Origin of the sequence: Parvibium lacunae, assembly GCF_003335215.1 — a bacterium.
Lineage (GTDB): Bacteria > Pseudomonadota > Gammaproteobacteria > Burkholderiales > Burkholderiaceae_D > Parvibium > Parvibium lacunae.
Window position 1 is genome coordinate 115343 of the sequence record NZ_QPGB01000006.1, and the last position, 56639, is coordinate 171981.

At 51.7% G+C, this 56639-nt stretch carries 64 protein-coding genes and 5 tRNA genes (2 of these 69 running past the window's edge); 5 read left to right on the forward strand and 64 right to left on the reverse strand.

What is annotated here, in order from left to right:
* From rplQ to DU000_RS11895, 47 genes are all read right to left on the reverse strand, one after another.
* Positions 1-171, reverse strand: the 5' end (the start) of a protein-coding gene (gene rplQ / locus DU000_RS11665) for a 50S ribosomal protein L17 (protein ID WP_114403584.1). 225 nt of this gene lie to the left of the window's left edge; only the first 171 of its 396 coding nucleotides appear in the window; it begins with the start codon at positions 169-171; its stop codon lies off the left edge, out of view.
* A 201-nt stretch (positions 172-372) separates the two neighbouring features.
* The gene (locus DU000_RS11670) at positions 373-1347 is read right to left on the reverse strand and encodes a DNA-directed RNA polymerase subunit alpha (protein ID WP_114403585.1); all 975 of its coding nucleotides are present in this window, start codon (positions 1345-1347) and stop codon (positions 373-375) included.
* Positions 1348-1476: 129 nt separating this feature from the next.
* Positions 1477-2100, reverse strand: coding sequence for a 30S ribosomal protein S4 (gene rpsD / locus DU000_RS11675; RefSeq protein ID WP_114403586.1), 624 nt, complete (start codon positions 2098-2100; stop codon positions 1477-1479).
* A 159-nt stretch (positions 2101-2259) separates the two neighbouring features.
* Positions 2260-2661 (reverse strand): 30S ribosomal protein S11, encoded by a 402-nt coding sequence (rpsK, locus tag DU000_RS11680; RefSeq protein WP_114403587.1) that lies wholly within the window; start codon positions 2659-2661, stop codon positions 2260-2262.
* An 18-nt stretch (positions 2662-2679) separates the two neighbouring features.
* Positions 2680-3045: a 30S ribosomal protein S13 gene (gene rpsM, locus DU000_RS11685; RefSeq protein ID WP_114403588.1), complete on the reverse strand. Its 366-nt coding sequence runs from the start codon at positions 3043-3045 to the stop codon at positions 2680-2682.
* A gap of 34 nt (positions 3046-3079) precedes the next feature.
* Complete coding sequence (gene rpmJ, locus DU000_RS11690; RefSeq protein WP_066357345.1) at positions 3080-3193, reverse strand: 50S ribosomal protein L36; 114 nt, start codon at positions 3191-3193, stop codon at positions 3080-3082.
* A gap of 51 nt (positions 3194-3244) precedes the next feature.
* Entirely contained in the window at positions 3245-3463 is a 219-nt protein-coding gene (gene infA / locus DU000_RS11695; protein WP_114403589.1) for a translation initiation factor IF-1, read from the reverse strand.
* Positions 3464-3471: 8 nt separating this feature from the next.
* Positions 3472-4800, reverse strand: coding sequence for a preprotein translocase subunit SecY (secY, locus tag DU000_RS11700; RefSeq protein ID WP_114403590.1), 1329 nt, complete (start codon positions 4798-4800; stop codon positions 3472-3474).
* 14 nt (positions 4801-4814) lie between these two features.
* Positions 4815-5249 carry a 50S ribosomal protein L15 gene (gene rplO, locus DU000_RS11705; protein WP_114403591.1) on the reverse strand — a complete coding sequence of 145 codons (435 nt, stop codon included), beginning with the start codon at positions 5247-5249 and terminating at the stop codon, positions 4815-4817.
* A gap of 25 nt (positions 5250-5274) precedes the next feature.
* Complete coding sequence (gene rpmD, locus DU000_RS11710; protein WP_205074063.1) at positions 5275-5457, reverse strand: 50S ribosomal protein L30; 183 nt, start codon at positions 5455-5457, stop codon at positions 5275-5277.
* A 16-nt stretch (positions 5458-5473) separates the two neighbouring features.
* Positions 5474-5992 (reverse strand): 30S ribosomal protein S5, encoded by a 519-nt coding sequence (rpsE, locus tag DU000_RS11715; RefSeq protein ID WP_114403592.1) that lies wholly within the window; start codon positions 5990-5992, stop codon positions 5474-5476.
* A gap of 31 nt (positions 5993-6023) precedes the next feature.
* Positions 6024-6389, reverse strand: coding sequence for a 50S ribosomal protein L18 (rplR, locus tag DU000_RS11720; RefSeq protein ID WP_114403593.1), 366 nt, complete (start codon positions 6387-6389; stop codon positions 6024-6026).
* Positions 6390-6416: 27 nt separating this feature from the next.
* Positions 6417-6950, reverse strand: coding sequence for a 50S ribosomal protein L6 (rplF, locus tag DU000_RS11725; protein ID WP_114403594.1), 534 nt, complete (start codon positions 6948-6950; stop codon positions 6417-6419).
* A gap of 19 nt (positions 6951-6969) precedes the next feature.
* Positions 6970-7365, reverse strand: coding sequence for a 30S ribosomal protein S8 (rpsH, locus tag DU000_RS11730; protein WP_114403595.1), 396 nt, complete (start codon positions 7363-7365; stop codon positions 6970-6972).
* Between the two features lie 15 nt (positions 7366-7380).
* Positions 7381-7686 (reverse strand): 30S ribosomal protein S14, encoded by a 306-nt coding sequence (gene rpsN / locus DU000_RS11735; RefSeq protein ID WP_114403596.1) that lies wholly within the window; start codon positions 7684-7686, stop codon positions 7381-7383.
* A 12-nt stretch (positions 7687-7698) separates the two neighbouring features.
* Positions 7699-8238: a 50S ribosomal protein L5 gene (rplE, locus tag DU000_RS11740; protein ID WP_114403597.1), complete on the reverse strand. Its 540-nt coding sequence runs from the start codon at positions 8236-8238 to the stop codon at positions 7699-7701.
* Positions 8239-8247: 9 nt separating this feature from the next.
* Positions 8248-8574 carry a 50S ribosomal protein L24 gene (rplX, locus tag DU000_RS11745; protein ID WP_114403598.1) on the reverse strand — a complete coding sequence of 109 codons (327 nt, stop codon included), beginning with the start codon at positions 8572-8574 and terminating at the stop codon, positions 8248-8250.
* A 7-nt stretch (positions 8575-8581) separates the two neighbouring features.
* Positions 8582-8950, reverse strand: coding sequence for a 50S ribosomal protein L14 (gene rplN, locus DU000_RS11750; RefSeq protein ID WP_114403599.1), 369 nt, complete (start codon positions 8948-8950; stop codon positions 8582-8584).
* Between the two features lie 191 nt (positions 8951-9141).
* Positions 9142-9408 (reverse strand): 30S ribosomal protein S17, encoded by a 267-nt coding sequence (gene rpsQ, locus DU000_RS11755; RefSeq protein ID WP_192878490.1) that lies wholly within the window; start codon positions 9406-9408, stop codon positions 9142-9144.
* Between the two features lie 8 nt (positions 9409-9416).
* Positions 9417-9611 (reverse strand): 50S ribosomal protein L29, encoded by a 195-nt coding sequence (gene rpmC, locus DU000_RS11760; RefSeq protein WP_114403601.1) that lies wholly within the window; start codon positions 9609-9611, stop codon positions 9417-9419.
* 2 nt (positions 9612-9613) lie between these two features.
* Positions 9614-10030, reverse strand: a complete 417-nt coding sequence (rplP, locus tag DU000_RS11765; protein WP_114403602.1) for a 50S ribosomal protein L16 — start codon at positions 10028-10030, stop codon at positions 9614-9616.
* Between the two features lie 2 nt (positions 10031-10032).
* Positions 10033-10860, reverse strand: a complete 828-nt coding sequence (rpsC, locus tag DU000_RS11770) for a 30S ribosomal protein S3 (RefSeq protein ID WP_114403603.1) — start codon at positions 10858-10860, stop codon at positions 10033-10035.
* A gap of 9 nt (positions 10861-10869) precedes the next feature.
* Positions 10870-11199, reverse strand: a complete 330-nt coding sequence (gene rplV / locus DU000_RS11775) for a 50S ribosomal protein L22 (RefSeq protein WP_114403604.1) — start codon at positions 11197-11199, stop codon at positions 10870-10872.
* A 9-nt stretch (positions 11200-11208) separates the two neighbouring features.
* Positions 11209-11484: a 30S ribosomal protein S19 gene (gene rpsS, locus DU000_RS11780; RefSeq protein ID WP_114403605.1), complete on the reverse strand. Its 276-nt coding sequence runs from the start codon at positions 11482-11484 to the stop codon at positions 11209-11211.
* Between the two features lie 13 nt (positions 11485-11497).
* The gene (gene rplB, locus DU000_RS11785) at positions 11498-12325 is read right to left on the reverse strand and encodes a 50S ribosomal protein L2 (protein ID WP_114403606.1); all 828 of its coding nucleotides are present in this window, start codon (positions 12323-12325) and stop codon (positions 11498-11500) included.
* Positions 12325-12639, reverse strand: coding sequence for a 50S ribosomal protein L23 (gene rplW, locus DU000_RS11790; protein WP_114403607.1), 315 nt, complete (start codon positions 12637-12639; stop codon positions 12325-12327). Before rplW ends, rplB begins: the two co-directional genes overlap by 1 nt.
* A complete protein-coding gene (rplD, locus tag DU000_RS11795) occupies positions 12636-13256 on the reverse strand; it encodes a 50S ribosomal protein L4 (RefSeq protein ID WP_114403608.1) in 621 nt (206 codons plus the stop codon). Before rplD ends, rplW begins: the two co-directional genes overlap by 4 nt.
* A 9-nt stretch (positions 13257-13265) precedes the next feature.
* Positions 13266-13916 carry a 50S ribosomal protein L3 gene (gene rplC / locus DU000_RS11800; RefSeq protein ID WP_192878492.1) on the reverse strand — a complete coding sequence of 217 codons (651 nt, stop codon included), beginning with the start codon at positions 13914-13916 and terminating at the stop codon, positions 13266-13268.
* 134 nt (positions 13917-14050) lie between these two features.
* Positions 14051-14362 (reverse strand): 30S ribosomal protein S10, encoded by a 312-nt coding sequence (gene rpsJ, locus DU000_RS11805; RefSeq protein ID WP_114403610.1) that lies wholly within the window; start codon positions 14360-14362, stop codon positions 14051-14053.
* Positions 14363-14442: 80 nt separating this feature from the next.
* Positions 14443-15633, reverse strand: a complete 1191-nt coding sequence (gene tuf, locus DU000_RS11810) for an elongation factor Tu (RefSeq protein WP_114403611.1) — start codon at positions 15631-15633, stop codon at positions 14443-14445.
* Positions 15634-15697: 64 nt separating this feature from the next.
* Positions 15698-17800 carry an elongation factor G gene (gene fusA / locus DU000_RS11815; RefSeq protein ID WP_114403612.1) on the reverse strand — a complete coding sequence of 701 codons (2103 nt, stop codon included), beginning with the start codon at positions 17798-17800 and terminating at the stop codon, positions 15698-15700.
* A gap of 134 nt (positions 17801-17934) precedes the next feature.
* Positions 17935-18405, reverse strand: a complete 471-nt coding sequence (gene rpsG, locus DU000_RS11820; protein ID WP_114403613.1) for a 30S ribosomal protein S7 — start codon at positions 18403-18405, stop codon at positions 17935-17937.
* Between the two features lie 93 nt (positions 18406-18498).
* Positions 18499-18876, reverse strand: coding sequence for a 30S ribosomal protein S12 (gene rpsL, locus DU000_RS11825; RefSeq protein WP_114403614.1), 378 nt, complete (start codon positions 18874-18876; stop codon positions 18499-18501).
* Between the two features lie 384 nt (positions 18877-19260).
* Positions 19261-23514: a DNA-directed RNA polymerase subunit beta' gene (rpoC, locus tag DU000_RS11830; RefSeq protein ID WP_114403615.1), complete on the reverse strand. Its 4254-nt coding sequence runs from the start codon at positions 23512-23514 to the stop codon at positions 19261-19263.
* A gap of 19 nt (positions 23515-23533) precedes the next feature.
* On the reverse strand, positions 23534-27637 hold the full coding sequence (rpoB, locus tag DU000_RS11835) for a DNA-directed RNA polymerase subunit beta (RefSeq protein WP_114403616.1): 4104 nt from the start codon (positions 27635-27637) through the stop codon (positions 23534-23536).
* Between the two features lie 168 nt (positions 27638-27805).
* Positions 27806-28183, reverse strand: coding sequence for a 50S ribosomal protein L7/L12 (gene rplL, locus DU000_RS11840; protein ID WP_114403617.1), 378 nt, complete (start codon positions 28181-28183; stop codon positions 27806-27808).
* 63 nt (positions 28184-28246) lie between these two features.
* Positions 28247-28744 carry a 50S ribosomal protein L10 gene (gene rplJ / locus DU000_RS11845; protein WP_114403618.1) on the reverse strand — a complete coding sequence of 166 codons (498 nt, stop codon included), beginning with the start codon at positions 28742-28744 and terminating at the stop codon, positions 28247-28249.
* A 268-nt stretch (positions 28745-29012) separates the two neighbouring features.
* Positions 29013-29708 (reverse strand): 50S ribosomal protein L1, encoded by a 696-nt coding sequence (gene rplA / locus DU000_RS11850; protein ID WP_114403619.1) that lies wholly within the window; start codon positions 29706-29708, stop codon positions 29013-29015.
* Complete coding sequence (gene rplK / locus DU000_RS11855; RefSeq protein ID WP_114403620.1) at positions 29709-30140, reverse strand: 50S ribosomal protein L11; 432 nt, start codon at positions 30138-30140, stop codon at positions 29709-29711.
* 104 nt (positions 30141-30244) lie between these two features.
* Positions 30245-30787 carry a transcription termination/antitermination protein NusG gene (nusG, locus tag DU000_RS11860; RefSeq protein WP_114403621.1) on the reverse strand — a complete coding sequence of 181 codons (543 nt, stop codon included), beginning with the start codon at positions 30785-30787 and terminating at the stop codon, positions 30245-30247.
* Positions 30787-31170: a preprotein translocase subunit SecE gene (gene secE / locus DU000_RS11865; RefSeq protein ID WP_114403622.1), complete on the reverse strand. Its 384-nt coding sequence runs from the start codon at positions 31168-31170 to the stop codon at positions 30787-30789. Before secE ends, nusG begins: the two co-directional genes overlap by 1 nt.
* A 56-nt stretch (positions 31171-31226) precedes the next feature.
* Positions 31227-31302 (reverse strand) — tRNA-Trp (locus DU000_RS11870).
* Positions 31303-31360: 58 nt separating this feature from the next.
* Positions 31361-32551 (reverse strand): elongation factor Tu, encoded by a 1191-nt coding sequence (tuf, locus tag DU000_RS11875; protein ID WP_114403611.1) that lies wholly within the window; start codon positions 32549-32551, stop codon positions 31361-31363.
* 108 nt (positions 32552-32659) lie between these two features.
* Positions 32660-32734 (reverse strand) — tRNA-Thr (locus DU000_RS11880).
* Between the two features lie 31 nt (positions 32735-32765).
* Positions 32766-32839: transfer RNA gene (locus DU000_RS11885), tRNA-Gly, on the reverse strand.
* Positions 32840-32912: 73 nt separating this feature from the next.
* Positions 32913-32998: transfer RNA gene (locus tag DU000_RS11890), tRNA-Tyr, on the reverse strand.
* A gap of 147 nt (positions 32999-33145) precedes the next feature.
* Positions 33146-33222, reverse strand: a tRNA-Arg gene (locus DU000_RS11895).
* A gap of 335 nt (positions 33223-33557) precedes the next feature.
* Between DU000_RS11895 and DU000_RS11900 the strand changes: the two genes are divergently transcribed.
* Positions 33558-34304 (forward strand): c-type cytochrome, encoded by a 747-nt coding sequence (locus DU000_RS11900; RefSeq protein WP_114403623.1) that lies wholly within the window; start codon positions 33558-33560, stop codon positions 34302-34304.
* Positions 34305-34368: 64 nt separating this feature from the next.
* Here the strand turns inward: DU000_RS11900 and DU000_RS11905 are convergent, their stop codons facing one another.
* The 15 genes from DU000_RS11905 to DU000_RS11975 all read right to left on the reverse strand — a co-directional run bounded on the left by DU000_RS11905 (position 34369) and on the right by DU000_RS11975 (position 50943).
* Positions 34369-36390 carry a UvrD-helicase domain-containing protein gene (locus tag DU000_RS11905; protein WP_420812152.1) on the reverse strand — a complete coding sequence of 674 codons (2022 nt, stop codon included), beginning with the start codon at positions 36388-36390 and terminating at the stop codon, positions 34369-34371.
* A gap of 498 nt (positions 36391-36888) precedes the next feature.
* Positions 36889-37464, reverse strand: coding sequence for a hypothetical protein (locus tag DU000_RS11910; RefSeq protein ID WP_158529701.1), 576 nt, complete (start codon positions 37462-37464; stop codon positions 36889-36891).
* A 404-nt stretch (positions 37465-37868) separates the two neighbouring features.
* A complete protein-coding gene (locus DU000_RS11915; RefSeq protein ID WP_114403625.1) occupies positions 37869-39929 on the reverse strand; it encodes a primosomal protein N' in 2061 nt (686 codons plus the stop codon).
* A gap of 374 nt (positions 39930-40303) precedes the next feature.
* Entirely contained in the window at positions 40304-41398 is a 1095-nt protein-coding gene (hemE, locus tag DU000_RS11920; RefSeq protein ID WP_114403626.1) for a uroporphyrinogen decarboxylase, read from the reverse strand.
* Positions 41399-41402: 4 nt separating this feature from the next.
* Positions 41403-42137: a DUF599 domain-containing protein gene (locus DU000_RS11925; protein ID WP_158529702.1), complete on the reverse strand. Its 735-nt coding sequence runs from the start codon at positions 42135-42137 to the stop codon at positions 41403-41405.
* A 78-nt stretch (positions 42138-42215) separates the two neighbouring features.
* A complete protein-coding gene (locus tag DU000_RS11930; RefSeq protein WP_114403628.1) occupies positions 42216-42632 on the reverse strand; it encodes a F0F1 ATP synthase subunit epsilon in 417 nt (138 codons plus the stop codon).
* Between the two features lie 176 nt (positions 42633-42808).
* Positions 42809-44212 (reverse strand): F0F1 ATP synthase subunit beta, encoded by a 1404-nt coding sequence (gene atpD, locus DU000_RS11935; protein ID WP_114403629.1) that lies wholly within the window; start codon positions 44210-44212, stop codon positions 42809-42811.
* An 84-nt stretch (positions 44213-44296) separates the two neighbouring features.
* Positions 44297-45163 (reverse strand): F0F1 ATP synthase subunit gamma, encoded by an 867-nt coding sequence (gene atpG / locus DU000_RS11940; RefSeq protein WP_114403630.1) that lies wholly within the window; start codon positions 45161-45163, stop codon positions 44297-44299.
* A gap of 21 nt (positions 45164-45184) precedes the next feature.
* Positions 45185-46726, reverse strand: a complete 1542-nt coding sequence (gene atpA, locus DU000_RS11945) for a F0F1 ATP synthase subunit alpha (RefSeq protein WP_114403631.1) — start codon at positions 46724-46726, stop codon at positions 45185-45187.
* Between the two features lie 110 nt (positions 46727-46836).
* Positions 46837-47379: a F0F1 ATP synthase subunit delta gene (locus DU000_RS11950; protein ID WP_114403632.1), complete on the reverse strand. Its 543-nt coding sequence runs from the start codon at positions 47377-47379 to the stop codon at positions 46837-46839.
* A 10-nt stretch (positions 47380-47389) separates the two neighbouring features.
* Complete coding sequence (locus DU000_RS11955; RefSeq protein ID WP_114403633.1) at positions 47390-47860, reverse strand: F0F1 ATP synthase subunit B; 471 nt, start codon at positions 47858-47860, stop codon at positions 47390-47392.
* An 82-nt stretch (positions 47861-47942) separates the two neighbouring features.
* Complete coding sequence (gene atpE, locus DU000_RS11960) at positions 47943-48185, reverse strand: F0F1 ATP synthase subunit C (protein ID WP_114403634.1); 243 nt, start codon at positions 48183-48185, stop codon at positions 47943-47945.
* Between the two features lie 190 nt (positions 48186-48375).
* Positions 48376-49239, reverse strand: coding sequence for a F0F1 ATP synthase subunit A (atpB, locus tag DU000_RS11965; RefSeq protein ID WP_114403635.1), 864 nt, complete (start codon positions 49237-49239; stop codon positions 48376-48378).
* Positions 49240-49291: 52 nt separating this feature from the next.
* On the reverse strand, positions 49292-49840 hold the full coding sequence (locus DU000_RS11970) for an ATP synthase subunit I (protein ID WP_147267021.1): 549 nt from the start codon (positions 49838-49840) through the stop codon (positions 49292-49294).
* 155 nt (positions 49841-49995) lie between these two features.
* Positions 49996-50943 carry a methyltransferase domain-containing protein gene (locus DU000_RS11975; RefSeq protein WP_114403637.1) on the reverse strand — a complete coding sequence of 316 codons (948 nt, stop codon included), beginning with the start codon at positions 50941-50943 and terminating at the stop codon, positions 49996-49998.
* 334 nt (positions 50944-51277) lie between these two features.
* Here DU000_RS11975 and DU000_RS11980 point away from each other — a divergent pair, with 334 nt between their 5' ends.
* Together DU000_RS11980 and trmL are read left to right on the forward strand one after the other, a co-directional pair.
* On the forward strand, positions 51278-51958 hold the full coding sequence (locus DU000_RS11980; RefSeq protein WP_114403638.1) for a ComF family protein: 681 nt from the start codon (positions 51278-51280) through the stop codon (positions 51956-51958).
* 73 nt (positions 51959-52031) lie between these two features.
* The gene (trmL, locus tag DU000_RS11985) at positions 52032-52502 is read left to right on the forward strand and encodes a tRNA (uridine(34)/cytosine(34)/5-carboxymethylaminomethyluridine(34)-2'-O)-methyltransferase TrmL (protein ID WP_114403639.1); all 471 of its coding nucleotides are present in this window, start codon (positions 52032-52034) and stop codon (positions 52500-52502) included.
* A gap of 6 nt (positions 52503-52508) precedes the next feature.
* Here trmL and DU000_RS11990 read toward each other — a convergent pair whose 3' ends face one another.
* Together DU000_RS11990 and DU000_RS11995 are read right to left on the reverse strand one after the other, a co-directional pair.
* Positions 52509-53273 carry a polysaccharide deacetylase family protein gene (locus DU000_RS11990; RefSeq protein WP_114403640.1) on the reverse strand — a complete coding sequence of 255 codons (765 nt, stop codon included), beginning with the start codon at positions 53271-53273 and terminating at the stop codon, positions 52509-52511.
* Positions 53263-54576, reverse strand: a complete 1314-nt coding sequence (locus DU000_RS11995; RefSeq protein WP_205074064.1) for a hypothetical protein — start codon at positions 54574-54576, stop codon at positions 53263-53265. Before DU000_RS11995 ends, DU000_RS11990 begins: the two co-directional genes overlap by 11 nt.
* A gap of 113 nt (positions 54577-54689) precedes the next feature.
* Here DU000_RS11995 and DU000_RS12000 point away from each other — a divergent pair, with 113 nt between their 5' ends.
* Together DU000_RS12000 and DU000_RS12005 are read left to right on the forward strand one after the other, a co-directional pair.
* A complete protein-coding gene (locus DU000_RS12000) occupies positions 54690-56102 on the forward strand; it encodes an O-antigen ligase family protein (protein WP_114403642.1) in 1413 nt (470 codons plus the stop codon).
* Positions 56103-56148: 46 nt separating this feature from the next.
* Positions 56149-56639: the beginning of a prenyltransferase/squalene oxidase repeat-containing protein gene (locus DU000_RS12005; protein ID WP_114403643.1), read on the forward strand. It continues 637 nt past the right edge of the window; only the first 491 of its 1128 coding nucleotides appear in the window; its start codon is at positions 56149-56151; its stop codon lies off the right edge, out of view.

A 56639-nucleotide genomic window follows, 5' to 3' on the forward strand; every position in this document is an offset into this window, starting at 1 on the left:
TTCTTTAGCCAATGTGATCAGGGGTTCAACCACGCGGCGCAATTCTTTGGCTTTAGGCAGGGTTGTTTTGATCGCTTCATGCTGTAGCAAAGAAACAGACATGTTGCGGAGCATAGCCAAACGGTGGCTGCTAGTACGATTTAATTTACGGAGACCATTACGGTGACGCATGTTATTTCCTTTCGAGTTTTAGATCAGCACGCTGGCTGTGGGCCGATTCTTCTATCCCTATTGATACATCGGGCGGTTCGGTAGAGTGACGACTATAACTAACAATTTACACTACGGCTATTTGGCAACCTAGGCTACCTAAATTAAGCTTACTTCGGCTACAAACCAGTTCAGCATGCTGTGCTGAACTGGTTTGCAGAATTACTTATCAATGCCTGCGGGTGGCCAATTTTCCAATTTCATACCCAAGGTCAAACCACGCGACGCCAGTACTTCTTTGATTTCGTTGAGTGATTTGCGACCCAGGTTTGGTGTCTTGAGTAATTCGTTTTCGGTACGTTGAATCAAGTCACCAATGTAGTAAATGTTTTCTGCTTTCAAGCAATTGGCTGAGCGCACAGTCAATTCAAGGTCATCAACCGGGCGTAACAACAGTGGGTCTACTTGTGGTGCCCGTGGTGCTTCCACGGACTCTGCCGAGCCTTCCAGTGCTGCAAAGACGGAAAGCTGGTCGACCAGGATGCGGGCCGCTTGGCGCACACACTCTTCCGGCGCGATCACCCCATTGGTCTCAATATTCATGACCAGTTTATCGAGATCTGTACGCTGTTCAACGCGGGCGCTTTCTACCGCGTAACTGACTCGGCTCACGGGAGAAAATGAGGCATCAAGAACAATCCGACCAATCGCTTTGGTAGGCTCGTCACGGTAGGAACGCAGTGTCCCGGGAACATAGCCACGGCCTTTCTCGACCTTAATTTGCATGTCCAATTTCGCACCTGCAGACAGATACGCAATCAGATGTTCAGGATTGATCACTTCTACATCATGGGGCAGTTCAATATCGGCAGCCGTTACCACGCCTTCGCCTTCTTTACGCAGGGTAACAGTCACTTCATCACGATTGTGCAGCTTGAATACCACCCCTTTGAGGTTGAGCAACAAGTCCACCACGTCTTCACGAACGCCATCAATGGTTGAATACTCATGCACCACGCCCGCAATCTGTACTTCTGTCGGGGCATAGCCAACCATGGAAGACAGTAAAACGCGACGCAGCGCATTTCCCAATGTGTGGCCGTAGCCACGTTCAAAAGGCTCCATCACGACTTTTGCATGATTCGGGCCAAGGGCTTCTACATCGATAACACGTGGTTTTAACAACGCGGTTTGCATGAACAATCCTTTCAATACCCTCGGCTCGTTACACCGATAAGGCTGTGGATGGTTAAAAAATCTGGTGTATATACAATTTGCCTGCTCTAGCCACGACATCTGGTTGGGCAATGAGCAGGCATGCAGCTATTAGCGTGAATACAATTCAACGATTAACTGCTCATTTACGTCTTGCGCCACGTCTGAGCGGTCAGGCGTTGCCTTGAAAGTGCCTTCCATTTTTTTGCTGTCAACGCTTACCCATTGAGGGAAGCCGCTAGACTCTGCCAACTGGAGCGAATCAATAATCCGGGCTTGCTTTTTCGCTTTTTCACGAACGGCAATGATGTCACCCACTTTAACAACGTAGGAAGGAATATTCACCACTTGACCATTAACGGTGAGCGCTTTGTGACCAACCACTTGACGTGCTTCAGCACGAGTGGATGCAAAGCCCATACGATACACAACGTTATCGAGGCGGCTTTCCAGCAATTTGATCAGGTTTTCACCCGTGCTACCTTTAACGCGGTCTGCTTCCGCGAAAACGCGGCGGAACTGGCGTTCTAATACCCCATACATCCGCTTTAATTTTTGCTTTTCACGCAATTGGTTACCGAAGTCTGACGTGCGCGCACCGGAAGTGCGGCCATGCTGGCCTGGTTTGCTGTCAAGTTTGCATTTGGAGTCAAGCGCACGGCGAGTGCTTTTGAGTTGAAGGTCAGTTCCTTCACGGCGGGAGAGTTTACATTTTGGGCCAATATAGCGGGCCATAGTCAGTCCTTTCTTATCTTTGCCGTCTATTGCAACGGGCAGTTAATCTGTCGATTCCACGCGAATCACGATTAACACAATGAAATTAAACAGCAGAAGCTACGTGGTTTTGAAAATACAAAAACCCGGCATCAAAAGATGCCGGGCCGTAATGCAAAATTAGATACGACGACGCTTGGGTGGCCGGCAACCATTGTGCGGCACAGGGGTCACATCGGCAATTTGCGTGATCCGAATGCCCAGGGAATTGAGCGCACGAATGGCAGACTCACGACCAGGGCCGGGACCCTTGATGCGGGCTTCTAAGTTCTTGATGCCGCATTCAACGGCTACACGGCCAGCATTTTCTGCTGCAACCTGTGCCGCAAAGGGGGTACTTTTGCGTGAACCTTTGAAGCCAGCACCGCCTGCAGTCGCCCAAGAAATTGCGTTTCCTTGGCGATCGGTAATGGTGATAATGGTGTTATTGAAAGACGCGTGAACATGCACGATTCCTTCGGAAACATTCTTACGAACTTTCTTGCGCGCACGTTGTGCAGCAGCGGACGGAGCCTTAGCCATAAATCCGATCCTTCTAAATTATTTCTTCAATGTAACGCCAGCTTTACGCGGCCCTTTGCGCGTGCGCGCATTGGTGCGTGTACGCTGACCACGAACTGGCAATCCTTTACGATGCCGTAAACCGCGATAGCAGCCTAAATCCATTAGGCGTTTGATGTGCATCGTGATTTCACGGCGCAAATCGCCTTCGGTGGTAAATTTCGCCACCTCATCGCGCAGACGCTCGAGCTCACTGTCATCGAGGTCCTTCATTTTCTTAGTTACAGGCACACCGGCTGCTACACAGATCAGACGGGCGCGAGGGCGACCAATACCGTAAATGGCGGTTAAACCAATTTCAGCATGTTGGTGGTTAGGGATATTTATCCCGGCGATACGTGCCATAGTTTCCTCTTAACTAACAAATTGGTAGCTGCAATCAGCCTTGGCGCTGCTTGTGGCGAGGATCAGTACAGATCACTCGAACAACGCCGTGACGTTTGATAATTTTGCAGTTCCGGCAAATTCGTTTTACCGAAGCGAGCACTTTCATAATGAACTCCTAATACTTCAATTTGAACCACAAACCGATTAAACCAAGCTCTTATTTGGCACGGAAAACAATGCGAGCGCGTGATAAATCGTAAGGTGTGAGTTCTACCGTTACCTTATCACCAGGCAATATCCGGATATAGTGCATACGCATTTTTCCGGAGATATGCCCAAGCACAACATGGCCATTTTCCAGCTTGACTCGAAAAGTCGCATTGGGCAGGTTCTCAACAATTTCACCCTGCATTTGAATGACGTCATCTTTCGCCATTGCCCAGCTTACCTTTCGCTGCCTTTGAAGTTTGCTTTCTTCAGCAAACTATCGTATTGCTGTGACATAACATAGGCTTGAACCTGTGCCATAAAATCCATCGTCACCACAACAATAATCAATAATGAGGTGCCCCCGAAATAAAATGGGACATTCTTCCACAACAATAAAAACTCTGGCACCAAACACACGAGCGTGATGTAGATGGCTCCAACCAGGGTTAAGCGCAGTAAAATCTTGTCAATGTAGCGAGCCGTTTGTTCACCGGGACGAATCCCAGGTACGAAAGCGCCGCTTCGCTTGAGGTTATCTGCGGTTTCCTTGCTATTAAAAACCAGTGCCGTATAGAAGAAGCAGAAAAACACAATCATGGCCGCGTACAATAAGATGTATACCGGTTGCCCTGGGTGCAGGGTGGCGGCCAAATCCTTGATGATACGGACAACTTGACTACTACTTTCACCACTCGTAAACCAGCCTGCTAGCGTTGCTGGAAATAAAATAATGCTTGAGGCGAAAATCGGTGGAATTACGCCAGCCATATTCAACTTGAGTGGCAAGTGCGAACTTTGCCCACCATAAATCTTATTCCCAACTTGACGCTTGGCATAATTAACCAGAATCTTGCGCTGACCTCGTTCCACAAACACAACAAGCGCCGTTACTGCAAATACCAAACCACAAATCAATATTGCCGCCAATGCGTGTAAAGCGCCGGTTCTAACGAGTTCGAAGAGTCCGGCAATGGCACTTGGCAAACCTGCCGCAATACCCGCAAAAATCAAAATAGAAATCCCGTTACCCAAACCACGCTCAGTAATTTGTTCGCCAAGCCACATCAAGAACATGGTGCCGGTTACTAAGGAAACAACTGTGGTTAACTTAAATCCAATCCCAGGGTTAAGCACCAGACCAGCTTGTGACTGCAAGGCTGTCGCAATGGCTAAAGCCTGAAACAGCGCTAACACTAGCGTAAAGTAGCGCGTGTACTGCGTAATTTTTCGACGCCCTGCCTCACCCTCTTTTTTCAACGCCTCCAGCTGCGGCGATACGACACTCATCAACTGCATGATGATCGACGCCGAGATATACGGCATGATTCCCAGTGTAAAGATACTAAATCGGGATAGCGCGCCACCGGAAAACATGTTGAAAAGGTCAAGAATACCGCCTTTATTACGCTCAAACAAAGCAGCAATTTGAGCAGGATCAATCCCTGGCACAGGGATATGTGTCCCGATTCGGTATACGACTAAAGCCAACAAGAGAAACCATAAACGGCGCTTTAAATCAGCAAAGCGGCTGGTTTGTCCGGTAAGAGCAGGGGTCTTTGCCACACTGAATCCTATACTTAAGCAGCGACTGCGCCGCCAGCGGCTTCAATCGCAGCAAGCGCACCTTTAGTAGCCAGCAAGCCTTTAAGGGTAACTTTGCGAGTCAATTGACCTGATGCAATCACCTTCACAGATTTAATCTGCTCAGCGACCAAACCAGCTTGCTTGAGCGCCAATAAATCTATTTCATCCAATGCGAAACGCTGTAGATCAGCCAGGGTAATTTGGGCGTTCAGTGCTGCAGTCAATGACTTAAAGCCACGCTTTGGCAGTCGACGTTGTAGTGGCATTTGACCACCCTCAAAACCGACTTTATGGTAGCCGCCTGCACGGGATTTTTGACCTTTGTGCCCACGTCCGGCAGTCTTACCCAAGCCAGAGCCAATGCCACGACCTACGCGACGCTTAGCGTGTTTCGCGCCCGCCGCTGGTTTAATGGTATTGAGTTCCATGTTTTTCCTTTATCCTTGAAACACCTTATTGCACAACAGCAACAAGGTAAGAGACTTTGCGAATCATGCCGCGCACAGCTGGCGTGTCTTCCAAAACCGCCGTGCTGTTTACACGGCGTAAACCTAAGCCGCGTACAGTCGCGCGATGTGCTTCACGCGTACCAATCAGGCCACGCACCAGCTTAACCGTTACAGTTTTCTTATCCATCAGACTTTCTCTCCGATTAGGCCAGAATATCTTCAACTGATTTGCCGCGTTTAGCTGCAATTTCAGCTGGAGTGCTCATCGTTGCCAAACCATCTAAGGTCGCACGCACCATGTTGTAAGGATTGGTTGAGCCATGACTTTTCGCTACGACGTTGCGGATTCCCATTACTTCAAAGATTGCGCGCATCGGGCCGCCCGCAATAATGCCGGTACCTTCTGCCGCAGGGGCAATCATGACGGACGCTGCGCCGTGTTTGCCATGCACTTCGTGTTGCAAAGTGCCATTTTTAAGGGAAACCTTTAGCATGTTACGACGCGCTTGTTCCATTGCCTTTTGAACAGCAACGGGCACCTCACGTGCTTTACCCTTACCCATACCAATACGGCCATCACCATCGCCAACAACTGTTAAAGCCGCAAAGCCTAGAATACGGCCGCCCTTAACCACTTTTGTGACGCGGTTGACCGCAATCATTTTCTCGCGCAAACCATCATCGCGCTCTTCGCCTGCTGCTTTAGCTTGTACTTTTGCCATCGTTGTATCCTTAGATCGTCATGCCGCAGGGTTAGAACTGCAGGCCACCTTCGCGCGCCGCCTCAGCCAGGGCCTTGATGCGGCCGTGGAAGCGGAAGCCAGCACGGTCAAAAGCCACCTGTGAAATGCCTGCTGCCTTTGCTTTTTCGGCCAAGCGCTTACCAACTAGCGCTGCTGCATTGATATTCCCACCCTTGCCTGACACACCAGCGAGAGATTGGCGAATCTCAGCCTCAACCGTTGATGCACTGACCAGTACGCGATCCCCTTCGGGAGAAACAATACTGGCATACACATGCAAATTCGTACGATGTACCGTTAAGCGATTGGCCTTCAGCTGGGCAATTCGTGCTCGCGTCTGGCGGGCACGGCGTAAACGTGAATCTTGCTTATTCATAATTCAATCCTTTACCAAGAACGCAGGTTATTTCTTCTTGGTTTCTTTCAGAATCACAGTTTCATCGGCGTAGCGGACACCTTTGCCTTTATAGGGCTCTGGCGGACGATAGGCACGCACTTCAGCGGCGACCTGACCGACCTTCTGTCTATCTGCACCCTTGATCAAGATCTCTGTGGGAACAGGGGTTTCCGCCTTAACGCCGGCCGGCAATTTATAAACCACCGGGTGCGAAAAACCGAGAGACAAATTGAGTGATTCGCCTTGGGCTTGTGCTTTGTAACCCACCCCAACGAGTGTCAATTTACGCTCAAAGCCTTTTGTCACCCCAGTGACCATGTTGGCGACCAAAGCGCGGTAGGTACCACTTAGAGCACCCGCCTCACGCGAATCATTGGCAGCAGCAAAGGTTACTTGACCAGCATCAATCTTAATTTCTACCGCCGCGTTGATGGCTTGAGTAAGCGTACCCAGGGGACCCTTTACCGTAATTTGGCCATTAGCGACATTAATTTCAGCGCCTTGCGGCACTACTACGGGGTTCTTTGCAACACGTGACATAATCTTCTCCTTGACCCGATTACGCAACGTAGCAAATGACTTCACCGCCGACGCCAACACTGCGCGCCTTACGGTCTGTCATTACACCCTTGGGCGTTGAAACGATCGCCACCCCTAAGCCATTCATTACTTCGGGCAGCTCGTCGCGCCCCTTGTAAATGCGAAGACCAGGCTTGGAAACACGCTCCAGACGTTCAATCACGGGACGGCCAGAATAATATTTCAGTCCAATCTCTAACTCGGCCTTACCTTGCGCTTCATTAACTTTGAAGCCGTCGATATAACCTTCATCCTGCAAAACTTTTGCAATTGCCAGCTTCAGCTTGGAAGAAGGCATGCTGACACTCACTTTGTCAACCCGCTGCGCATTACGGATGCGAGTTAGCATATCAGCGATAGGATCGCTCATGCTCATGCTGTCTCTCCTTGCTTACCAGCTTGATTTTGTAACGCCAGGCAACTCTCCACGAAATGCCATTTCGCGGATCTTGAGGCGACACAAACCAAATTTACGATACACACCACGGGGACGACCTGTCACCGAGCAACGATTACGCTGACGGGTAGGGTTCGCATTACGCGGCAACTTTTGCAATTTCAGACGAGCTTCAAAACGCTCATCTTCGCTTTTGCTTTGATCATTAATTACAGCCAACAACGCATCACGTTTGGCAGTAAATTTTTTGACAAGCTCAGCACGCTTGACTTCACGGTTGATCAGTGCGAGTTTGGCCACTGTTCACCCCCTTTAGTTACGGAATGGGAATTTAAAGGCAGACAGAAGCGCTTTTGCCTCTTCGTCCGTCTTTGCGGTGGTGGTCACACTAATATTGAGACCACGCAGCGCATCAATTTTCTCGTATTCAATTTCCGGGAAAATGATCTGCTCTTTAACGCCCATGTTGTAGTTACCACGGCCATCAAAAGCGCGCCCAGAAACACCACGAAAATCACGAACGCGAGGTAGCGCAATGGTTACCAGGCGGTCCAGAAATTCATACATACGGGCACCGCGCAAAGTCACCATACAACCAATGGGATAGCCTTCGCGAATCTTAAAGCCAGCGATCGCCTTGCGCGACTTAGTCACCACCGGCTTTTGACCTGCAATCTTTGTCAAATCACCGAGCGCATGCTCAATAACTTTCTTATCAGAAACAGCCTCGGATAACCCCATGTTTAAGGTGATCTTGGTAATGCGCGGCACCTCCATGATTGACTTGTAACCAAACTTTTCAATCAGCGAAGCGATAACTTTTTCTTTGTAATACGTTTGCAAACGTGCCATGGCTATTCCTTACGCCTTCACCGCAACAGCTTCGCCATTGGATTTAAAAATGCGGATTTTTTTGCCATCCACAAATTTGAAGCCCACGCGATCAGCCTGCTGCGTAGCAGGGTTAAATAACGCAACATTCGAAACATGTATAGGCATTGTTTTAGTAACAATACCACCCGTTTCATTTTTCATTGGGTTGGGGCGCTGATGTTTTTTGACTTGATTCACACCCTCTACCAGGACATGCTCAACATCAACTCGCTCCAGCACCACACCACGGCGACCGCGGTCTTTGCCCGTTAAGACAATAACCTCATCACCTTTCACAATCTTATTCGCGCTCATGACAACCTCACAGCACTTCTGGAGCCAATGAAACGATTTTCATAAACCGCTCAGTACGCAGCTCGCGCGTAACGGGGCCGAAAATACGGGTTCCGATTGGCTCCAACTTGGCATTCAGCAACACCGCTGCATTACCATCAAATTTAATGAGCGACCCATCACCACGGCGTACACCTTTAGCAGTGCGCACAACCACGGCATTGTAAATATCGCCCTTCTTAACGCGACCGCGTGGCGCCGCATCCTTGACACTCACCTTGATAATGTCACCAATGCCCGCATAGCGACGCTTTGAGCCACCCAACACCTTGATGCACATAACAGAACGAGCACCCGTGTTGTCGGCTACATCCAACAACGATTGCATTTGAATCATGATCTCTTTCCCAACTTAATCTGCAAGCAAACACTTGACAGTCAGTCTTGGCCCCAAGTTTGGGTCGACGGCCCAGTACAAACCGGACCAGTTGCTTGCCGCGAGTCGCCGTTCAGCGCCGCAGCACTTTCTTACTTTGTGCAAGAAAGTCCAGCAATATAACATGCTATCGCTGGACCTGCAAGCACAATTTAGATAGCGCGTGATGCTTCGATCAATTTAATCACCGTCCAAGCTTTTGTTTTTGCTAGGGGGCGGGACTCTTGAATCTCGACAGTGTCGCCTTCTTTGTACTGATTGGTTTCATCGTGCGCATGGTACTTCTTCGAACGCACGATCACCTTACCGTAAAGAGGGTGCTTTACTCGACGCTCAACCAGTACCGTGACCGTTTTGTCCATTTTGTCGCTCACAATGCGGCCAATCAGGGTTCGTTTCAACGATGTTTGCTCGGTCATGTTCATACTCACTTCTTAGAGGCTGCTTCACGCAGCACAGTCCGCACACGGGCAATATCGCGACGCACTTTAGTTAACTGGCTCGTATTGCCGAGTTGCTGTGTCGCATGCTGCATTCTTAAATTGAAATGCGCCTTAAGCAACTCGTTTAACTCTTGCTGCAAGCCAGCAGCGTCTTTACTGCGTAATTCACTTGCCTTCATGCTTACACTCCCACTTGACGTGTAACGAATACACACGGAATGGGCAATTTAGCTTCTGCGAGGCGAAATGCCTCGCGCGCTAATTTCTCATCCACGCCATCCATCTCATACAACACTTTGCCTGGCTGAATTTCAGCGACATAGTACTCAGGATTCCCCTTACCGTTACCCATCCGCACTTCAGCTGGCTTTTGGGAAATAGGTTTATCAGGGAAAATCCGAATCCAGATGCGGCCACCACGTTTGATGTGCCGAGTCATGGCGCGACGGGCAGCTTCAATCTGGCGCGCGGTTAAACGACCACGGCCAATTGCCTTTAAGCCAAAATCACCAAAGGCGACGCTCGTACCACGGCTGGCTAATCCCGTGTTGCGGCCTTTTTGTTCTTTGCGGTATTTTCTACGTGCCGGTTGCAGCATAATTATTCTCCTGCTTCCTTGGTTGCCTCAGGCGCAACAGCTTTACGCACGCGCTTGGCAACGGTTGGCGCTGGTTTAGCCTCGGCATTGTCTGCCTCAACTTTTTTCGCTCTTGGGTTACGGCCAGCGGGCTTACGGGTATTACGAGGACGCGCTTCTTTTTCGGCCTCTGGTGCGGCAGCAGCAGGAGTGCCATCATTGCGGCCCAGTGTATCGCCTTTATAAACCCACACCTTGAGACCAATGATCCCGTAGGTGGTTAACGCTTCTGAAGTACCGTAGTCGATGTCGGCACGTAGTGTATGAAGGGGCACACGACCTTCGCGGTACCACTCGGTACGCGCAATCTCAATCCCGTTCAAACGACCGGAGGCCATCACCTTAATGCCTTGCGCACCAAGACGCATAGCATTTTGCATAGCACGCTTCATAGCACGGCGGAACATAATCCGTTTTTCCAATTGCTGGGCAATTGAATCTGCAATCAACTGAGCGTCAATTTCAGGTTTACGAATTTCTTCAATATTGACATGCACAGGCACACCCATGAGGCGCTGCAGATCAGCCTTCAGCACTTCGATATCTTCACCTTTTTTACCAATCACCACCCCAGGGCGTGAAGAAAATACGGTGATACGGGCGTTTTTGGCAGGGCGCTCAATAAGCACGCGACCAACAGAAGCATTTTTTAGTTTCTTTTTGAGGTATTCGCGTACCTTGACATCCTCGTTCAGCATCTCAGCATAGTTGCCTGCAGCTGCGTACCAACGGGAAGACCAGTTGCGGGATACCGCTAAACGAAAACCGGTTGGATGAATTTTCTGTCCCATCGCGGCTCCTTAATTCCCTACGGTCACAACAATGTGACAGGTTTGTTTTTCGATACGGTTGCCACGGCCCTTCGCACGAGCAGTGAACCGCTTCATTGAAGTCGCCTTATCGACATAGATAGTCTTAACCTTGAGTTCGTCAATGTCAGCACCATCATTATGCTCAGCGTTAGCAATCGCCGACTCAAGCACCTTTTTAATAATGACCGCACCCTTTTTAGGGCTGAAGGTCAAAATATTCAGAGCATGCTCAATCGGCTTACCACGAACCAGGTCGGCCACCAAACGCGCTTTTTGCGCTGACAGGTGTACGCCACGTAATTTTGCAGTCGTTTCCATGTCGTATCCTTATTTTTTGGCCTTTTTGTCTGCCGCATGCCCTTTGAAGGTACGCGTCAGCGCAAACTCACCAAACTTATGGCCCACCATGTTTTCCGTAACATATACCGGGACATGCTGACGACCGTTATGCACAGCAATCGTCAAACCAATAAACTCCGGCAGCACAGTAGAGCGGCGCGACCAGGTTTTGATCGGTTTTTTATCTTTGGTCTCAACCGCAACCAATGCTTTTTTCAGCAAATGATGGTCGCAGAATGGACCTTTTTTAAGCGAACGTGTCATGTTTAGTCACCTCTTACTTCTTGTAGCGGCGCTGAACAATCATGCTGTCAGAGCGCTTGTTAGTACGGGTACGGTAACCTTTGGTTGGCTGCCCCCATGGCGAAACAGGTACACGACCCTCACCAGTACGGCCTTCACCACCACCGTGGGGGTGATCAATCGGGTTCATTGCAGTACCACGAACCGTTGGCCGGACACCGCGCCAGCGCATAGCCCCGGCTTTACCGATTTGACGCAGGTTATGCTCTTCATTGCCAACGACACCAATTGTTGCACGGCAGTCGATGTGCACTTTACGCACTTCACCAGAGCGTAAACGCAACTGAGCGTAAACACCCTCACGCGCCAACAACATAACGGAGGCGCCAGCCGAACGCGCAATTTGCGCCCCTTTGCCAGGCTGCATCTCCACACAATGAATAGTGGTGCCAACGGGGATATTGCGCAGTGGCAAGGCATTACCGACTTTAATCGGGGCCTCAGAGCCATTAACAATTTGCTGGCCGACCACCACACCCTTGGGCGCAATGATGTAACGGCGCTCACCGTCGGCATAACATAGCAGGGCAATGTTCGCACTGCGGTTGGGATCGTATTCAAGACGCTCAACCTTTGCAGGAATGCCATCTTTGTTACGCTTGAAATCCACCAAGCGATAATGCTGTTTGTGACCACCGCCCTTGTGGCGGGTCGTGATGTGACCATTGTTGTTACGACCAGCGTGCTTAGCTTGCTTTTCAAGTAGCGGAGCATAAGGTGCGCCTTTGTGCAACTCTGGATTGACAACTTTAACAACACCACGACGACCAGGCGACGTAGGTTTGACTTTGATCAGAGCCATTATTGCGCCTCCGCAAAGTTAATTTCTTGACCCGGCTTCAGGCAAACGTACGCTTTGCGTTCGTTGTTGCGACGGCCCATAAAACGACCGAAACGCTTAACCTTGCCCTTGACATTTAGCACTTGCACCGATTCAACCTGAACCTTAAAGAGCAACTCAACCGCTGCTTTGATTTCTTGCTTGGTTGCATCAGCCGTGACACGAAAGGCGACTTGCTCATGCTTATCGGCAACCTGAGTCGCTTTTTCGGAAATCACAGGGGCTAACAGCACTTTTAGTAAGCGCTCTTGCTGGAGTGTTGTCAGATTACTCATGCCAGCATCTCCTCAATTTTTGCAATTGCAGACTTAGTGATTAACACTTGCTTGTAGCGAACCAGCGAAACAGGATCAGCCTGCTGAGGCTCCAGCACCAGCAAGTGTGGCAAATTGCGTGCAGCCAGATACAGATTCTCATCTACCGTATCTGTGATCACCAAAACTGATTGGAGGCCCATTGCCTTGAGTTTTTCAGCAACCAGCCTGGTTTTTGGTGCCGCCACAGCAAATTGATCAACTACTGCCAAACGACCATCGCGAGCCAACTGCGAGAAGATCGAGCATAAGCCAGCGCGATACATCTTTTTGTTGACCTTATGACTAAAGTTCTCATCTGGCGAATTGGGGAATATACGACCACCCCCACGCCACAGCGGCGACGAGGTCATCCCGGCACGAGCACGGCCCGTACCTTTTTGACGCCAAGGTTTTTTGGTTGAGTGGTTAACTTCTTCACGGTCTTTTTGCTTACGGTTACCGCTGCGCGCATTCGCTTGATAAGCCACCACCAGCTGGTGAACCAGAGCTTCATTGTATTCGCGCGCAAAAACAGTATCTGCAGCAGCAACATTAGCTGCGGCCTGACCTTGTTCATTTAGGAGCTTGAGTTCCATCGCCACTCCTTATGCTTTGACAGCGGGACGCACAACGACGTCGCCACCTTTATGGCCAGGGACCGCCCCCTTGACCAACAACAATCCACGAGCAACATCAACGCGAGCCACTTCCAGATTCAACACAGTACGCTGCTCCGCACCATCATGACCGCTCATGCGCTTACCCGGGAAAACACGACCCGGATCTTGCGCCTGGCCAATAGAACCAGGCACATTGTGTGAACGCGAGTTACCGTGCGAAGCACGGCCAGAACCGAAATTGTGGCGGGCGATGGTACCAGCAAAACCCTTACCCAGAGTGACGCCCGTGACGTCCACCTTTTGACCCGCTTGAAAGAGGTCAACACCAATCACTTGACCCGCTTTCAGCTCAGCCACTTTTGCAGCATCAATTCGGAATTCTTTAAGCGCACTGCCCGCCTCAACACCCGCTTTCGCATAATGTCCGGCTGCAGCTTTATTGACACGAGAAGCGCGACGGACACCGTAAGCAACCTGCACCGCAGTGTAGCCATCCGCTTCATTCGTCTTGATTTGCGTCACTCGGTTGTTTGACACGTCCAGCACAGTGACAGGAATTGAATCGCCATCATCCGTGAAAATACGGGTCATACCAACCTTGCGACCGATCAGTCCAAGGCTCATTTTTTTCTCCATTCCCGATTACGATTGATCGGGGCCAAATTTCGCACGATAAAACAACGCCATATCGTGCCACATAATAAATTTACTCGCCAAACTTGACGAGAAAGCCCACCATGATAGCAGGCTAATAAAATAAACTCAAGCAATTACTGTAATTTGATTTCAACGTCTACGCCGGCAGGTAAATCCAGTTTCATCAATGCATCAACTGTTTTGTCTGTTGGGTCAACAATATCCATTAAACGCTGGTGCGTACGGATCTCTAACTGATCGCGTGAGGTTTTATTGACGTGAGGCGAGCGCAAAATATCGAATTTAGCGATCCGCGTGGGTAGCGGAACAGGCCCGCGCACCACCGCACCCGTGCGCTTGGCTGTATCAACAATTTCAGCCGCTGATTGGTCAATCAGTTTGTAGTCAAACGCTTTCAAACGGATACGAATTTTTTGGTTTTGCATGATAAATCCTTAAAGAGCGAAGAGGCTTATGCCTCGATAACACTGACCAGTCGGATTCACGCGACTGGTCAGCCAGAGAATTACGCCTCGATTTTAGCGACGACGCCGGCGCCGACGGTACGGCCACCTTCACGGATCGCAAAACGCAGACCTTCTTCCATCGCGATGGGAGCAATCAATTCCACTTTCATCGCAATGTTGTCACCAGGCATCACCATTTCAGTACCTTCAGGTAACGCGATGCTGCCGGTTACGTCGGTGGTACGGAAGTAGAACTGCGGACGATAGCCATTGAAGAAGGGGGTATGACGACCACCTTCGTCTTTGGAGAGAATGTAAACCTCAGCACTGAATTTGGTGTGTGGAGTGATTGAACCAGGCTTGGCCAATACTTGACCGCGCTGAACGTCTTCACGCTTGGTACCACGCAGCAGGATACCGACGTTGTCACCGGCTTGACCTTGGTCGAGCAGTTTGCGGAACATTTCTACACCGGTACAGGTGGTTTTCTGGGTGGCGGCGATACCGACGATTTCGATCTCTTCGCCAACTTTGACAATCCCGCGCTCAACACGGCCGGTCACCACGGTACCACGACCAGAGATGGAGAATACGTCTTCGACGGGCATGAGGAAGGCGCCATCTACGGCACGCTCAGGAGTGGGGATGTAGGTGTCGAGGGCTTCAGCCAGTTTCATGATGGCTTGTTCGCCGAGTTCGCCTTTGTCGCCTTCGAGGGCGAGTTTAGCGGAGCCTTTGATGATGGGGGTGTCATCACCAGGGAAGTCGTATTTGGAGAGGAGCTCACGCACTTCCATTTCGACCAGCTCGAGCAGTTCTGCATCATCCACCATGTCGGCTTTGTTCAGAAAGACGATGATGTAGGGCACGCCAACCTGACGGGACAGGAGGATGTGCTCACGGGTCTGGGGCATGGGGCCGTCAGCGGCGGAGCACACGAGAATCGCGCCGTCCATTTGGGCTGCGCCAGTGATCATGTTTTTAACATAGTCAGCGTGACCAGGGCAGTCTACGTGGGCGTAGTGGCGGTTCTCGGTTTCGTATTCAACGTGGGCGGTGTTGATGGTAATACCACGTGCTTTTTCTTCAGGCGCTGCGTCAATCTGGTCGTAGGCTTTGGCTTCGCCACCAAATTTGCTCGATAGCACGGTCGTGATCGCCGCTGTCAGCGTCGTCTTACCATGATCCACGTGACCAATCGTCCCCACGTTTACGTGCGGTTTCGTCCGTTCAAACTTTTCCTTTGCCATTTCTCTATCCTTTCAATGCTCCCCCATCCAGGCTGCGCCGAGACGGGAGGAAGTTGATTCAAAATTATTTGGTTTTCGCTGCAATCACGGCATCTGCCACGTTTTTCGGGGCTTCTGCATAGTGTTTAAATTCCATGGTGTACGTTGCACGGCCTTGCGTCAATGAACGTAAGGTCGTGGAGTAGCCAAACATTTCCGACAGCGGCACTTCAGCTTTAATCGCTTTACCGCCACCAACCATGTCATCCATGCCTTGCACCATACCGCGACGGGAAGAAAGATCGCCCATGACGGTACCTGCGTAGTCTTCTGGGGTTTCCACTTCCACGGCCATCATCGGCTCGAGCAACACAGGGCTAGCTTTACGGCAACCATCTTTGAACGCCATGGAACCCGCCATACGGAAGGCATTTTCGTTGGAGTCAACGTCGTGGTAAGAACCAAAGAACAAGGTTACTTTCACATCCACCACAGGGTAGCCTGCAACCACACCGGCGTTGAGCGCCTCTTGCACACCCTTGTCAACTGCAGGGATGTACTCACGGGGCACCACACCACCTTTAATCGCGTCGACGAACTCGTAACCTTTACCAGGCTCGTTCGGCTCGATTTTCAATACAGCATGGCCGTACTGACCGCGACCACCGGATTGCTTAACGAACTTACCTTCGCTCTCTTCGCAGACTTTACGAATCGTTTCGCGGTAGGCCACCTGGGGTTTACCCACGTTAGCTTCCACACCGAATTCACGCTTCATACGGTCCACAATAATTTCGAGGTGAAGCTCGCCCATCCCGGCAATAATCGTTTGACCAGACTCTTCGTCGGTACGCACGCGGAAGGAAGGATCCTCAGAAGCCAAGCGCTGCAAGGCGATACCCATTTTTTCTTGGTCAGCCTTGGTTTTTGGCTCAACTGCTTGCGCAATCACCGGCTCAGGGAACTCCATGCGCTCCAGCGTCACGATGGAATCTGGATCACACAGGGTTTCACCCGTGGTCACTTCTTTCAAGCCCACACATGCAGCAATATCGCCCGCACGGCATTCTTCGATCTCTTCACGGTTGTTCGCATGCATCTGCACGATACGACCGATCCGTTCTTTTTTACCCTTAATCGGGTTGTAAACGGTATCGCCCTTGCTCAACACGCCGGAGTACACGCGCACGAAGGTCAATTGACCAACGAAGGGGTCAGTCATCAACTTAAATGCCAACGCAGAGAATTTCTCGTTGTCATCTGACTTGCGCGTCACGTCTTTTTCGTCTTCATCCGTACCTGCAACAGGTGGAATTTCAACGGGGGATGGCAGATACTCAATCACAGCGTCCAACATAGCCTGCACGCCCTTGTTTTTAAACGCAGAGCCACACAGCATAGGCTGAATTTCGCCCGCAATCGTACGCTGACGGATCGCGGCCTTAATCTCTTGCTCGGACAAATCACCGGTTTCTAGGTATTTGTTCATCAAGTCTTCATTGGATTCAGCAGCCGATTCCACCAACTTCTCGCGCCACTCGTTACAGACATCCACGAGGTCCGCAGGGATATCGCCGTATTCAAACTTCATCCCTTGGCTAGCCTCATCCCACCAGATGGCTTTCATCTTGACGAGATCAACCACGCCTTTGAAGTTTTCTTCAGCACCAATCGGCACCACCATCGGCACGGGATTCGCGCGCAGACGGGTTTTCATTTGCTCAACGACCTTGAAGAAGTTAGCACCAGTACGGTCCATCTTGTTCACGAAGGCCAAGCGGGGCACTTTGTACTTGTTAGCCTGACGCCATACGGTTTCAGACTGGGGCTGAACACCACCCACGGCACAGTAAACCATACAGGCACCATCCAGCACACGCATAGAACGCTCCACTTCAATCGTGAAGTCAACGTGACCGGGGGTGTCAATAATGTTAACGCGGTGCTCAGGGAACTGGCGCTCCATGCCGCTCCAGAAACAGGTGGTCGCCGCAGAGGTAATGGTAATCCCACGCTCTTGCTCTTGCTCCATCCAGTCCATGGTTGCTGCGCCGTCGTGCACTTCACCAATCTTGTGGTTCACGCCGGTATAAAACAGAATACGCTCAGTCGTCGTGGTTTTACCCGCATCAATGTGCGCGGAAATACCAATGTTACGGTAGCGTTCAATCGGGGTCTTGCGAGCCATGATTTAACTCTCGATTTATTTAAGGTTATTTCGGCTGCAGCGAGCGCCGCACAGTGCAGGCGCGCCGCCACAGGTAGTACCGCTAGTACAGCGAGGCGGCGCAACACACACGGTGCAAGCGCAGCCAGCCGAAATTAGAAGCGGAAGTGCGCAAAGGCCTTATTCGCCTCCGCCATACGGTGCACTTCATCACGCTTTTTCACTGCGGCGCCACGGTTTTCAGCCGCATCCAGCAATTCACCAGCCAAACGCAGACCCATGGTTTTTTCGCTGCGCTTTTTCGCAGCCTCACGCAGCCAGCGCATTGCCAACGCCAAGCGGCGAGAAGGACGCACCTCAACGGGCACTTGGTAGTTCGCACCACCGACACGGCGGCTCTTGACCTCAACGCTTGGCTTAACATTACCCAATGCCGCCTGGAAAACCTCAACAGGATCCTTCCCTGTCTTAGTTTGCACCTGCTCAAACGCACCATAAACGATGCGCTCAGCAACGGCTTTTTTACCATCCAACATGATGGCATTCATGAATTTTGACACTTCTACATTACCGAATTTTGGATCCGGCAAAATTTCCCGCTTCGGGACTTCGCGACGACGTGGCATTGCACATCCTTTCAATCATTCGTTTTACTCACGGGATTACCCAGCGGCACCAGCCAGATGAGCAACCACTCACTCTCTAACAGACTCTACGGCTTAGCCTTTTTTGGGCCGCTTCGCACCATACTTGGAGCGAGCTTGTTTACGATCTTTCACGCCTTGCAAGTCAAGAGAACCGCGGACAATGTGATAACGCACACCCGGCAAGTCTTTTACACGACCACCGCGAATGAGCACGACCGAGTGCTCTTGCAAGTTGTGGCCTTCACCGCCAATGTAGGAAATCACTTCAAAGCCGTTAGTCAAACGCACTTTAGCCACCTTACGTAGCGCAGAGTTAGGCTTTTTAGGCGTTGTTGTGTAAACACGGGTGCAAACCCCGCGCTTCTGCGGGCAATTCTCCAGCGCAGGAGACTTGCTCTTAATAACTTCTGTACTGCGGCCTTGCCGCACCAGCTGATTGATTGTTGGCATATTAATCTCTTAAAAAAGTAAAGAGGCCTTGCTTCCGTCGAATTAGACAGAGACAGAAGATAAAAAAGGATGGACTAGTGCACGACCCGAATACCGCCAGATAGGCAGCAGAGCACGCGAACGCCTGCATGTCACCATGCGATGCACCTTGCAAACAAGGCACCAGCGCCAACCACGTCATTCTTTAACAATATCCGTCAATCTTGTTACACAATCGATTGCCCGGAATATGGGCATTGAAAAAGAAGGTCTTGAATTATGCACGCCGGGTAAATCTTTGTCAATCCCTTGGTGGGTTTACCTAGCAGGCGTTTGCGCTAGACAATGTTAACAAAATAAAAACGGCCAGCAATGCTGGCCGTTTTTATTCGCGAGATGCAACACTTACTCTGCTGCATCTCCCGGCTCAGGTGCCGCGAACAGCGCCTCTGCATTGGCTAGCGCCTGGGAGCTAGCAGACTCTCGTGCGGCCGCTTCCGCCGCCGCATTAGCCGCGTACTCTTCGGCCTCAATGCCTTCTTTAACCTTGCGAGCGCGGTGGTAAGCCAGGCCTGTACCAGCAGGAATCAGGCGGCCCACGATCACGTTTTCCTTCAAGCCGCGCAGATCATCTTTCTTGCCCATGATCGCTGCTTCTGTCAACACGCGGGTAGTTTCCTGGAAGGACGCAGCGGAGATGAAGGAATCGGTCGAGAGGGACGCCTTGGTAATACCGAGCAGTACGTTTTCATACAGTGCTGGCGTTTTACCTGCAGCGACAACGGCATCGTTCTCATCCAACATTTCGGAACGCTCTACTTGTTCGCCAGTAATGAAGCTGGTATCACCCGGCTGCGTGATCACGACACGGCGGAGCATTTGACGCACAATCACTTCGATATGTTTGTCATTGATTTTTACCCCTTGCAAGCGGTAAACATCCTGCACCTCATCGACGATATAACGCGCTAAGGCTTCGATCCCCAAGAGACGCAAGATATCTTGTGGGTCAGCAGGGCCGTCGACGATGGACTCCCCTTTGTTGACGACTTGGCCATCATGCACGAGCACATGTTTTTCTTTAGGAATCAAGAATTCGTGGGCATTGCCATCAAGATCAGTAATCACTAGGCGCTGCTTACCTTTAGTATCTTTACCAAAAGAAACGGTACCCGTCACTTCTGCCAGGGTGCCCGCATCTTTCGGCGAGCGGGCTTCGAACAGCTCTGCCACTCGGGGCAAACCGCCGGTAATGTCACGGGTTTTCTGACTTTCTTGCGGAATCCGCGCCAACACCTCACCAACCTGAACGGGTTGACCATCTTTCACGGTAATCAAGGCCCCGACAGGGAAACCAATATTCACGATGTGATCGGTACCAGCAATCTTGACTTCTTCGCCTTTATCGTTGAGTAGCTTAACCTGTGGACGAACAACCTTGGTTGCGGAACCACGGCGTTTAGGATCAATCACGACTAGCGTAGAAAGACCGGTTACTTCGTCAATCTGTTTAGCGACCGTCACGCCTTCTTCGACGTTCTCGAATTTCACGGTACCGGCGTATTCGGTAATAATTGGGCGGGTTAGCGGATCCCAGGTGGCAAGCTGTGCCCCTGCCTTAACTTGCTTACCATCACCGACCAGCAACGTCGCGCCATAAGGTACCTTGTGACGTTCGCGCTCACGACCATTGTCATCGGTAATAAGGACTTCACCCGAGCGCGAGATAACGACTTGTTCCCCTTTGCCGCTGGTGACATAGCGCATGGTCGCGGTAAAGCGAACGATACCGTTCGATTTGGCTTCCACACTTGACGCAACGGCAGCACGAGAGGCTGCCCCACCGATGTGGAAGGTGCGCATCGTTAACTGCGTGCCAGGCTCACCAATCGACTGGGCAGCAATCACCCCAACAGCTTCACCGGCATTGACCATGACGCCACGACCGAGATCGCGGCCATAACATTTGGCGCATAGGCCATAGCGTGTTTCGCAAGTGAGCGGCGTGCGGACTTTCACTTCATCAATGCCCAATGCTTCGATCGTTTCAACCGCGTCTTCGTCGAGCATGGTCCCGGCTGGATACAACACATCTTGCGTTTCGGGGTGCAACACATCGACTGCCGTCACGCGACCTAAGATGCGCTCAGACAGTTTTTCAATGGTCTCACCACCTTCAACCAAGGCTTTCATCGCGAAACCCTCGGCGGTACCGCAGTCATCTTCGATAATCACCAGATCTTGGGTCACATCGACCAGACGACGGGTCAGGTAACCGGAGTTCGCGGTCTTCAATGCCGTATCAGCGAGACCTTTACGCGCACCGTGGGTCGAGATGAAGTATTGCAACACGTTTAACCCTTCGCGGAAGTTCGCGATGATCGGTGTTTCAATAATCGAGCCATCCGGCTTAGCCATCAGGCCCCGCATCCCGGCCAACTGGCGAATCTGCGCAGCAGAACCACGGGCACCCGAATCTGCCATCATGTAGATGGCATTAAAGGATTCTTGGTCTACTTCATTGCCATGACGGTCTTTAACTTTATCAACCGACAATTGCTTCATCATGGCCTTGCCTACGTCATCGCCCGCTTTACCCCAAATATCGACGACTTTGTTGTAACGCTCCCCTTGAGTGACCAGACCAGAGGTATATTGGTTTTGAATCTCTTTAACCTCTTGCTCTGCCGCATGAATGATGTCAGCCTTTTGCGCAGGGATCACCATGTCGTTCATGGCAATCGAAATGCCGCCACGGGTCGCATAAGAGAAACCGAACTGCAACAGCTTGTCAGCAAAAATCACCGTTTCACGCAAACCGCACTTGCGGAAAGAGGTATTGATGAGGCGTGAAATTTCTTTCTTTTTGAGCGGCTTATCAATGTTCTTAAACGGTAAGCCGGCAGGCAGAATCTCAGACAACAAGGCACGGCCCACCGTGGTTTCATAGCGTACGAGCTGCGTGCTGCGCTCACCGCTTTCGCGATTGATGGTGGTTTCCGGTAAGCGAACTGTAATCCGTGAGCTCAGTTCCACTTCCTGATTATCATAAGCACGGCGCAGTTCTGCCAAATTAGCAAAGACCATCCCTTCGCCCTTGGCATTGATTTTCTCGCGGGTGGTGTAATACAAACCCAATACCACGTCTTGTGAAGGCACAATTGATGGGTCGCCGTTTGCTGGGAAAAGCACATTGTTCGACGCAAGCATTAATGTGCGGGCTTCGGTTTGTGCTTCGAGCGAGAGCGGCACGTGTACCGCCATTTGGTCACCGTCAAAGTCAGCGTTAAAGGCCGCGCAAACGAGCGGGTGCAACTGGATCGCTTTACCTTCAATCAAAACTGGCTCAAACGCTTGAATACCTAAGCGGTGCAGTGTCGGTGCCCGGTTTAACATCACGGGGTGCTCTTTAATCACTTCTTCGAGAATATCCCATACCACTGGGGTTTGGGCTTCGACTTCTTTCTTCGCCGCTTTGATCGTGGTCGCGATGCCCATGGCTTCTAAGCGATTGAAGATGAAAGGCTTGAACAACTCAAGCGCCATCAGCTTGGGCAAACCGCATTGATGCAATTTAAGTTGTGGACCAACGACGATCACCGAACGGCCGGAGTAGTCAACACGCTTACCCAGCAAGTTTTGACGGAAGCGGCCGCCCTTACCTTTAATCATATCGGCCAGCGATTTCAGCGGACGCTTGTTAGCGCCAGTCATCGCTTTACCACGACGGCCGTTGTCCAGTAAAGAATCGACCGCTTCTTGCAGCATACGCTTTTCGTTGCGCACGATAATATCCGGAGCGCGCAATTCCAGCAGGCGCTTCAAGCGGTTGTTGCGGTTAATGACGCGGCGATACAGATCATTCAAGTCTGATGTCGCAAAACGGCCACCATCCAGTGGCACCAGCGGGCGCAGCTCGGGTGGCAGCACTGGCAACACTTCCATGATCATCCAGTCTGGCTTGATGCCTGACTTTTGGAACCCTTCCAAGACTTTTAAGCGCTTTGCAAACTTCTTGATTTTTGCTTCGGACGAGGTTTCAGACAAATCTTTGCGCAATATCTCGACATCACGATCAATATCGATAGAGCGCAGTAATTCGCGGACGGCTTCCGCGCCCATCATCGCCTGGAACTCATCGCCATACTCTTCGACTTTGGCAAGATAATCATCCTCGGTCATGATTTGGCCACGCTTGAGAGGCGTCATGCCAGCGTCAATCACCACAAACGCTTCGAAATACAAGACGCGTTCGATATCACGCAGGGTCATGTCCAACACCATGCCCAGACGGGATGGCAGTGACTTCAAAAACCAAATATGTGCCGTTGGCGAAGCGAGTTCGATGTGGCCCATGCGCTCACGGCGGACTTTTGCCAGCGTGACTTCAACGCCGCATTTTTCACAAATGACGCCACGATGCTTGAGGCGCTTGTACTTGCCACACAGGCACTCGTAATCTTTAATCGGGCCGAAAATTTTGGCGCAGAAGAGGCCGTCGCGTTCTGGCTTAAACGTGCGATAGTTGATCGTCTCTGGTTTTTTTACCTCACCATACGACCATGAGCGAATCTTCTCTGGCGAAGCCAAGCCAATGCGAATCGCGTCAAACTGTTCGTCTTGCTGTACCTGTTTGAACAGATCAAGTAGTGCTTTCATGCATTTCTCCTAGCTACGCTTAGTTACGCTCAAGATCAATATCGATACCGAGGGAGCGGATCTCTTTGACCAGTACGTTAAAGGACTCTGGCATGCCAGCGTCAATCACATGATCGCCTTTCACCAGGTTTTCATAGACTTTCGTCCGACCCGTGACATCATCTGATTTGACCGTCAGCATCTCTTGCAGAACATAGGAAGCGCCATAAGCTTCCAATGCCCACACCTCCATCTCACCGAAACGCTGGCCACCAAATTGCGCTTTACCGCCGAGAGGCTGTTGAGTAACAAGCGAGTATGGGCCAGTCGAACGTGCGTGCATCTTGTCATCGACCAAGTGGTGCAACTTGAGAACATGCATGTAACCAACGGTCACAGGGCGGTCAAACATATCGCCCGTACGGCCATCGTATAGGCGTGCTTGGGTTTTTGTTTCAGTCAGTTGCATGCGTTGGGCGACATCTTCTGGATAAGCTAAATCCAGCATGCGACGAATTTCGCTTTCATGCGCACCGTCAAATACCGGCGTCGCAAACGGCACACCTTTTTTCAGGTTATCAGCGAGCTCCAAGACTTCGTCATCAGATAATTCTTGCAAGTTCTCTTTGCGACCCGTTTCGTTATACAACTGCTCGAGCAGCTTACGCACTTCGGCCGCTTTAGCCTGGCGCTTCAGCATCTCGTTGATGCGTTGACCAATGCCCTTGGCCGCCCAGCCCAAATGGACTTCAAGCACCTGACCCACGTTCATCCGGGAGGGCACGCCGAGCGGATTCAGCACGATATCCATTGGCGTACCGTCTGCCATGTGCGGCATGTCTTCTACCGGTGTGATTTTAGATACCACCCCTTTGTTACCGTGACGGCCCGCCATTTTGTCGCCAGGCTGTAAGCGGCGCTTGACCGCGAGGTAGACCTTAACCATTTTGAGTACACCAGGGGGCAACTCATCGCCTTGCGTTAATTTTTTGCGTTTTTCTTCAAAGGCAGCGTCAAACGACAGGCGCTTCTGCTCGATTGAGTCTTTCACAGCTTCGAGTTGGGCAGCCGCTTCTTCATCCGCGAGGCGAATGTCAAACCAGTGCCACTTCTCGATTTCTGCCAGGTAGTCTTTGCTGATTTTGGTTCCCTTGGCCAGCTTCTTGGGGCCGCCATTGGCCACTTTGCCCTCGAGTAATCGAGCTAGACGAGCAAACGCATCACCCTCAACAATACGCAACTGATCATTCAAGTCGAGGCGATAGCGCTTCAACTCATCATCAATAATCTGTTGCGCACGCTTGTCGCGCTGTACGCCTTCACGCGTGAATACTTGGACATCGATCACAGTCCCGTACATGCCGGAAGGCACGCGCAGTGAGGTATCTTTTACATCGGAGGCTTTTTCACCAAAAATCGCACGGAGCAATTTTTCTTCGGGGGTGAGTTGGGTTTCGCCTTTGGGCGTTACTTTCCCTACCAGCACATCGCCAGCCTGTACTTCTGCACCGATATAGACAATACCGGAATCATCCAAACGGGCCAGTTGACCTTCGGATAAGTTGGAAATGTCTCGGGTAATCTCTTCCGAGCCAAGCTTGGTGTCACGCGCAACTACATTCAATTCTTCAATGTGAATCGAGGTATAGCGGTCATCAGCCACCACCTTCTCGGAAATCAAAATTGAATCTTCGAAGTTGTAGCCATTCCAGGGCATGAAGGCCACCAGCATGTTTTGACCGAGGGCCAATTCACCGATATCCGTCGAAGCGCCATCGGCGACGGCATCGCCTTTGGCAATCACATCGCCACGCTTCACAATCGGACGTTGGTTGATATTGGTGTTTTGGTTAGAGCGGGTATATTTAGTCAGGTTGTAGATATCGACACCCACTTCCCCGGCAACCGCTTCACTGTCGTTGACGCGTACCACAATACGAGTCGCATCAACGTAATCCACAACACCACCACGGCGTGCTAAAACGACCGTGCCGGAGTCTAGTGCGCAGGTCCGCTCAATCCCCGTTCCTGCAAAAGGTTTTTCTGGGCGTAAGCAAGGAACCGCCTGACGCTGCATGTTAGAGCCCATCAAGGCACGGTTTGCGTCATCATGTTCCAAGAAAGGAATAAGCGAGGCTGCAACAGAAACGATTTGGGATGGTGCCACGTCCATGTACTCGACTTGTTCTGGGCCAACCAACACAAATTCACCATTTTGCCGTGAGGATACCAGCTCATCACTCAATTTACCTTTACCATCAATCGCCGCATTCGCCTGGGCAATAATGTATTTCGCCTCTTCAATTGCCGACAGATAGTGAATCTCGTCCGTCACTTTGCCAGCAACGACTTTACGGTAAGGTGTTTCCAAGAAGCCAAACTCATTCAGCCGTGCATAAAGCGCGAGCGAATTAATCAAGCCGATGTTCGGGCCCTCAGGCGTTTCAATCGGGCACACGCGACCATAGTGCGTCGTATGCACGTCACGCACTTCAAAGCCAGCACGCTCACGCGTCAAACCGCCAGGACCAAGCGCAGAAACCCGACGCTTGTGGGTAATCTCAGAGAGCGGGTTGGTTTGGTCCATGAACTGTGACAGTTGCGAAGAGCCAAAAAATTCTTTAATTGCAGCTGAAATGGGCTTGGAATTAATCAGATCGTGCGGCATAAGTTGCTCTGACTCAGCCTGGCCCAAACGTTCTTTCACAGCGCGCTCAACCCGCACTAAACCGGCGCGGAATTGATTCTCTGCCAATTCACCCACGCAGCGCACGCGACGGTTACCCAAGTGATCGATATCATCGACCTCGCCTCGGCCATTACGTAACTCAACCAACAATTTAATGGTGTCGAGAATGTCTTCATTGGTGAGCACCATTGGGCCTTCGCCATTCGGACGATTCAAGCGGCTGTTGACTTTCATTCGTCCAACGCGCGACAGGTCATAAGTTTCTTCGCTGTAGAACAAACGCTGGAACAGTATCTCAACCGCATCTTCTGTTGGTGGCTCGCCAGGACGCATCATGCGGTAAATAGCAACACGGGCTGCAAGTTGATCTGCGGTTTCATCCGTGCGCAGTGTTTGGGAAATGTAGCCACCCCGGTCCAAATCGTTGGTATAGAGCGTTTCAAACTGCTTGATACCCGCTTCCCGTAATTTAGCCAACAAATCTTCGGTCAACTCGTCGTTCGCGTTCGCAACGATTTCACCTGTTTCGGGATCAACAATGCTTTTGGCCAACACGCGGCCCACCAGAAAATCTTCTGGCACATTAATTTTCTTTAAGCCGGCTGCTTGCAGGTCACGGATGTGCTTGGCGTTGATGCGCTTGTCTTTTGGCACCAACACGTTGCCTTCTTTGTCCGTAATGTCGAAACGGGCGGTTTCGCCACGCAGGCGCTCGGCCACTAACTCCATCTGACCGCCATCTTTGAGTAGAGTGAAATGATCGAACTCAAAGAAATTTGCCAGAATTTGTTCTGGATTCAGACCAATAGCTTTGAGCAGAATTGTCACGGGCATTTTGCGCCGACGGTCAACCCGGAAATACAGCAGATCCTTAGGATCAAACTCAAAGTCCAGCCAAGAGCCACGATAAGGGATCATCCGCGCAGAGAAAAGCAATTTACCTGAGCTGTGAGTCTTACCACGGTCATGTTCAAAGAAAACGCCTGGCGAGCGGTGTAATTGTGACACAATCACACGCTCGGTACCGTTGATAATAAAAGAGCCATTCTGGGTCATGAGGGGAATTTCACCCATGTAGACTTCTTGCTCTTTCACTTCTTTGACGGTTGGCTTGCTGGCCTCTTTATCGAGGATAACCAAGCGGACCTTGGCACGCAATGGCGCCGCAAAGGTCAGGCCACGCTGCTGGCACTCATTCACATCAAAGGCAGAATCACCTAAGATGTATTGCACGAACTCTAGCCGCGCAAAGCCATTGTGGCTAACGATTGGGAAAACAGAGGTAAAGGCTGCTTGCAAGCCCTTGTTGTCCCGTTTAGCAACGGGCACACCCGTTTGTAAAAACTCGTCGTAAGACTCTAATTGGGTAGTTAATAGAAAAGGGACATCCAGCACACTGGGGCGCTTCGCAAAACTTTTACGAATGCGTTTTTTTTCGGTAAACGTATATGTCATGTCGGCTCCGTACGTAGCGACTTAAATGGAGAGAATTCCGCACTAAACCCGATTCGGTAACGCCACAGATTTAGAGCCCAACTCTCTAACCCGCCACCCCAAAAGGGGTAGACGCACAAACGACAAAACCCGGAGGCAATCGCCCCCGGGTTAGTGTCGTCAAAAGACTTATTTGAGCTCGGCTTTCGCGCCAGCTTCTTCCAGCTTTTTCTTGGCTGCTTCCGCATCCGCTTTTGCCACTCCTTCTTTGACTGGCTTTGGCGCGCCATCCACCAAGTCTTTCGCTTCTTTCAGGCCCAGGCCTGTAATTTCGCGAACGGCCTTAATGACAGCCACTTTGTTAGAACCGGCTTCTGCCAGAATAACAGTAAACTCTGTCTGCTCTTCTGCAGCAGCAGCGCCAGCACCAGCGCCAGGTGCCGCAGCAACAGCCATTGCTGCTGCAGATACGCCAAACTTCTCTTCGAATGCCTTAACCAAGTCATTCAATTCCATCACCGACATACCACCGACGGCTTCCAGAATGTCTTCTTTGCTAATTGCCATTTGTAAACTCCTAATTAAAAACGTAATGGTTGCGCCATCTGCGCACCGTAAAAACGCTCAGACTTATGCGGTCTCGGCTTGCTTTTTCTCGGCCAGTGCGGCCAACAAACGGGCAAAGCCAGAAACAGGGGCCTGCATAACGCCCAACAGTCTTGCCAACAGCTCTTCGCGGCTTGGGATGTTAGCAAGCGCTTGCACGCCAGCTTTATCCAACAACTTGCCATCAAAAGAACCTGCGCGCAAAACCAGCTTGTCATTGCCTTTTGCAAAGTCACTGAGTACCTTGGGGGCAGCAACAGGATCTGCGGAAAAACCGTAGATCAGTGGGCCAGTCATTTGCTCTGCCAAGCCAGCAAAAGGCGTCCCTTCTACTGCGCGGCGGGCCAACGTATTTTTCAGAACACGTAGGTAAACGCCTTTGGCGCGAGCGTTTTTGCGGAGTGTTGTCAGATCGCCAACCGTGATGCCACGATATTCAGCCACCACGATGCTCTGGGCTTTGGCTACCTCAGCCGAAACTTCAGCAACGATGGCTTGTTTATCTTGCAGATTAAGTGCCACGGTTAAACCTCCAATTAAGTAGCATTAAATGCCACCAGTTCCACATGCGGCGAACCTGACGGTAAAACGTTTTCATCCGGAGACTACCAACATCTTCCTTCGGGGTCGCCATCTACGCTGGGTTAATTTTTAAGACGTGGCAGCTAACTAAAGCGCTCCATCCCCAACGGTCTTTGACGGCTTACTGTGCGGGTATCAACCAACGCAGCAGCCCAAAGCACAACGATTTGCCTCCCGATTAACAAGAGGCAAATCCAATTCTTTTCCCTTACGCAGCCAATGTTTGCGTATCTACGCGCACACCAGCACCCATGGTGCTTGATACAGCGACTTTACGCAGATAAACCCCTTTAGAAGAAGCAGGTTTAGCCTTGTTCAGCGCCTCGATCAAGGCAAGCAGGTTGGTTTTGAGTGCGTCTGCGCCAAATGAGGCGCGACCAATCGTCGCGTGGACGATCCCGGCTTTATCCGTCCGGTACTGCACTTGACCCGCTTTGGCATTCTTCACAGCACCCGCCACATCAGGCGTTACGGTACCTACTTTAGGGTTAGGCATCAGACCACGGGGACCCAGCACTTGGCCGAGCGTACCCACTACGCGCATCGCATCGGGAGACGCGATCACCACGTCGAAATTAATGTTGCCAGCTTTGATTTGCTCAGCTAAATCTTCCATGCCGACGATTTCAGCACCCGCCGCTTTAGCAGCTTCCGCTTTGTCACCTTGCGCAAACACCGCAACCCGAACATCTTTACCGGTGCCAGCAGGCAGCACGACCGAACCGCGTACAACTTGGTCAGATTTCTTGGGATCAACGCCCAACTGAACAGCGATATCAATCGACTCATCAAACTTGGCAGTAGCGCACTCTTTCACTAAAACCAATGCATCCGCCAAAGGATAAAATTTATTACGCTCAACTTTGCTCGCGATCAGTTTTGCACGCTTTGTTAACTTAGCCATTTATACGCCCTCCACAGTAATACCCATACTGCGCGCACTACCAGCAATCGTGCGCACTGCTGCATCCATATCGGCCGCAGTCAGATCAGGCATTTTTGTTTTAGCAATCTCTTCGGCTTGCGCACGGGTCAACTTGCCAACTTTATCGGTATGAGGCTTGGGCGAGCCTTTTTGAATACCAGCCGCCTTCTTGATCAGAATGGTTGCTGGGGGAGTTTTCATCACGAACGTAAAGGACTTGTCCGCGTAGGCAGTAATCACGACTGGAATGGGCAGACCCGGCTCGACGCCTTGAGTCTGGGCATTGAATGCCTTGCAGAATTCCATGATGTTGAGACCGCGTTGGCCCAATGCCGGGCCGATAGGTGGGGAAGGATTTGCCTTGCCCGCAGGGACTTGCAGCTTGATAAAGCCGACAATTTTCTTTGCCATGATGGCTCCTTGTGTTGAGTAGTAACGCTATTGCAATCAGCAACAGCTCCTCGGCGAAAGACTAAGGGGCTTTCGCTTACCCCAGGCCAACACGCGGGTGCGCGTTAGACTTTTTCTACCTGACCAAATTCCAACTCTACCGGCGTGGCACGACCAAAGATCGTGACAGTGACACGCAAGCGGTTTTTCTCGTAATTGACTTCTTCAACCGAGCCATTGAAATCGGTAAACGGGCCGTCTTTAACCCGCACCAACTCACCGACTTCGAACAGCACTTTCGGTTTTGGCTTATCTACGCCATCTTGCATCTGCTGCAAGATTTTTTCGACCTCCTTCGGCGAGATCGGCGCAGGGCGACTACCGCTACCGCCTAGAAAACCGGTGACTTTATTGGTGTTTTTTACCAAGTGCCAAGTCTCATCATTCATTTCCATTTCAACCAGCACATAGCCGGGGAAGAAGCGACGCTCTGTGGTCGCTTTTTTACCGCCCCGCACCTCAACCACCTCTTCTGTTGGCACCAGAATCTGGCCGAACGAATCTTGCATGCCAGCACGGTTGATACGCTCCTGCAAGGCCCGCTGCACACTTTTCTCCATACCCGAATAGGCATGGACCACATACCAGCGCTTGTTTCCTGTCGTCATTATTTTTTCCAACCGAGAATCAAGTCGTACAGCACCCATTCAAGGGTTTTATCTGTTGTCCATAGAAAAATGGCCATCACCACCACAAAAACAAAGACGATTCCGGTCATCTGTAGGGTTTCTTTGCGAGTTGGCCAAACCACTCGCTGCGCTTCACGTATAGCATCCTGACCAAAAGCCCATAGCTGCTTACCGGAAGCCGAGAGAAAAAAAACAATTACACCCAGCACCAAGCCCGCCAACACAGCACCAACACGGGCGGCGACTTGCTGTTCTGGCAAAACATAAAAGCCCACAATGCCAGCCCCGACCAGTAGCGCTGCGAGAGCCACTTTGATACGATCAGCGGTCACATTCACTGTTTCAACACTTGATGCGGACATAGAAATATTCGTGTTAGCCGCGCTTTACAAGCGCAGCAGCATGACATGTGAAGGTTTGGCAGGGGCGGAGGGCATCGAACCCCCAACCTCTGGTTTTGGAGACCAGCACTCTGCCAATTGAGCTACGCCCCTAAACCGTCACAAAACAAAAGCACCCCACCACAAGGCGGGGCGCGCATTGTACTACAAATTACGCCTCGATTTTAGCGACGACGCCGGCGCCGACGGTACGGCCACCTTCACGGATCGCAAAACGCAGACCTTCTTCCATCGCGATAGGGGCAATCAATTCCACTTTCATCGCAATGTTGTCACCAGGCATCACCATTTCAGTACCTTCAGGTAACGCGATGCTGCCGGTTACGTCGGTGGTACGGAAGTAGAACTGCGGACGATAGCCATTGAAGAAGGGGGTATGACGACCACCTTCGTCTTTGGAGAGAATGTAAACCTCAGCACTGAATTTGGTGTGTGGAGTGATTGAACCAGGCTTGGCCAATACTTGACCGCGCTGAACGTCTTCACGCTTGGTACCACGCAGCAGGATACCGACGTTGTCACCGGCTTGACCTTGGTCGAGCAGTTTGCGGAACATTTCTACACCGGTACAGGTGGTTTTCTGGGTGGCGGCGATACCGACGATTTCGATCTCTTCGCCAACTTTGACAATCCCGCGCTCAACACGGCCGGTCACCACGGTACCACGACCAGAGATGGAGAATACGTCTTCGACGGGCATGAGGAAGGCGCCATCTACGGCACGCTCAGGAGTGGGGATGTAGGTGTCGAGGGCTTCAGCCAGTTTCATGATGGCTTGTTCGCCGAGTTCGCCTTTGTCGCCTTCGAGGGCGAGTTTAGCGGAGCCTTTGATGATGGGGGTGTCATCACCAGGGAAGTCGTATTTGGAGAGGAGCTCACGCACTTCCATTTCGACCAGCTCGAGCAGTTCTGCATCATCCACCATGTCGGCTTTGTTCAGAAAGACGATGATGTAGGGCACGCCAACCTGACGGGACAGGAGGATGTGCTCACGGGTCTGGGGCATGGGGCCGTCAGCGGCGGAGCACACGAGAATCGCGCCGTCCATTTGGGCTGCGCCAGTGATCATGTTTTTAACATAGTCAGCGTGACCAGGGCAGTCTACGTGGGCGTAGTGGCGGTTCTCGGTTTCGTATTCAACGTGGGCGGTGTTGATGGTAATACCACGTGCTTTTTCTTCAGGCGCTGCGTCAATCTGGTCGTAGGCTTTGGCTTCGCCACCAAATTTGCTCGATAGCACGGTCGTGATCGCCGCTGTCAGCGTCGTCTTACCATGATCCACGTGACCAATCGTCCCCACGTTTACGTGCGGTTTCGTCCGTTCAAACTTTTCCTTTGCCATCACCGACTCCTTCGCTTAATTTAACTTTCGCTGGATTTAAACCACTACCTAATAACCAAATCACCCAACAGCACCACTGGGCTGCCGCAACACGCGGCGAATGCAATTTGGTGCCCATGGGCAGGATCGAACTGCCGACCTCTCCCTTACCAAGGGAGTGCTCTACCACTGAGCCACATGGGCAAATGCCCTCTCAAGACAACCTAACCTAGACTGGAGCGGGAGACGGGAATCGAACCCGCATCATTAGCTTGGAAGGCTAAGGTTCTACCATTGAACTACTCCCGCCAACATCGCCTACCGTACCGCTAGCTGCACAAGTTTGTTTCGGCTCGTCGCGAAAAAAACTTGCACTGTAATTTGGTGGAGGAGGCTGGATTCGAACCAGCGTAGGCGTAAGCCAACAGATTTACAGTCTGCCCCCTTTAGCCACTCGGGCACCCCTCCGGAGAGAACCGCAGATTATTCTGGATAGCACTGTGCTTGTCAAGCCCGCAGCGTAAAAAAATCCGGCTGACTTGCATCTGCAGCGCAACAACATCGGAAAAATATAGATAAAAACAAGGTTGCCGCCTAAGCAGGCAATAGAACGGGTGGCGCGACCGGCGGGATTCGAACCCACGACCCCTGGCTTCGGAGGCCAGTACTCTATCCAGCTGAGCTACGGCCGCGCAGGCAATGTAGCAAGGGCTCAATATAGACCTACATCTACTGCTGACGCCAAGCATCGACGTCGCTCTGAGCGGAGGCGAAGCATACCTGTTTTTGTACACCACGTCCAATTTATGCCTAATATGCTGGTTTGTCGCCGCAACACACCGGGGGCGACGCGCTGGGATTGTGGCCTAGCGCAGTAGGCACAGCTGGCACGAATAACAATCTGTGTTGCCCTCATCTAGGCTACCCGTGATAACCCCTCAGCAATATTTAGCAAAGCGATTTCCGAAAGCGCTCGGCGCCAGTATAATGCGAGGCTATTTTCCAGTAACTTTAACGAGACGCCGCCATGAGTGACCACGAACACGAATCGTTCATTAAAACGCCCAAACAATTAATTAATCTGGTTATTTTGGCCTTTGTGGTGCCGATTTTTCTGATTATTCTGCTCGCCACGTTCTCGGCTAACAGCACCAAAGACGCCAACCATTCCGCCGCCTACACGCCTGAAGCGATTGCAGAGCGCTTAGCGCCGGTGGCGAAAGTTGAAGTTAAAGGCGCGGGCGGTGCCGCCAGCCTTAAAACCGGTGAAACCGTCTACAAAGAAGCCTGTGCGGCTTGCCATGCAGTGGGGGCCGCAGGTGCGCCTAAGGTCGGTGACGCTGCCGCATGGGGCGGCCGCATTAAGCAGGGCCTGGAAAAATTATTGGCTTCTGCGCTCAACGGCAAAGGCGCCATGCCAGCCCAAAAAGGCGCCTTTGAAGACGCTGAAATTGCCCGTGCCGTGGTTTACATGGCCAATCAATCCGGTGGCAACCTGAAAGAACCCGCCGCTCCCAGCGCAGCTCCCGTAGCAGCGGTTGATGGTAAAAAAGTGTATGAAGCCAACTGTGCCGCTTGCCACACAGCCGGTGCTGCTGGCGCACCTAAGTTTGGCGACAAAGCAGCCTGGGCCGCCCGTGTGAAAGAAGGTCATGATGCCCTCACCGCCCAAGCGATTAAAGGGATTCGTGGCATGCCCCCACGTGGCGGCAGCAATGCGAGCGATGAGGAAATGAAAGCGGCTGTTGGCTACATGCTGTCAGCCGTCAAATAAGCGGCATTTCAAGCGCCAATCGGCATTTGAGTCGCGCCCTAAACCCGCACCTGTGCGGGTTTTTTTATGCCTTTTTTTCATTGAGCAAGGCTTTAAGATTCGCCAGTCGGTCTTTACTGGAAAGGTTACCCGGCTGCGCTTGTGGCTGCGCGGGTGAAGCCTCGGCTAGATTCATCTCGGCAATAAAGCGTGACGGCTCGTTGATCTGATAGTCACGCCCCCGCCGGCGTTTTTTACACCAAGTAACGGTTAATGAACGCTGCGCACGGGTAATGCCGACATACATCAACCGTCGCTCTTCTTCGATACGCGCCTGCAATGCGGCTGCCTCTAGGTCATCGTCAGGGCGCAGCATGGGCAAAATGTTTTCTTCAACCCCAATCAAAAAAACATGGGGAAACTCCAAGCCCTTAGCCGCATGCAAGGTGGAAAGATGCACTGCGTTTGGCATCTCGTCTTGTCTCTCCAACATATTGATCAGCGCCACGGTTTGCGTGAGTTCGAGCAAGTTTTTTTCGTCTTCCTCGCCCTTTTTGCCCAGCCACTGCACAAAATCAAGCACATTCTGCCATTTGCTTTGCGCACTGCGTTCGTCTTGCGTCTCATATAACCAAGCTTCATAGCCTATCGCTTTGAGCAGCTCATTTAAGAGCTCTCCCGCCGGTGCCTTGGGTGCTTCCCAAGAAAGCCGATTAATGAACGCACCAAACTCGCGCAATGGTGCGAGCTGCCGCGCTGGCACGGCTTGTTCGGCCCCCGCTTCAAATAATGCGGCAAATAAAGACATGCCACGAGCACCTGCATATTGACCGAGCGCCTCTAAGCTGGCGCTGCCAACACCCCGCTTGGGTGTGGTTACCGCCCGAATAAACGCAGGGTCATCATCCGCATTTGCAATCAGGCGCAAATAACTGATGAGATCACGGATCTCGGCTTTATCAAAAAAAGATTGACCACCAGATAGCACATAAGGAATCCGCTCTTTGCGCAAAGCCTGCTCCAGCACACGTGCCTGATGGTTACTGCGATACAACACGGCATAGTCAGCAAACTGCCCGCGCCGCTCGAATTTATGCGCTTGCAGACGAATAACGACACTCTCTGCCTCGTGCTCTTCGTCATTCATGGGTACCACCGTGACAGGATCGCCCATGCCAAACTCTGACCACAACTTTTTTTCAAACAACTTGGGGTTATGCGCAATAACGCGATTGGCAGCCTGCAAAATATTGACTGATGAGCGGTAGTTTTGCTCCAGTTTAATCACCTTCAAGGCGGGAAAATCTGCTTGTAAATCGCGTAGATTTTCTAACGTTGCGCCGCGCCAGCCATAAATTGACTGATCATCGTCGCCGACCGCAGTAAACATCGCCCGCACCCCCACGAGCTGTTTAAGCAGGCGATACTGACAGACATTGGTGTCTTGATACTCATCAACCAGCAAATAACGCAAGCGATTTTGCCAGCGCTCGCGCACCACAGCATTCTCTTGCAACAGCGCCGCTGGCAACCGAATCAAATCATCAAAATCGACGACCTGATAGGCCTGCAATGTTGCCGCATAACTCGCAAAAGCCCGTGCGGCTTGGCTTTCCAGCTCACCAGACGCAAGCTGGGCGGCTTGTAGTGGCGTCAGCCCTGCATTTTTCCACAATGAAATTTGGCTCTGCGCTTGCCGTAACAACCGCTTATCTGTCGTGGCCAACACCTCTTGCAAAATGCCCAAACAGTCTTCGCTATCTAAAATCGAAAATTGCGGTTTTAGCCCAAGCTCAGCAGCCTCTGCACGTAACAACCGCACACCCAAAGAATGAAAAGTACAAACCGTAACGCCTTTAGCGGCGCCGCCCGGCAACAGCTTCGCCAGCCGCTCTTGCATTTCCAGCGCTGCTTTATTGGTAAACGTTAACGCCGCAATATGCTTGGCCGCATAACCACAAGTTTGAATGAGATAAGCGATTTTTTGCGTGATTACCCGGGTCTTACCACTGCCAGCCCCTGCCAGTAACAGGCAAGGGCCATCCAGATAAACCACCCCCGCACGCTGCGCAGGATTAAGAGAAGAAAGATCAGACACTACAGCCACAGGGAAGACAAAAGGAACAACGCATTGTAGCCTGCCTAACCCCTAGAGCCTAACTCTACAAACAACTGATCTGAATTGGACGTTGGCGGCTGTCACCAATTTGTCGTTAACGCGGATCGCCCGCAAGGTCAGCCACTCAGGGATTGGCACCAGAGAAGCGCTAGCCACGGGTTTGTGATGAGCCCACTGGACACTTTGCGGCACCAAGGTTCTTAGTTCCGGCCACTGCGTTTAGCATTCGCTACGCTCATGTTAGCCTACACTGAAACTCCGTTTTCTGGAGCGGCAAACCGCTAGGGCGAGCGGCAGCGTCATCGCCATTCGCTTGATCCTGATGGGTGTCTGGCGCGATTCATCGCAGCCATATGTTGAAGAAACGGACGTGATCGGTTAATGCAAATAGGGAACGTTGTTTTACAATCGGCGGCTCATGCCGCTATGGCTTCGCTTACTCGCTTGACAGCATCCGGCTAATGGGTGCCCCTACTGCTCTTCTAATTACAAATTTGTCTGTAATGATTCGTACAAGATTTCAAGATTTTGTAAACCATGCTTAGGTGTATCAATTTTCAACCCTTGCAAACTGAAACGAGTAACTTTTGGAGTAAGAGCAAATATAAGTTTTAATACTACTCTGCGTCTAGGTTGATATCTTTTTTTAAAATCAATCAGTTTTTCTTGATCCATTGTAAGAGGCAATGCAAGCTCTAATCTATTTTCTACAAGATTAGGATGATTGATCACAAACTGGGGAGAAGATAAATCACTCAGATAGGCTTTTTCTATTCGATAAATTTTGCCATTTTGAAAAATGTGAGGTTGGCCTATTACCATAAAATCATTGGGTATCTTCTCAAAACCGATCGATATAATTAACTGTCCGTTCCTACTGTCATAGCTGGACGCTTCTTCCAGAGTTCGAATGCTTTGTTTGTGTACCAAAATAGAACTATTACTAGCTGTAATCAATGTAATGTCGTCCATTTGCAGTTCACGAAACTGCCCACCACGAGAATAGACACTAAATAATTCTTGGCCATACCTAGCCTCATTAGCAACATTGGCAAAGGCCAATAAGCTAGTAGCGCCTGAATACAAACAGGAAGCCAATAAGAGAGAGATTAAGATCAACAGGTTAACGCGGACGCAGCATGCAGTCATAATACAAAGTGTTCCCCAAACCTAAAGACATGTATTGCGCATAAGCAAACGTACAACAAAGAACAATAGGGGACAGACCACTAATAAGAAAGAAAAGGGGGACAGACCACATTTATTTCTCCTAGCATTCAATCCACTATGGTAGTCATGATTCGCTCACGATTAATATTGTTCTTTACTGTTTGTATTTTGGTATAGAACAACTCAGTTGAAGAATAACTGAATCTGGTTATTGAAGCCAATAGCAATGCAGCGCTGAGCAATCAATTGATACTTCAAGAATAAATAAGCGGTTCAAGTAATCCGTCAGGGGTAATTCAAATCTCTTGCGGATCTATATCGAGGCTCCATTTAACCCGGCTTTTCTTCTGGCTGGCGAGATACACCAGCGCCTCTTTGAGGGCCAGATGTAGCGGGGGGCGCTGATTCGCTTCTATCAGTAGTTGAGCACGCTCTTTGCCTGCAACGCGCACAAGATTGAGGGGCACAGGCTCATAGACGCGCAGCAAAGCTTGCTGCGCGAGCTGCTGTTGTAGTGCTTGCAAAAATGCGATTGCGTCACTCAAGTTCGGTGCTTCGGCTCGAAAAAGCGCCTGATAGGCGAATGGTGGCAATTGCGCGCTCTCGCGCTCGGCTAATTGTTGTGTGGCAAAGCTTGGGTAATCATGCTGTTGTAATGCATTAAACAGCGGGTGATCGGTGTATTGCGTTTGAATCAGCATTTGGCTGGGCAGGCCATCACGCCCTGCGCGGCCCGCTACTTGCATAAGCTGCGCAAAGAGGCGTTCTGGTGCTCGAAAATCCTGCGCAAAGAGCGCGCTGTCTACATTGAGCGCAACCACGAGCGAGAGGTTTTTAAAGTCATGGCCTTTCGCGACCATTTGGGTGCCAATTAGGATATCTGCCTCGCCGGCATGGACTTGGGCCAGCAGCGGCTGGGCGCCGACTTTACCTTTGGTGCTGTCGGCATCGATACGAATGATGCGAGCCGCCGGGAAGTGTTGGCGCAGAAAATCTTCGATACGCTGTGTGCCATAGCCCAATGGAATGATATCGAGATTGCCACATTGGGGACAATGTTTGGGTACGATGGCCTGCCAGCCACAATGGTGGCAGTGTAAACGCCCATCTGCCTTGTGAAAAACGCTATAAGCACTGCAGTGGCGGCACTGCGAGACCCAGCCACATTGCTGGCATTGCAATACCGGGGCAAAGCCGCGTCGATTCATAAACACGAGGCTGGTTTGCTGGCGCGTCAGATTCTCCGCCAGAGCAGCCAGCGCTGCTTGGCTCAAGCCATGCTGGAGTTTGCCGGCGCGGATGTCGATCAGCTGGATTTGCGGTAATTGCGCTGCGACAATGGCACGCTCGGGTAGAGGCAGCGCGTGATAGCGGCCGGTTTGGCTATGCTGCCAACTTTCCAGCGCTGGGGTTGCTGAGCCCAAGACAATCGGAATGCCAAGCTGTTGCGCCCGTAAAATGGCGACATCCCGGGCCGAGTAACGCACCCCTTCTTGCTGTTTGTATGAGGGGTCATGCTCTTCGTCAACAATGATCAGCCCTAGATTGGGGCACGGCGTAAGCACGGCAAGGCGGGTTCCTACCATTAAAGCCGTCTCGCCTCGACAGGCGGCAAGCCAAGCGACGGCGCGCTCACCGTCACTACGGCCACTATGGAGTAAGGCGATGGGATGCTGCGGGAAGCGTGCTTGTAAGGTGGCTTCAAGCTGTGGGGTCAAGTTGATTTCTGGGACCAATAGCAAAGCTTGTTGGCCACGCGCAAGACATTCTGCCAGCGCCTGTAAATACACTTCTGTTTTGCCGCTACCGGTAATTCCGTGCAGTAAATAACATTGGAAACGGCCTGCTGCCAGGGCGCCTTGAACGACCGCCAAGGCTGCCTGCTGTGCGCTGTTTAATGTTTTGGCGAGGCTCGGTGAGGGGCTGCTGGGTTGCGCCAACCATTTTTGTACGCGCTTCTCTAAGAGCTTGATTGAACGAGAGGCGGGTGGATGACCCGTAGCACGACGATAAGGTTCCGCCCGCCGCAAGAGCACGGGCAGCGCCTGCAATGCAACTTCGCCGAGTGGCTTGTGGTAGTAAGCGGCTACGCTACTCATGAGGGCCCGCCAGGTTGTGTCTAGCGCCGGAATATCGTCAAGCACAGCAAGAATTGCCTTGAGCTTATTTACCGGCTGTTCGGTTTGGGTTTGAGTATCCCAGATAAGCCCGATTTTGGTTTGTTTACCCCAAGGCACCAATACACGCCGCCCGCGCAAGTCCTGCCGGTGTTCGCAGGGTGCGGTAAGGAGGTAGTCAAATGGGCCCGGTAAGGGTACATCTAACACGACTTGAGCGATCAACAGGGGGGATTGCATGGACTTGGCATTATGTGAAACAAACTTAAAGTAAGTTGTGAGAAGTTGCGCTAACTGCTTGGCGCTATTGTAGGATTTATTCCTATGCACACATTCTGTGGATAACTTTGTGGAAAAAAATCCTCGGTTTCGTTATAAGCCTTGATTTTACTGCCTCGACCTCATTTAGCCTATTATTTGTACAGATAAAATTCCCTGTGAAATCAATCACTTAGAGATCATTTGCAATCTAATCTGCGCGAACTTCATCTGTTTGTCATGTTGCGCCTGCACCCTCGCTTTTGTGAATAAGTCAAGCCCTGCGGCTTTTTTTACACAGTGTCTTGACTTAATCTACACGCAATTTGATCGCTGATTTCAGCGTTAGCAGGTACTCACAAATTGACGTTGGTATGAAATTTCCTACTGTAATTTCGGACAGTTTCTGCCAGCACAGCGACATTTTCTGGGGGGGTAAATTGGTTGATCCCATGCCCCAAATTGAACACATGGCCAGAATGTTGTGTGTGCTGCCCATAGCCCTCCAGCACGCGTTTAGCTTCTTGTTCCACGGCTGCAGGGGTACCAAATAAACTGAATGGGTCCATATTGCCTTGCAGTGCGACTTGATCTTGCGTCCGCTGGCGGGCGTTCTGGAGGTTTACTGTCCAATCAAGGCCAACGCCGTCTGTGCCAATTTTCGCGATTTCCTCTAGCCAAATACCGCCGCCTTTGGTGAAAACGATCCGTGGAATTACTTGGCCATCGACTTCGCGGGTTAAGCGTGACAGCACCTCACGCATGGGATTGAGCGAATAGGTTTGATAGAGCCCATCCGCCAGTACCCCACCCCAGGTATCAAATACCATCACAGCTTGTGCGCCTGCAGCGATTTGCGCATTGAGATAATCCGCCACAGCTTGGACATTCACCTCAATAATTCTCTTGAGCAAATCTGGGCGCTGGTACAGCATGGTTTTAATGGTGCGAAAGTCATCGGAACCGCCGCCTTCCACCATGTAGCAAGCGAGTGTCCATGGGCTCCCAGAAAAGCCAATCAAGGGAACTTTTCCGCCCAAGGCATGGCGTATCGTGGTAACAGCATCAAAAACATAGCCTAGGGTGCTGTGAACGTCGGGAGCCCGTAGCTGCGCCACATCAGCTTCCGTCCGCAAAGGGCGGTCAAACTTCGGGCCCTCGCCTTCGGCGAAATATAGGCCGAGGCCCATTGCATCGGGCACGGTCAAAATATCCGAAAACAGAATCGCGGCATCTAAGGGATAGCGACGTAGCGGTTGCAAGGTCACTTCACACGCCAGTTCAGGATTTTTACAGAGGTTCAAAAAGCTTCCGGCTTGTTTGCGTGTGGCGCAATACTCGGGCAGATAGCGCCCGGCCTGGCGCATGAGCCACTGGGGGGTATAGGGCACAGGCTGGCGCAAGAGTGCGCGCAAAAAGGTATCGTTTTGAAGGGGGGCAAATTGGGTCATTAGTCTATTCTTCTGTTTTCACAAGGGCATCCGCCCGGTTCATTTCATTTTCATGCAACGCCAGGGCAGCGACCGTGGCGGAGCGAAATTCCATGTAATAAATGGCGAGCGTAATCGTCAGACTCGCAGCGGCAAAGAGCCAGGCATTCACGTACCACAGCAGGATGGGCACAGAGTAGTAATAAGAACGCAGCCCCTGCGTGAAATGGCCACCGGCAATTTCACTCAGGCGTGTGCCGGTTTCAACCAATGCGGCCGTAGCCCCGCTGCGTTGCTCAGTGGCTTTGGTCGGGAGCGCCCCCACCACAATACACACCACGTTAAATTGGCGCAATGACCACGTAAAACGGATGAAGGCATGCACAAAGACAAACAGCATGACCACCGTTTTAAACTCAACGGCTTCGTAGGTGGGCCGTACCGCAAAAGGTATGCTGGAGACGACGCTCACGCCTTTTTCTGCCGTGCCGAGCAACGCCACAAGGCCACCTAAAATCAGTAACGTGGTGGAGGAAAAGAAAGTCGAACTCTGCATGAGATTACCAACCAGCGCGGCATCGGCAATGCGGTTTTCACGTTGCAAAGAATTTTTCATCCACAAATGACGAAGGGGATGGATGCTGCCGATCAAGCTGGAGCGATGATTGGCGCTGCGTTCAGCCCAATAGACGTAACCCACCCACTGCGCGAGCCACAAGAGTAAAACGAGCCAGTCAGCAAGAGAGATCGGTGAGTTCATGGGGTGCTTAAAACGAAAGGCAATGCAAGAAACTTGCATTGCCTTTATTGTACTGCGGTTGTTCTAACTGAACTGTATTTAATGCCGGCTACGTAGCTTGCGGATCGCCGCCAACTGGGCAGCAGCAGCAGCGAGTTCTGCTTGCGCCGATGCGTAGTTGATTTCGCCCTTATTGCTGGCTAAAGCTTCTTCCGCACGTTTCTTCGCTTCCAAGGCTTTCGCTTCGTCGAGATCTTTGCCGCGAATCGCGGTGTCGGCCAAGACCGTCACCGCATTGGGCTGCACCTCAAGAATCCCGCCTTGTACAAATACCAGTTCTTCACCGCCATTTTCCAGCTCAATCCGAACTGCACCGGGTTTGATGCGAGTGATGAGCGGGGTGTGGCGCGGCAGAATGCCGAGTTCACCGGACTCACCGGGCAGAGCCACGAACTTGGCCGCGCCGGAGAAGATGGACTCTTCTGCACTGACTACATCAACGTGAATTGTATTCATCACATTCCTTCAAACAGACAAGGCGTTGCGTAAAAAAGTTTACGTGCGCACTTTATTAGACTGTGCGCCAGAACCGTGGCGAGCAATCCAAGGTTGAGTTAAGAAGCGCAACCGTACTTTAGTACGGCGAGCATCGCAGGCTCAAGATTGGATTGCGTAGCAGGTATGGGCCAGTCTTACTGCAATGTTTTGGCTTTTTCGATCGCTTCGTCAATCGTACCAACCATGTAGAACGCTTGTTCTGGCAGGCTATCCAGCTCGCCATCCACAATCATCTTGAAGCCACGGATGGTTTCTGACAACGGCACGATCTTACCGGGTGAGCCGGTAAACACTTCAGCCACGTTAAACGGTTGTGACAAGAAGCGCTGAATCTTACGAGCACGAGCCACAGCCAGTTTGTCTTCAGGAGACAGTTCGTCCATACCCAGAATCGCGATAATGTCGCGCAATTCTTTGTAGCGCTGCAGGGTGGACTGCACTCTGCGGGCCACATTGTAGTGCTCTTCACCCACCACTTGGGGGTCAAGCTGACGGCTGGTTGAATCCAGTGGATCCACCGCAGGGTAAATACCCAACGCAGCAATGTCACGGCTCAACACCACGGTTGCATCCAAGTGCAAGAAGGTGGTCGCTGGAGAGGGATCGGTCAAGTCATCGGCAGGGACGTACACGGCCTGAATCGACGTAATCGAACCCGTTTTAGTAGACGTAATCCGCTCTTGCAGGCGGCCCATTTCTTCCGCCAGTGTTGGCTGGTAACCCACCGCTGAAGGCATACGGCCTAACAACGCGGATACTTCTGTACCGGCCAAGGTATAACGGTAGATGTTGTCCACGAAGAATAGAATGTCACGGCCTTCGTCACGGAATTTTTCCGCCATGGTCAAACCAGTCAACGCGACGCGCAGACGGTTGCCTGGGGGTTCGTTCATCTGACCGAACACCATGGATACTTTGTCCAACACTTTGGACTCTTCCATCTCGTGGTAGAAGTCGTTACCTTCACGGGTCCGCTCACCCACACCCGCGAATACGGAATAACCGCCGTAGGATTTCGCGATGTTGTTGATGAGTTCCATCATGTTCACGGTCTTACCTACACCCGCACCACCGAACAGACCAATCTTGCCACCTTTTGCAAACGGGCAGATCAAGTCAATCACTTTAATCCCGGTGGGGAGCAAATCAACGGAGGGAGACAGTTCGTCAAAAGCGGGGGCTTTCTGGTGAATCGCACGACGCTCGTCGGTCGCAATCGGGCCAGCTTCGTCAATGGGGCGGCCTAATACGTCCATAATGCGGCCCAGAGTAGCGTTACCCACGGGCACTTCAATACCTGTACCTGTGCCTTTTACGCTCATGCCACGGCGCAGGCCGTCGCTTGAACCCAGGGCAATCGTACGCACGATACCATCGCCGAGCTGTTGCTGTACTTCAAAGGTCAAGCCTTTTTCAGCAAAGCTAGCTTCGCCGCTGTCTTCCAACACCAGTGCTTCATAGACTTTAGGCATGGCTTCACGTGGGAACTGAATGTCAACCACTGGGCCAATACACTGAACTATGGTTCCGTTACTCATAGTCATTTCCTCAATAAAATTTTGAAACTGCTTGCAATTTGCGTTTAAACAGCTGCGTTCAAACTGAGAATCACGTCAGTGGCGTTATACTGCCGCTGCGCCACCTACAATCTCGGACAACTCTTTCGTAATCGCGGCTTGACGGGTTTTGTTGTAAACCAGCTGCAGCTCGCCAATCACGTTCTTCGCATTATCGGAGGCCGACTTCATCGCCACCATCCGCGCGGATTGTTCGGAGGCCATATTTTCAGCCACCGCCTGGTAAACCAGCGCTTCAATGTAACGGGTCAGCAATTCATCAATCACCACAGGGGCACTGGGTTCGTACACGTAGTCCCAGCTATGGGCGCTATCGCTTTCCAGTTTTTCTGCAGTTAACGGTAACAGTTGCAGCGCTTGTGGCTCTTGCTTCATTGTGTTAATGAAGCGGCTGTACACCACATACAGGGCATCAATCTCGCCCTTGACAAACGCATCTAACTGCACCTTGATCGCACCGATCAATTTGTCGAGATGAGGGATGTCGCCCAATTGCGTGACGGAAGAATCCACCTTCACGCCAATACGGTTGCAGAAGCCGAGGCCTTTGTTACCAATCGCCGTCACACTGACTTGGGCGCCTTGCTGTTCTAATTGCTTGAACAGATTGGTCGCTACCCGCAAAGCGTTGGTGTTTAAACCACCGCATAAGCCCTTGTCTGTGGTGACGAGGATAACAGCAGCATGCTTGACTTCAGCACGCTTGGCCAAGTAAGCCGGTACGTATTCCGGATTGGCTTTGGCCAAGTTACCTGCAATCGCGCGAACTTTCTCAGCATAAGGACGGGCAGCCCGCATCCGCTCCTGCGCTTTACGCATTTTGGAAGCGGCCACCATTTCCATTGCCTTGGTGATCTTGCGCGTATTTTGTACGCTCTTGATCTTCGTTCTGATTTCTTTCATTCCGGCCATAGCCAGTCTCCTGTCCGATGATTAATAAGCACCAGACTTTTTGAAATCTTTCACGGCTTCGTGCAAGGCTTTTTCGTCTTCGTCGCTCAGATTCGCATCCATACGGCCCGCTAAGGCAGCGTATTTCAGCTTGATGAATTCACGCAGGGCCTTTTCAGCAGCCAAGGCGTTTTTCACGTCTACGTTGTCGAAGTAGCCATTGTTCACGGCAAACAGGGTCAATGCCATTTCCCAAACTTGCAGGGGTTGGTATTGTGGCTGTTTCATCAACTCGGTTACCAAGCGGCCACGCTCCAACTGCTTACGAGTCGCATCATCCAAATCAGAAGCGAACTGCGCAAACGCCGCCAATTCACGATACTGCGCCAAGGCCAAACGCACACCAGCGCCAGTATCTTTACGCTTCATGATTTTGGTCTGAGCGGCACCGCCCACGCGGGATACGGAAATACCGGCGTTAATCGCAGGACGAATACCGGCGTTGAACAAATCAGTTTCCAAGAAGATCTGGCCGTCTGTAATCGAAATCACGTTGGTCGGTACGAATGCAGACACGTCACCGGCTTGTGTTTCAATAATCGGCAGGGCGGTCAATGAACCGGTTTTGCCTTTAACTTCACCGTTCGTGAGTTTTTCAACATACTCGGGGTTCACACGAGCCGCGCGCTCTAACAGGCGTGAGTGCAGATAGAACACATCGCCAGGATACGCTTCACGACCAGGAGGACGGCGCAGCAACAAGGAGATCTGACGGTAAGCCCAAGCTTGCTTGGTCAAATCGTCATACACGATCAGGGCGTCTTGGCCACGATCGCGGAAGTATTCACCCATGGTACAACCGGCGTAAGGTGCCAGGTATTGCATGGCGGCAGACTCAGAAGCAGACGCGGCCACCACGATGGTGTAGGCCATTGCGCCGGTTTCTTCGAGCTTGCGCACTACGTTAGCAATGGTCGATGCTTTCTGACCAACCGCCACGTAGATACAAATCATGTTTTGGCCTTTTTGGTTGATGATGGCATCCACCGCAACGGCTGTTTTACCTGTTTGGCGGTCACCAATGATCAACTCGCGCTGACCACGGCCAACCGGCACCATGGAGTCAATCGCTTTCAAACCAGTTTGTACGGGCTGAGAAACGGACTGACGTGCAATCACGCCAGGAGCCACTTTCTCAATCACGTCGGTCATTTTGGCGTTGATGGGGCCTTTGCCGTCAATCGGCTGACCCAATGTGTTCACCACGCGACCAATCAATTCGGGGCCAACGGGCACGTCCAAAATACGGCCAGTACACTTGACCACATCACCTTCGGAAATGTGTTCATATTCACCCAAAATAACCGCACCAACGGAATCACGCTCCAAGTTCAGCGCCAGACCAAAGGTGTTATTGGGGAATTCCAGCATTTCGCCTTGCATCACACCAGACAGCCCATGCACGCGGCAGATACCATCAGTAACCGACACCACGGTGCCTTGGTTACGGACATCAGCAGCGGTACCCAAGCCCTGGATGCGGCTCTTGATCAGTTCGCTGATCTCAGAGGGGTTCAGTTGCATAAAAACTCCTATTTTTAAATTCGCTGCCACTCAAGGCAGCGTTCATATTTCATCTTCGTGTTACGTCGCGGCATTAGGGCCCACTCGGCACCCCTGCTTGACTTCGGGCTTTAGGCCGTCAGCACGGTCGCCATCTGATTCAGTCGCGCACGGACGGAGGCGTCTAATTCACGATCACCCACCAATACCCGCACCCCACCAATCAGAGAAGGGTCAACCACAACCTGCGCTTGCAACTTCACGCCAAACTTTTTCTCAAGCGCGCTCAGCAAATCTGTCAGTTGCGCGCCTTCGATTGGATACGCACTGGTAATCTGTGCTTCTGCCGTTCCTTCATGCGCATGGCGCAATTCAATGAACTGGCTCGCAATCTGGGGCAAGAGCGCCAAGCGGTCATTTTCTACCAGCACTTGAATAAAGTTATTCAGGCTAGCGTCTAATGCGCCGACTTGCTTGTTAGCCAATGCGCCGAAAACATCCAATAATTGAGCGCTACTGAGATTGGGGTTACCAATCAAGGCGAGCACTTCAGGTTGCGCCGCCAGGGCAGCCAAACCAGAAAGGGCTTGCGCGGTTTGCGCTAAGTTACCGTCTTTCGCAACACGAAATAATGCCTCAGCATAAGGACGAGCAATGGTGGACAATTCAGCCATGATGCTCGCCTTACAGTTGGGCTTTGAGCTGGTTCAACAAATCAGCGTGGACACCGGCATTCACCTCTTTTTTGAGGATCTGCTCAGCACCTGCCACAGCCAAAGCTGCGACTTGAGCACGCAGTGCGTCTTTAGCACGTTGCGCTTCTTGCTCAATATCGGCTTTTGCAGCAGCTAACAAACGATCGCCTTCAGCTTTTGCAGCTTGCTTGGCTTCTTCAATGATCGTTGCGGCACGCTTTTCAGTTTCTGCCAACAGTTGCTGGGCTTTGCCACGGGTTTCCGCTTCCAAGGCGCTGATGCGCTTGTTCGCTTCTTCCAGGCTTCTGCTACCCAACTCAGCGGCTGCCAAACCATCCGCAATTTTCTTCGCACGCTCATCAAGCGCTTGAATCAGCGGGGGCCACACAAATTTCATGGTGAACCACGCCAACACAAAGAAAACCACGAACTGGGCAAATAACGTTGCATTTAAATTCATGCTTTCTCCTTGTTTCTGCACTTAGTGAATTGCGCTCGCAAAGCTGGCAACTCACCCCAATTCATGTCGATGCAGAGGGAGATTAACCAACGAAGGGGTTAGCAAATGCAAACAACATGGCGATACCAACACCGATCAGGAACGCAGCGTCAATCAGGCCAGCCAGCAAGAACATTTTAGTTTGCAGGGTGTTCATCAATTCTGGTTGGCGTGCGGAAGCTTCCAGGTATTTACCGCCCATGATCGCGATACCGATACAAGCACCGATCGCGCCCAGACCAATAATCAAACCACAAGCCAAAGCAACGAGAGCTACATTAGTCATTTATCAACTCCTTAGGTTTACTAAACTTCGATGAACAAAAAATAAAACTACTAAAAAACTACTATTTCGATTCCAGCAAGCTAGGGAAGGCAGAGCGAGGCGGCTAGCAAATTCACACGCAGATTGCGCAAGTGCAGCGAGTATGAATTTGCGCAGCCAACAAAGCTATCCCTTGCCTAGCGAACTGGAATCAGTGGTGGTCGTGCGCTTGGCCGATATACACCAACGTCAACATCATGAAAATGAACGCTTGCAGCAACACGATCAAGATGTGGAAGATGGCCCAAATCGAACCGGCAATCACGTGCCCAATAAAGCCAAATGCAGTGGCAGACGCCCCCAGGAGCGCGATCAACATAAAAATCAATTCGCCGGCAAACATGTTGCCAAACAATCGCATCCCCAAGGAAACGGTCTTGGCCAAGAATTCGATGATGTTTAACAAGAGATTGAAAGGGGCCAACATAGGACCAAAGGGAGCGGTAAAAAGTTCGTGAATGAAGCCGCCCACGCCCTTAATCTTGAAACTATAGAAAATCATCAGCGCAAATACGCCTAAGGCCATCCCAAGCGTACCATTCAGATCCGCAGTAGGCACCACACGCTGGTAAACATGATGGGGATCAGCACCAAAGAAGGTTTCCCCGACCCAGGCAGCGACACGCGGCAAGAAATCCAGCGGCAACAAGTCCATCGCGTTCATCATCACCACCCAGACAAAGACCGTCAAAGCCAAGGGTGCAATGAACTTACGGTTGCCATGCACAATCCCCTTCGATTGCTCTTCAACCATCTCCACCACAATTTCAACCAAAGCCTGCAAACGACCCGGAACGCCAGGCGTAGCTTTGCGCGCCGCCTTGTAAAAAAAGAATAACCCCAACACACCCATCAAAAGAGAATAGAAAATGGTGTCGTAATTCAGGATTGAGAAATCGACAATGGCCTTTTGTGGATGACCAGCACTATTGAAATGGCCCAAATGGTGGACGATGTATTCTGATGCGGTTGGCGCATGGGCTGCGCCAGCGGAGACATGCTCAGTTGCCGACATGGTAAAGACCCGTATTCAAAAACGTTTATTTGACGCCGCTCCAGGTATCGACTTAACGCCAAACCAAAAGCAGCAGATAACTTTTTAACACTACGACGATGCCTGCAAAAAACGCCCACCAGACCATTGCCGGGAAAAGACGTACGCTTGCAAACAACAGCAGAACAGTGGCGGCAAGTTTAATCAACTCGCCCAAGAAAAAATGTACGCCCGAACTGGGTGCGGGCGCCGCTAACAGCACACCCGATTGCAGCACAGTGTGTTGACGCCGTTTTTGTGCCCACAAGCGCCAAGCGAACAATACGTTTGGCAACCAGCAGCTAAAGGCGCCAAGCCAGGCAGAATACGCTGCTGGCCAGCTTTGGCCTGCCGCTGCTGCCCCAATCACCAGAGCCACAAGCAGCTGAACAATCAACAAACGGCCAATGACTTGCACAGCATCTCCGCCAGGGACAATCGGAAACATTAGATACTGGCCAGGCAAGGCCAGTATCCCAGCTTCCAAGGCCACCAACGCCGAGACAGCTCGCCCCACCAGGCAAACACTCACTCTCTGACTCTGTTTGGTAGCACATTTATTCTTGTTGTTACAAGTTGGCACAGATTCTGCCGACCCGAAACTTTTCGATTATACGATTTTTTGCCTATGCCGGTCAAACAAGCTGGGGGTTTTCTGCGCAAAACCCTATGCAATTCCAGCATAGCCTAGCGAGACTAAGGCACCTCTGAGCAGCCGACTGTGGCCGCGCAGATTCCCTAACCCGCTGCACGCGGGCGAAACGTGACCACAGCGCGGCCATCGGCGATGGTCTTGGGCGCGGCCTTCCAAGCATGGCCATAGATTACCTCCAGCGTTAGGGAGAGTCGGCCGTCGGCTCCGCGCTGGGTTTCTAATGCTTGCAAGAGCTGTTGATATGACCGCCGGCCCAACAAGCCGCGTGCGCGGGTATGCAACGGATTCGGGCCAAATAGCCGAACATCAGCCAATAAGTCGACTGGACTGCCATAGGTTAGGGTTATTTTTTCCATGTCCACGACCGGTGTCGCAAAACCGGCATTCACCAGCATATCGCCTAAATCGTGCATATCAACAAAGCTAAGCGTTTGGGTTCGTGGCGAAGCGGCTGGCCACACTCGCGCCAGAGCTTGGCGCAATTCAATCAATGTGTCTGGGCCAAAGCTTGAGAACATGAGCAATCCGTCTACCCGCAGTATCCGCTGCCACTCCGCAAAAACTGCAGGGGGATTATCTACCCACTGCAGCGCGGCATGACTCCAGAGCAAATCCGTGCTCTGCGCTGACTGGGGTAGGTGCTGCATATCCGCGCAGAGAAATTCCCCATGCCGCGGGATAGGCCGCTTGCCAGCAAGCCATTGTTGCCATTGGCCCTGGATCGCCTGCCAGCCATTGCGGGGCTGGGCCCATTGCTGCTGGGCACGATCTATCTGCTGAGTAGAAAAATCAATGCCACAAATGTGGGCCTTTGGATAGCGGCTTTGTAGTAATGGGTAGGCAGCACCTTGCGCACAACCGGCATCGACGATTGACGCTGGCTGGAGGCGAATATAGGCTAAACGTTCAAATAGGCGCTGACGGATTTCGTCGATAATCTCCGCCACACCCGCGTGGCGCCGTTCGTTCAACGCGGCCCGATCAAACCAACGTTTAACCCGCGCCGGATCAATTAAGTTGCGTGCGGTCATCTCATCAACCTGTGCCTATTGGTCTCAAAACAGGCATTGTATGTCTGATTTTCGAGTTGTCATGCTTAACCCCCCTCCGACGACAAGCCCTGAATCTGTCAAAGGACGAGGAAACAGCGGCAGAGGGTGGTGACAATTCATACAGTCTGGTCAACTAAGTGTATTTAGGTTAGCGTTATCTCCTCTTCGGAAAAATGTCTTTCAATCTCTTATGCGGCTGTTTTCTCATTTATTGAATCTTTCGCAGTCCCCGCTAACCATAGCCCGAACCCTGGGGGCACCTTGTCCGCTATGCCAGCAACTCAGGCCACTATTGCCAACGCAGGGTTGCTGTATGGCCTGCGCAAATTTGCTGCCCCAACAGCCCAATCGCTGTCCCGTTTGCGCCAGCCCCAGCGCGGCAGGTGCGCGACCAAACAGTCCCTGTGTGCGCTGTTCCCAGCATCCTCCGGCCTTCCACCGTACCTATGCAGGTGTCGCGTATGAAGCCCCTTTTGATCGGCTGTTGCATGCCCTGAAGTTTCAAGGTCATCTTGCGGGCGCACCGTTCTTTGCCAGGGCCATCCTAAATAGACTGATCGCCGATAATGACAGTGAGCATGGCGCAACAATACAAGCACTGCAAACCACAGCCGCGCTAGTGCCAATCCCACTTAGCCAGCAAGGTTTAGCGCGACGGGGATTTAATCAAGCTTACGTGTTAGCTAAAGCGCTGCATCAGTATGCGTCGTCTCGCGGCATCGCATTACCGCCGATTCAGTCAAACTGGTTAGTACGGCAGCAAGATCTGCCGCCGCAGTCGAGTCTGAATCGCCAAGCGCGTCTACAGAATCTGCGGCATGCGTTTAACGTGCCCGCAATCCATCAACCTTTACTCTTTGGTCAGTCGATTATCTTGATTGACGATGTGATGACGAGTGGTATGACCCTACATTTTGCTGCGAAAGCCTTGCAGGCCGCAGGTGCCTTGCATATTTATGGTTTGGTCGCTGCTCGCACTGCGCTACAGGCATAGCGAAAAATCACTGCGCCACTAATCGCCCTTGATCGAACCCTTAAAATAGAGACTTAATGCTTGGGATATGGTTATGTTTAATGTCGTCTTGGTTGAGCCTGAAATTCCCCCGAATACGGGCAATATCATTCGTTTATGTGCGAACACAGGCGCACAGTTACACTTGATTGAGCCGCTTGGTTTTCCGTTAGATGATGCAAAAATGCGGCGCGCTGGATTGGATTACCATGAGTATGCTCATATGCAAGTCCATGCAAGTTGGGACGAGTTTATCCGCCTCGTACAGCCCCCTATGGAGCGACTATTTGCACTCACCACGCATGGCTCACGGTTGATACAAACCGTGTCATTTTTACCTGGAGACTGGTTTATTTTTGGTGCAGAAACCCGCGGGCTGTCGCCAGAACTCCGCAATCGCTTCCCCCTTGAGCAACGAATCCGCTTACCCATGCGCCCCAACAATCGAAGTTTAAATTTATCCAATGCTGTTGCGGTCTGCGTCTATGAAGCCTGGCGGCAAGCAGGGTTTGCGGGTGGCGAATAATCATTATCAGGGGGCCCCTGCATCAAAATAATCGATCGCCGCTTGCACGGGCAAAACGTGACAACCCAAGCTCTGCGCGGCAGTCAACAGGCGCACTAAGCGGGCCGGTGAGCTACCCCAAGGGCCAGGCGCCGGCTCGATTTCATGGGTATAAAAAATCAACCAGCCGCGCTGCGCCGCTGTCTGTTCTAGTAACGCTAACAATGACGCGAGGGGGATAGTGTCATACATCGCTTGCGCCGACAGGAGATAGCGATCGGCACGCCCATGCATAGCGCCGCCAATCGTGCTGCGGGCATAGCTAAACTGGCTCTGCGCAGCCCGTTTACTGGCCCAAGAGTAAGCGCCGTATGGATAGGCAAAGCCCCCACTGCTGGGTGCGAGACCATGTGCCTTAAAAAACTGTTCGTTTGCTTCCCAATCTGCCTGTATTACCTGCTGGCTTGCCCGTGCGCAATTCAAATGCTGATAGGTATGGCAGGCAATCTCATGTCCCGCATGAGCAAGCGCCGCCAGTTGTGGCAGGCTATGGCAAGGGCGGCCTTGTTCGTGTTGATTGGTTAATCCACCACAAATATAAAAAGTGCCTCTGGCTTGCTGAGCCTCCAAAAGAGCGGCGCCGGTTGTGCAGGCGCTGGCGGGCGCATCGTCGAAACTAAAGCTAACGACAGGGGCTGTGGTGGCCAAAGGCAACCAATGCTGTGCTGTATGCCGGGCCAACCAACGACTGGCCCGCCAAGAAATAGAGGAAGACAGGCGTTTAACGAGCATAGTCCTGGGTGTAGCGGGTCATCCCGCTGCGCTGGGCAGCGCCGCTGATATTTTCATAGGTATAGGCTAACCCGAAGCGAATGATGGTTTGCTCTATATCGGCTTGGTCTGGGAAACGTTGGCGGCGTTCGCGCCATAGATCGGTAGATAACCGTACGCCACGGGTTAATTCATAGCCCGCCCGCAAACCGAAACGGGTGGCATCCTCGTAACGCCCGCCCAGTGTAGCCGGGGCATTAGGGGCGTTGTGAAAGGTAATTCGCTCTTGTCCAACAAAGGCGCCCAAACGAGTTTTCGCCGTCGCCCGCCAATCCACATCAAGCCGCATGCCGCGTGCGGTCAAGTAAAGCGTATCGCTGGACACGATAGAAAACGGGCGATTATAGAGCTGCCAATCAAAGCGAGTTTTGGGTGAATACTCATAAACGTTCTGCCACAGCAACGACAGTAAGTTGGTATTTTGGCTACGGAGGGTATCGTAGTCTCGCTGCGTTAACCCTGCCCGCAGATTGCTCCGCGTTTTAACGCTGTAGGCCCATTCTGCTTCGACAAACCATTCATTCTCGGTATAGCCGGTATCAAGGCTACTCACCTGAAGCGCGTCACGATTCGGGAAACGCGAACTGGCCTCGCGCCAGCCCAGACTGAGATAAGAGCCTCTGCCACCACTCCCGCCGGGTCGATACCGTAAGCTCAGTTGTCGGCCGCTGTCTTCGCGGTTATAAAGCAGGTTCACTGGCAAGTCATAGTTAAAGCGCCCGCTCTCCAACGTGCTGGTCAACGCTAAATCGGGCGTGAGCTGCAAGCTGAATTCGGCGATTTGTTTGTTAAGCGTGCCTTGATCACGCTGGGTTAAGCCACCGCTCAAATAATCGAACAAACGTTGCTCATAGACTTGGATCAAGCGGCCACTCACCACGGGCCCGACCGCCCACTCAAAAGCCACATCCAGATTTTTAGGCTGGTGCGTTAATTGTGAAAAATAGTCGTAGCGACGATCGCCCAGGTTACTGCTGACCAAAAGACGGGTGCGCTCTGACAACACCGGCACCACCAGGCCAAGCCGGAGATCGTTTGCCAGAATCGTGTCTTGTTTACGCGCACTGCCCGTGGCTTGTTGTGCGGTATTGTCATTTGGAAAGCGCAATGGATTACTGTCCGCCTGCCATTGCGTCACCAATTGCACAGCGATTTCCGCTGCCAATGCAGGCGGTGACAGCCAACAGCAACCGACAGTGAGGACTTGCCAAACTGAGGTCACGGTGAATCGGCGCAAGTGGAAGGGAAGCCAAAACGTTAGCATGGCTTGATTTTGCCACATCGCTTACCCGCTTAGGTGGTTTGCCGGAGACTGATTGGCTTTATTCGGCTCGGGTTTTCGGCTAGCATCCTAACTTCACGCTTTTCTACCTATCTATGGCTTCTGTCTCTGCCCCCCCGCGGGCCCCGCTTGTCCCGCCACACACCGATGCGTTTACCGAACGCTGGGGCAAAATCTTGATCATTGCCTTTGCCATGCTGGCGATTTTGCCGCGCGCGCTGGAGGTCGACCCCAAAACCGCTGATTTTTCTGCCGGCTCAGTGAACGGTCAGATTCAACTCGGGGGTATTCTGCTGCTCGGGTTTGTGTTGTTTTTTAAACGCTTTGAGCGGACTTTTTACGACCTGCGCCAAGTTAATGTGGCGCTGTTGCTACTGGTTATCTGGGCCTTCGCCAGTGCCCTCTGGTCACCCTCGCCAGTAACCACCATCAAACGAACGATTCAGGCTGGCGGGGTGATCTTTATGGGCCTGTCGATGTGCCTGGTACAACACCCCTTGCAAAACTTTCTCAAGTACGTCACCAATACCCTGTCGCTGTTGCTCATCTTGTCGCTAATTCTGATTGTCGTCGCCCCCGATATTGCGCGTGAAGACAACACCTCAGGACACTGGCGTGGTGTGTTTGAACAGAAAAATGGCTTGGGTGCCGTCGCTGCGTTTTGCTTTATTTTCTGGCAGGCGCGCTACTACATTGAAGGGATCCCGCTGCGTCGGATGTTAGCGGGGTTGGGCTTAAGCACCTTTTGTTTACTGCTGGCGCACAGCTCAACCAGCATCAGCGTGTCACTACTCGCCTCCGGCGTTTTCCATCTATTCCGGGCGCGCCACCTTTCCTCTTCATTTTGGAAGCTGCGCGTATTTTTACTGTTGACCACGGTGATTAGCGTGGTGTTGGTTTTATTTTTCTCGGTCGAATCGCGCTTACCCAACTGGAGCGAAGTGGTCGGTCCGTTGGCAAGCATCTTTGGCAAAGGCACCGACCTCAGCCAACGAACCGTTATCTGGCAGTTAGTCGGCGAGGAAGTCAAGCGTCACCCGATTATGGGTTTGGGCTATGGCGCATTCTGGATGGGACCGGGAAGCCCGTCGCAATATATTATCGATGAGCTATATTGGATTCCCTATCAATCGCACAATGGGTATTTAGACACCATTAACGAGCTGGGTTATATCGGTCTGGCTATTTTAATTGCCGCGCTGCTCTTACATTTGAGCCATATCGTTCGACTGTTTGCGATCAATCAGGTTGTCGCGGCGTTTCATTTAGCAATTTTTATTGTGCTCGCGATCTCCAATTACACAGAGAGCAATTTATTCCGGGGCATGCTGATTAACTCTTCCTTATTTATTTATTCGAGTGTTTGTGTCACCAATATGCTGTTTCGTGGGCACGGATTGATTAAAATGCACGCCGGCCGCGGCATCAATGTTTTGGCAGCCGCCGCAACGCTACCATTGCCCCGCTCTGCCCAGTCACGGCAGGGCGTGCTGGGCCGCCGCTCATGAATCGCCCCTAATTTACCGATAACCTTTATTTGCTTGGGAGAATGGCTTGTTTGCCCACTACGTTACGTTTGCCCAGTTAGCACTAAAAGATGCCCTCGGCATCCGCCCAACAGTCAGTAGCCCTGCCGCACACCTCGCCGCTGCCGAGGCTTGGCTCAAGCACGCACATGATCGACAAGAACATGGCGCTGACGATGGCGTCAGCTATGGTTACTCCGTCCGCGGCGGGTGGCGGCCATCCTATCGTGAAACCTCAGGGTATATCTGTACGACCTTTTTTGATTTGGCCCGTCTGCGCAATAATGACGACTACTTCAGCCGGGCGGTACGAATCGCGCGTTGGCTGGTTAGCGTACAAAACGCCGATGGCTCTTTTGCCAATCCACGCTATGGTGATGATGGCATCGTCTTCGATACCGGCCAAGATCTGTTTGGCCTGGTGCGTGCCCATGAAGTGACCGGCGACCCCATTTTCAAACACGCCGCCGAACGTGCCGCGAGCTGGTTAGTTCAAGTCTCTGATGAAAATCAACTGTG

Excerpts from the sequence above, each read along its gene's own strand:
- fusA (WP_114403612.1), bottom strand. The coding sequence starts at position 17,800 with ATGGCTCGCAAGACCCCGATTGAACGCTACCGTAACATTGGTATTTCC.
- rpsQ (WP_192878490.1), bottom strand. The coding sequence starts at position 9,408 with ATGACCGAGCAAACATCGTTGAAACGAACCCTGATTGGCCGCATTGTG.
- rpmJ (WP_066357345.1), bottom strand. The coding sequence starts at position 3,193 with ATGAAAGTGCTCGCTTCGGTAAAACGAATTTGCCGGAACTGCAAAATT.
- rpsS (WP_114403605.1), bottom strand. The coding sequence starts at position 11,484 with ATGACACGTTCGCTTAAAAAAGGTCCATTCTGCGACCATCATTTGCTG.
- DU000_RS11915 (WP_114403625.1), bottom strand. The coding sequence starts at position 39,929 with ATGCAATCCCCCCTGTTGATCGCTCAAGTCGTGTTAGATGTACCCTTA.
- rpoB (WP_114403616.1), bottom strand. The coding sequence starts at position 27,637 with ATGACATATACGTTTACCGAAAAAAAACGCATTCGTAAAAGTTTTGCG.
- rplX (WP_114403598.1), bottom strand. The coding sequence starts at position 8,574 with ATGAGCGCGAATAAGATTGTGAAAGGTGATGAGGTTATTGTCTTAACG.
- DU000_RS11900 (WP_114403623.1), top strand. The coding sequence starts at position 33,558 with ATGAGTGACCACGAACACGAATCGTTCATTAAAACGCCCAAACAATTA.
- rplE (WP_114403597.1), bottom strand. The coding sequence starts at position 8,238 with ATGGCACGTTTGCAAACGTATTACAAAGAAAAAGTTATCGCTTCGCTG.
- rplR (WP_114403593.1), bottom strand. The coding sequence starts at position 6,389 with ATGAATAAGCAAGATTCACGTTTACGCCGTGCCCGCCAGACGCGAGCA.
- nusG (WP_114403621.1), bottom strand. The coding sequence starts at position 30,787 with ATGACGACAGGAAACAAGCGCTGGTATGTGGTCCATGCCTATTCGGGT.
- rplA (WP_114403619.1), bottom strand. The coding sequence starts at position 29,708 with ATGGCTAAGTTAACAAAGCGTGCAAAACTGATCGCGAGCAAAGTTGAG.
- DU000_RS11980 (WP_114403638.1), top strand. The coding sequence starts at position 51,278 with ATGGCCTGCGCAAATTTGCTGCCCCAACAGCCCAATCGCTGTCCCGTT.
- rpsK (WP_114403587.1), bottom strand. The coding sequence starts at position 2,661 with ATGGCTAAGGCTCCGTCCGCTGCTGCACAACGTGCGCGCAAGAAAGTT.
- atpG (WP_114403630.1), bottom strand. The coding sequence starts at position 45,163 with ATGGCCGGAATGAAAGAAATCAGAACGAAGATCAAGAGCGTACAAAAT.
- rpmC (WP_114403601.1), bottom strand. The coding sequence starts at position 9,611 with ATGAAGGCAAGTGAATTACGCAGTAAAGACGCTGCTGGCTTGCAGCAA.
- rplC (WP_192878492.1), bottom strand. The coding sequence starts at position 13,916 with ATGGAGAAAAAAATGAGCCTTGGACTGATCGGTCGCAAGGTTGGTATG.
- rpsM (WP_114403588.1), bottom strand. The coding sequence starts at position 3,045 with ATGGCACGTATCGCCGGGATAAATATCCCTAACCACCAACATGCTGAA.
- rplB (WP_114403606.1), bottom strand. The coding sequence starts at position 12,325 with ATGGCTCTGATCAAAGTCAAACCTACGTCGCCTGGTCGTCGTGGTGTT.
- DU000_RS11670 (WP_114403585.1), bottom strand. The coding sequence starts at position 1,347 with ATGCAAACCGCGTTGTTAAAACCACGTGTTATCGATGTAGAAGCCCTT.
- atpB (WP_114403635.1), bottom strand. The coding sequence starts at position 49,239 with ATGTCGGCAACTGAGCATGTCTCCGCTGGCGCAGCCCATGCGCCAACC.
- secE (WP_114403622.1), bottom strand. The coding sequence starts at position 31,170 with ATGTCCGCATCAAGTGTTGAAACAGTGAATGTGACCGCTGATCGTATC.
- rplP (WP_114403602.1), bottom strand. The coding sequence starts at position 10,030 with ATGCTGCAACCGGCACGTAGAAAATACCGCAAAGAACAAAAAGGCCGC.
- rplL (WP_114403617.1), bottom strand. The coding sequence starts at position 28,183 with ATGGCAATTAGCAAAGAAGACATTCTGGAAGCCGTCGGTGGTATGTCG.
- rplV (WP_114403604.1), bottom strand. The coding sequence starts at position 11,199 with ATGGAAACGACTGCAAAATTACGTGGCGTACACCTGTCAGCGCAAAAA.
- DU000_RS11995 (WP_205074064.1), bottom strand. The coding sequence starts at position 54,576 with ATGCTAACGTTTTGGCTTCCCTTCCACTTGCGCCGATTCACCGTGACC.
- DU000_RS12000 (WP_114403642.1), top strand. The coding sequence starts at position 54,690 with ATGGCTTCTGTCTCTGCCCCCCCGCGGGCCCCGCTTGTCCCGCCACAC.
- DU000_RS11990 (WP_114403640.1), bottom strand. The coding sequence starts at position 53,273 with ATGCTCGTTAAACGCCTGTCTTCCTCTATTTCTTGGCGGGCCAGTCGT.
- atpA (WP_114403631.1), bottom strand. The coding sequence starts at position 46,726 with ATGCAACTGAACCCCTCTGAGATCAGCGAACTGATCAAGAGCCGCATC.
- rpsJ (WP_114403610.1), bottom strand. The coding sequence starts at position 14,362 with ATGCAAAACCAAAAAATTCGTATCCGTTTGAAAGCGTTTGACTACAAA.
- atpE (WP_114403634.1), bottom strand. The coding sequence starts at position 48,185 with ATGACTAATGTAGCTCTCGTTGCTTTGGCTTGTGGTTTGATTATTGGT.
- trmL (WP_114403639.1), top strand. The coding sequence starts at position 52,032 with ATGTTTAATGTCGTCTTGGTTGAGCCTGAAATTCCCCCGAATACGGGC.
- tuf (WP_114403611.1), bottom strand. The coding sequence starts at position 32,551 with ATGGCAAAGGAAAAGTTTGAACGGACGAAACCGCACGTAAACGTGGGG.
- rpoC (WP_114403615.1), bottom strand. The coding sequence starts at position 23,514 with ATGAAAGCACTACTTGATCTGTTCAAACAGGTACAGCAAGACGAACAG.
- rplD (WP_114403608.1), bottom strand. The coding sequence starts at position 13,256 with ATGGAACTCAAGCTCCTAAATGAACAAGGTCAGGCCGCAGCTAATGTT.
- rplN (WP_114403599.1), bottom strand. The coding sequence starts at position 8,950 with ATGATTCAAATGCAATCGTTGTTGGATGTAGCCGACAACACGGGTGCT.
- DU000_RS11930 (WP_114403628.1), bottom strand. The coding sequence starts at position 42,632 with ATGAATACAATTCACGTTGATGTAGTCAGTGCAGAAGAGTCCATCTTC.
- infA (WP_114403589.1), bottom strand. The coding sequence starts at position 3,463 with ATGGCGAAAGATGACGTCATTCAAATGCAGGGTGAAATTGTTGAGAAC.
- DU000_RS11955 (WP_114403633.1), bottom strand. The coding sequence starts at position 47,860 with ATGAATTTAAATGCAACGTTATTTGCCCAGTTCGTGGTTTTCTTTGTG.
- rplF (WP_114403594.1), bottom strand. The coding sequence starts at position 6,950 with ATGTCACGTGTTGCAAAGAACCCCGTAGTAGTGCCGCAAGGCGCTGAA.
- rpsH (WP_114403595.1), bottom strand. The coding sequence starts at position 7,365 with ATGAGCATGAGCGATCCTATCGCTGATATGCTAACTCGCATCCGTAAT.
- DU000_RS11925 (WP_158529702.1), bottom strand. The coding sequence starts at position 42,137 with ATGAACTCACCGATCTCTCTTGCTGACTGGCTCGTTTTACTCTTGTGG.
- DU000_RS11950 (WP_114403632.1), bottom strand. The coding sequence starts at position 47,379 with ATGGCTGAATTGTCCACCATTGCTCGTCCTTATGCTGAGGCATTATTT.
- DU000_RS11975 (WP_114403637.1), bottom strand. The coding sequence starts at position 50,943 with ATGACCGCACGCAACTTAATTGATCCGGCGCGGGTTAAACGTTGGTTT.
- rpsD (WP_114403586.1), bottom strand. The coding sequence starts at position 2,100 with ATGGCCCGCTATATTGGCCCAAAATGTAAACTCTCCCGCCGTGAAGGA.
- rpsE (WP_114403592.1), bottom strand. The coding sequence starts at position 5,992 with ATGGCAAAAGTACAAGCTAAAGCAGCAGGCGAAGAGCGCGATGATGGT.
- rpsC (WP_114403603.1), bottom strand. The coding sequence starts at position 10,860 with ATGGGACAGAAAATTCATCCAACCGGTTTTCGTTTAGCGGTATCCCGC.
- rplK (WP_114403620.1), bottom strand. The coding sequence starts at position 30,140 with ATGGCAAAGAAAATTGTCGGCTTTATCAAGCTGCAAGTCCCTGCGGGC.
- rpsG (WP_114403613.1), bottom strand. The coding sequence starts at position 18,405 with ATGCCACGTCGTCGCGAAGTCCCGAAGCGGGAAATTTTGCCGGATCCA.
- tuf (WP_114403611.1), bottom strand. The coding sequence starts at position 15,633 with ATGGCAAAGGAAAAGTTTGAACGGACGAAACCGCACGTAAACGTGGGG.
- rplW (WP_114403607.1), bottom strand. The coding sequence starts at position 12,639 with ATGAGTAATCTGACAACACTCCAGCAAGAGCGCTTACTAAAAGTGCTG.
- hemE (WP_114403626.1), bottom strand. The coding sequence starts at position 41,398 with ATGACCCAATTTGCCCCCCTTCAAAACGATACCTTTTTGCGCGCACTC.
- rpsL (WP_114403614.1), bottom strand. The coding sequence starts at position 18,876 with ATGCCAACAATCAATCAGCTGGTGCGGCAAGGCCGCAGTACAGAAGTT.
- atpD (WP_114403629.1), bottom strand. The coding sequence starts at position 44,212 with ATGAGTAACGGAACCATAGTTCAGTGTATTGGCCCAGTGGTTGACATT.
- rpmD (WP_205074063.1), bottom strand. The coding sequence starts at position 5,457 with ATGGATAAGAAAACTGTAACGGTTAAGCTGGTGCGTGGCCTGATTGGT.
- rplO (WP_114403591.1), bottom strand. The coding sequence starts at position 5,249 with ATGGAACTCAATACCATTAAACCAGCGGCGGGCGCGAAACACGCTAAG.